52 protein-coding genes, 2 tRNA genes, 1 pseudogene and 1 riboswitch (1 of these 56 running past the window's edge) are annotated in these 57,671 nt (G+C 48.3%); of the genes and pseudogenes, 42 read left to right on the plus strand and 13 right to left on the minus strand.

Annotated features, from left to right (window positions below; translation table 11 throughout):
• Positions 1-140: 140 nt before the first annotated feature.
• Positions 141-1,514, minus strand: coding sequence for a glycosyl hydrolase (locus AC2CG4_RS07745; protein WP_484485712.1), 1,374 nt, complete (start codon positions 1,512-1,514; stop codon positions 141-143).
• Positions 1,515-1,745: 231 nt separating this feature from the next.
• Between AC2CG4_RS07745 and prfB the strand changes: the two genes are divergently transcribed.
• Together prfB and lysS are read left to right on the plus strand one after the other, a co-directional pair.
• Positions 1,746-2,841 (plus strand): peptide chain release factor 2 gene (gene prfB / locus AC2CG4_RS07750; protein WP_484485713.1). Its coding sequence is split into 2 segments (ribosomal slippage): positions 1,746-1,817 and positions 1,819-2,841, totalling 1,095 coding nucleotides; the frame shifts between segments, so codons are not numbered across the junction.
• 48 nt (positions 2,842-2,889) lie between these two features.
• The gene (gene lysS, locus AC2CG4_RS07755; protein WP_484485714.1) at positions 2,890-4,386 is read left to right on the plus strand and encodes a lysine--tRNA ligase; all 1,497 of its coding nucleotides are present in this window, start codon (positions 2,890-2,892) and stop codon (positions 4,384-4,386) included.
• A 144-nt stretch (positions 4,387-4,530) separates the two neighbouring features.
• Here lysS and AC2CG4_RS07760 read toward each other — a convergent pair whose 3' ends face one another.
• Positions 4,531-5,064 carry a DUF2062 domain-containing protein gene (locus AC2CG4_RS07760; RefSeq protein ID WP_484485715.1) on the minus strand — a complete coding sequence of 178 codons (534 nt, stop codon included), beginning with the start codon at positions 5,062-5,064 and terminating at the stop codon, positions 4,531-4,533.
• A 200-nt stretch (positions 5,065-5,264) separates the two neighbouring features.
• Here AC2CG4_RS07760 and AC2CG4_RS07765 point away from each other — a divergent pair, with 200 nt between their 5' ends.
• The 35 genes from AC2CG4_RS07765 (at position 5,265) to AC2CG4_RS07935 (ending at position 40,362) form a co-directional block, all read left to right on the plus strand.
• Complete coding sequence (locus AC2CG4_RS07765; RefSeq protein WP_484485716.1) at positions 5,265-7,658, plus strand: DNA internalization-related competence protein ComEC/Rec2; 2,394 nt, start codon at positions 5,265-5,267, stop codon at positions 7,656-7,658.
• Between the two features lie 146 nt (positions 7,659-7,804).
• Entirely contained in the window at positions 7,805-8,431 is a 627-nt protein-coding gene (locus tag AC2CG4_RS07770) for a MotA/TolQ/ExbB proton channel family protein (protein ID WP_062065599.1), read from the plus strand.
• A 16-nt stretch (positions 8,432-8,447) separates the two neighbouring features.
• Entirely contained in the window at positions 8,448-8,873 is a 426-nt protein-coding gene (locus AC2CG4_RS07775) for an ExbD/TolR family protein (protein WP_484485717.1), read from the plus strand.
• A gap of 148 nt (positions 8,874-9,021) precedes the next feature.
• Positions 9,022-10,095, plus strand: a complete 1,074-nt coding sequence (gene lpxK, locus AC2CG4_RS07780; protein ID WP_484485718.1) for a tetraacyldisaccharide 4'-kinase — start codon at positions 9,022-9,024, stop codon at positions 10,093-10,095.
• A gap of 22 nt (positions 10,096-10,117) precedes the next feature.
• A complete protein-coding gene (kdsB, locus tag AC2CG4_RS07785) occupies positions 10,118-10,885 on the plus strand; it encodes a 3-deoxy-manno-octulosonate cytidylyltransferase (protein ID WP_062065604.1) in 768 nt (255 codons plus the stop codon).
• A gap of 7 nt (positions 10,886-10,892) precedes the next feature.
• A complete protein-coding gene (locus tag AC2CG4_RS07790) occupies positions 10,893-11,369 on the plus strand; it encodes a low molecular weight protein-tyrosine-phosphatase (protein ID WP_484485719.1) in 477 nt (158 codons plus the stop codon).
• Positions 11,370-11,457: 88 nt separating this feature from the next.
• The gene (murB, locus tag AC2CG4_RS07795; protein WP_484485720.1) at positions 11,458-12,480 is read left to right on the plus strand and encodes a UDP-N-acetylmuramate dehydrogenase; all 1,023 of its coding nucleotides are present in this window, start codon (positions 11,458-11,460) and stop codon (positions 12,478-12,480) included.
• Positions 12,481-12,716: 236 nt separating this feature from the next.
• Positions 12,717-13,370 (plus strand): response regulator, encoded by a 654-nt coding sequence (locus tag AC2CG4_RS07800; protein WP_062065613.1) that lies wholly within the window; start codon positions 12,717-12,719, stop codon positions 13,368-13,370.
• 39 nt (positions 13,371-13,409) lie between these two features.
• Complete coding sequence (gene uvrC / locus AC2CG4_RS07805; protein ID WP_484485721.1) at positions 13,410-15,248, plus strand: excinuclease ABC subunit UvrC; 1,839 nt, start codon at positions 13,410-13,412, stop codon at positions 15,246-15,248.
• 112 nt (positions 15,249-15,360) lie between these two features.
• Positions 15,361-15,915: a CDP-diacylglycerol--glycerol-3-phosphate 3-phosphatidyltransferase gene (pgsA, locus tag AC2CG4_RS07810; protein WP_062065619.1), complete on the plus strand. Its 555-nt coding sequence runs from the start codon at positions 15,361-15,363 to the stop codon at positions 15,913-15,915.
• A 116-nt stretch (positions 15,916-16,031) separates the two neighbouring features.
• Positions 16,032-16,105, plus strand: a tRNA-Cys gene (locus AC2CG4_RS07815).
• Between the two features lie 33 nt (positions 16,106-16,138).
• Positions 16,139-16,225, plus strand: a tRNA-Leu gene (locus tag AC2CG4_RS07820).
• Positions 16,226-16,386: 161 nt separating this feature from the next.
• Entirely contained in the window at positions 16,387-17,643 is a 1,257-nt protein-coding gene (locus AC2CG4_RS07825; protein WP_484485722.1) for a tyrosine-type recombinase/integrase, read from the plus strand.
• A 3-nt stretch (positions 17,644-17,646) separates the two neighbouring features.
• On the plus strand, positions 17,647-18,336 hold the full coding sequence (locus AC2CG4_RS07830; protein WP_484485723.1) for a hypothetical protein: 690 nt from the start codon (positions 17,647-17,649) through the stop codon (positions 18,334-18,336).
• Between the two features lie 97 nt (positions 18,337-18,433).
• On the plus strand, positions 18,434-18,652 hold the full coding sequence (locus AC2CG4_RS07835) for a helix-turn-helix transcriptional regulator (RefSeq protein WP_484485724.1): 219 nt from the start codon (positions 18,434-18,436) through the stop codon (positions 18,650-18,652).
• A complete protein-coding gene (locus AC2CG4_RS07840; RefSeq protein WP_484485725.1) occupies positions 18,652-18,993 on the plus strand; it encodes a hypothetical protein in 342 nt (113 codons plus the stop codon). The genes AC2CG4_RS07835 and AC2CG4_RS07840 overlap by 1 nt, the downstream gene beginning before the upstream one ends.
• The gene (locus tag AC2CG4_RS07845; protein WP_484485726.1) at positions 18,990-19,166 is read left to right on the plus strand and encodes a hypothetical protein; all 177 of its coding nucleotides are present in this window, start codon (positions 18,990-18,992) and stop codon (positions 19,164-19,166) included. The genes AC2CG4_RS07840 and AC2CG4_RS07845 overlap by 4 nt, the downstream gene beginning before the upstream one ends.
• Positions 19,159-19,578: a MarR family transcriptional regulator gene (locus AC2CG4_RS07850; protein ID WP_484485727.1), complete on the plus strand. Its 420-nt coding sequence runs from the start codon at positions 19,159-19,161 to the stop codon at positions 19,576-19,578. The genes AC2CG4_RS07845 and AC2CG4_RS07850 overlap by 8 nt, the downstream gene beginning before the upstream one ends.
• 329 nt (positions 19,579-19,907) lie before the next feature.
• Entirely contained in the window at positions 19,908-20,123 is a 216-nt protein-coding gene (locus tag AC2CG4_RS07855) for a recombinase family protein (RefSeq protein ID WP_484485728.1), read from the plus strand.
• Positions 20,124-20,218: 95 nt separating this feature from the next.
• Positions 20,219-20,473: a recombinase family protein gene (locus AC2CG4_RS07860; protein WP_484485729.1), complete on the plus strand. Its 255-nt coding sequence runs from the start codon at positions 20,219-20,221 to the stop codon at positions 20,471-20,473.
• Between the two features lie 855 nt (positions 20,474-21,328).
• Positions 21,329-22,453 carry a response regulator gene (locus AC2CG4_RS07865; RefSeq protein WP_484485730.1) on the plus strand — a complete coding sequence of 375 codons (1,125 nt, stop codon included), beginning with the start codon at positions 21,329-21,331 and terminating at the stop codon, positions 22,451-22,453.
• 20 nt (positions 22,454-22,473) lie between these two features.
• Positions 22,474-23,073 (plus strand): cysteine hydrolase family protein, encoded by a 600-nt coding sequence (locus tag AC2CG4_RS07870; RefSeq protein ID WP_484485731.1) that lies wholly within the window; start codon positions 22,474-22,476, stop codon positions 23,071-23,073.
• Between the two features lie 22 nt (positions 23,074-23,095).
• Positions 23,096-26,020 carry a PAS domain-containing protein gene (locus AC2CG4_RS07875; protein WP_484485732.1) on the plus strand — a complete coding sequence of 975 codons (2,925 nt, stop codon included), beginning with the start codon at positions 23,096-23,098 and terminating at the stop codon, positions 26,018-26,020.
• Positions 26,021-26,360: 340 nt separating this feature from the next.
• The gene (locus tag AC2CG4_RS07880; RefSeq protein WP_484485733.1) at positions 26,361-28,325 is read left to right on the plus strand and encodes a pilus assembly protein N-terminal domain-containing protein; all 1,965 of its coding nucleotides are present in this window, start codon (positions 26,361-26,363) and stop codon (positions 28,323-28,325) included.
• Between the two features lie 30 nt (positions 28,326-28,355).
• Positions 28,356-29,099 carry a tetratricopeptide repeat protein gene (locus AC2CG4_RS07885; RefSeq protein ID WP_484485734.1) on the plus strand — a complete coding sequence of 248 codons (744 nt, stop codon included), beginning with the start codon at positions 28,356-28,358 and terminating at the stop codon, positions 29,097-29,099.
• 470 nt (positions 29,100-29,569) lie between these two features.
• Positions 29,570-29,956, plus strand: a complete 387-nt coding sequence (locus AC2CG4_RS07890; RefSeq protein ID WP_484485735.1) for a hypothetical protein — start codon at positions 29,570-29,572, stop codon at positions 29,954-29,956.
• Between the two features lie 90 nt (positions 29,957-30,046).
• Positions 30,047-30,817 carry a CpaB family protein gene (locus AC2CG4_RS07895; protein ID WP_484485736.1) on the plus strand — a complete coding sequence of 257 codons (771 nt, stop codon included), beginning with the start codon at positions 30,047-30,049 and terminating at the stop codon, positions 30,815-30,817.
• Between the two features lie 51 nt (positions 30,818-30,868).
• On the plus strand, positions 30,869-32,203 hold the full coding sequence (locus AC2CG4_RS07900) for a TadA family conjugal transfer-associated ATPase (RefSeq protein WP_484485737.1): 1,335 nt from the start codon (positions 30,869-30,871) through the stop codon (positions 32,201-32,203).
• Positions 32,203-33,084 (plus strand): type II secretion system F family protein, encoded by an 882-nt coding sequence (locus AC2CG4_RS07905; RefSeq protein ID WP_484485738.1) that lies wholly within the window; start codon positions 32,203-32,205, stop codon positions 33,082-33,084. Before AC2CG4_RS07900 ends, AC2CG4_RS07905 begins: the two co-directional genes overlap by 1 nt.
• Positions 33,081-33,944 (plus strand): type II secretion system F family protein, encoded by an 864-nt coding sequence (locus tag AC2CG4_RS07910; RefSeq protein ID WP_484485739.1) that lies wholly within the window; start codon positions 33,081-33,083, stop codon positions 33,942-33,944. Before AC2CG4_RS07905 ends, AC2CG4_RS07910 begins: the two co-directional genes overlap by 4 nt.
• Before the next feature lie 43 nt (positions 33,945-33,987).
• On the plus strand, positions 33,988-35,193 hold the full coding sequence (locus AC2CG4_RS07915; RefSeq protein WP_484485740.1) for a hypothetical protein: 1,206 nt from the start codon (positions 33,988-33,990) through the stop codon (positions 35,191-35,193).
• 10 nt (positions 35,194-35,203) lie between these two features.
• A complete protein-coding gene (locus AC2CG4_RS07920) occupies positions 35,204-37,483 on the plus strand; it encodes an ATP-binding protein (protein WP_484485741.1) in 2,280 nt (759 codons plus the stop codon).
• Positions 37,484-37,703: 220 nt separating this feature from the next.
• Entirely contained in the window at positions 37,704-38,543 is an 840-nt protein-coding gene (locus AC2CG4_RS07925) for a putative bifunctional diguanylate cyclase/phosphodiesterase (protein WP_484485742.1), read from the plus strand.
• Positions 38,544-38,557: 14 nt separating this feature from the next.
• Complete coding sequence (locus tag AC2CG4_RS07930; RefSeq protein WP_484485743.1) at positions 38,558-38,965, plus strand: Hpt domain-containing protein; 408 nt, start codon at positions 38,558-38,560, stop codon at positions 38,963-38,965.
• On the plus strand, positions 38,965-40,362 hold the full coding sequence (locus AC2CG4_RS07935; protein ID WP_484485744.1) for a sigma-54-dependent transcriptional regulator: 1,398 nt from the start codon (positions 38,965-38,967) through the stop codon (positions 40,360-40,362). The genes AC2CG4_RS07930 and AC2CG4_RS07935 overlap by 1 nt, the downstream gene beginning before the upstream one ends.
• A gap of 89 nt (positions 40,363-40,451) precedes the next feature.
• On the opposite strand, the gene AC2CG4_RS07940 is transcribed toward AC2CG4_RS07935, so the two are convergent.
• From AC2CG4_RS07940 to AC2CG4_RS07955, 4 genes are read right to left on the minus strand one after another with little or no spacing between them, the layout of a single operon-like run.
• Positions 40,452-42,197 carry a sugar phosphorylase gene (locus AC2CG4_RS07940; protein ID WP_484485745.1) on the minus strand — a complete coding sequence of 582 codons (1,746 nt, stop codon included), beginning with the start codon at positions 42,195-42,197 and terminating at the stop codon, positions 40,452-40,454.
• A 47-nt stretch (positions 42,198-42,244) separates the two neighbouring features.
• On the minus strand, positions 42,245-43,468 hold the full coding sequence (locus tag AC2CG4_RS07945; protein ID WP_484485746.1) for a glycosyltransferase family protein: 1,224 nt from the start codon (positions 43,466-43,468) through the stop codon (positions 42,245-42,247).
• Between the two features lie 13 nt (positions 43,469-43,481).
• Positions 43,482-44,297 (minus strand): HAD-IIB family hydrolase, encoded by an 816-nt coding sequence (locus tag AC2CG4_RS07950; protein WP_484485747.1) that lies wholly within the window; start codon positions 44,295-44,297, stop codon positions 43,482-43,484.
• Complete coding sequence (locus AC2CG4_RS07955) at positions 44,294-45,196, minus strand: phosphoribulokinase (RefSeq protein WP_484485748.1); 903 nt, start codon at positions 45,194-45,196, stop codon at positions 44,294-44,296. Before AC2CG4_RS07955 ends, AC2CG4_RS07950 begins: the two co-directional genes overlap by 4 nt.
• 315 nt (positions 45,197-45,511) lie before the next feature.
• Between AC2CG4_RS07955 and AC2CG4_RS07960 the strand changes: the two genes are divergently transcribed.
• The gene (locus tag AC2CG4_RS07960; protein WP_484485749.1) at positions 45,512-46,876 is read left to right on the plus strand and encodes an HD-GYP domain-containing protein; all 1,365 of its coding nucleotides are present in this window, start codon (positions 45,512-45,514) and stop codon (positions 46,874-46,876) included.
• A 17-nt stretch (positions 46,877-46,893) separates the two neighbouring features.
• On the opposite strand, the gene AC2CG4_RS07965 is transcribed toward AC2CG4_RS07960, so the two are convergent.
• The 4 genes from AC2CG4_RS07965 to xseA all read right to left on the minus strand — a co-directional run bounded on the left by AC2CG4_RS07965 (position 46,894) and on the right by xseA (position 50,602).
• Positions 46,894-47,697, minus strand: coding sequence for a thiazole synthase (locus tag AC2CG4_RS07965; RefSeq protein ID WP_484485750.1), 804 nt, complete (start codon positions 47,695-47,697; stop codon positions 46,894-46,896).
• Between the two features lies 1 nt (position 47,698).
• The gene (gene thiS, locus AC2CG4_RS07970; protein WP_484485751.1) at positions 47,699-47,905 is read right to left on the minus strand and encodes a sulfur carrier protein ThiS; all 207 of its coding nucleotides are present in this window, start codon (positions 47,903-47,905) and stop codon (positions 47,699-47,701) included.
• Positions 47,906-47,918: 13 nt separating this feature from the next.
• Positions 47,919-49,019, minus strand: a complete 1,101-nt coding sequence (locus tag AC2CG4_RS07975; RefSeq protein WP_484485752.1) for an FAD-dependent oxidoreductase — start codon at positions 49,017-49,019, stop codon at positions 47,919-47,921.
• 41 nt (positions 49,020-49,060) lie between these two features.
• A riboswitch (TPP riboswitch) is annotated at positions 49,061-49,178 on the minus strand.
• Positions 49,179-49,246: 68 nt separating this feature from the next.
• Entirely contained in the window at positions 49,247-50,602 is a 1,356-nt protein-coding gene (gene xseA, locus AC2CG4_RS07980; protein ID WP_484485753.1) for an exodeoxyribonuclease VII large subunit, read from the minus strand.
• Positions 50,603-50,746: 144 nt separating this feature from the next.
• Between xseA and guaB the strand changes: the two genes are divergently transcribed.
• Together guaB and guaA are read left to right on the plus strand one after the other, a co-directional pair.
• The gene (guaB, locus tag AC2CG4_RS07985; RefSeq protein ID WP_484485754.1) at positions 50,747-52,225 is read left to right on the plus strand and encodes an IMP dehydrogenase; all 1,479 of its coding nucleotides are present in this window, start codon (positions 50,747-50,749) and stop codon (positions 52,223-52,225) included.
• Positions 52,226-52,340: 115 nt separating this feature from the next.
• Entirely contained in the window at positions 52,341-53,918 is a 1,578-nt protein-coding gene (guaA, locus tag AC2CG4_RS07990; RefSeq protein WP_484485755.1) for a glutamine-hydrolyzing GMP synthase, read from the plus strand.
• Between the two features lie 173 nt (positions 53,919-54,091).
• Here guaA and AC2CG4_RS07995 read toward each other — a convergent pair whose 3' ends face one another.
• Positions 54,092-54,532, minus strand: coding sequence for a hypothetical protein (locus AC2CG4_RS07995; RefSeq protein WP_484485756.1), 441 nt, complete (start codon positions 54,530-54,532; stop codon positions 54,092-54,094).
• Positions 54,533-54,569: 37 nt separating this feature from the next.
• Between AC2CG4_RS07995 and AC2CG4_RS08000 the strand changes: the two genes are divergently transcribed.
• A complete protein-coding gene (locus AC2CG4_RS08000) occupies positions 54,570-55,619 on the plus strand; it encodes a succinylglutamate desuccinylase/aspartoacylase family protein (protein ID WP_484485757.1) in 1,050 nt (349 codons plus the stop codon).
• 80 nt (positions 55,620-55,699) lie between these two features.
• Here AC2CG4_RS08000 and AC2CG4_RS08005 read toward each other — a convergent pair whose 3' ends face one another.
• Both AC2CG4_RS08005 and tnpB read right to left on the minus strand, forming a co-directional pair.
• A complete protein-coding gene (locus AC2CG4_RS08005; RefSeq protein WP_484485758.1) occupies positions 55,700-55,903 on the minus strand; it encodes a hypothetical protein in 204 nt (67 codons plus the stop codon).
• Positions 55,904-56,052: 149 nt separating this feature from the next.
• Positions 56,053-56,247: pseudogene (gene tnpB / locus AC2CG4_RS08010) on the minus strand (IS66 family insertion sequence element accessory protein TnpB); the annotation flags it as partial.
• 932 nt (positions 56,248-57,179) lie between these two features.
• On the opposite strand from tnpB, the gene AC2CG4_RS08015 reads away from it, so the two are divergent.
• Positions 57,180-57,671: the 5' portion of an Ig-like domain-containing protein gene (locus AC2CG4_RS08015; protein WP_484485759.1), read on the plus strand. Its footprint extends 1,680 nt past the window's final position; 492 of the gene's 2,172 nt are visible here — the first part of the coding sequence; its start codon is at positions 57,180-57,182; its stop codon lies off the right edge, out of view.

Consider the following 57,671-nt stretch of genomic DNA (forward strand, 5'->3'; position numbering starts at 1 on the left):
CGGGAAAAATGAGCGGATTGGAAATAAATCTCAAGAAATGTGGTTTATGCACAGCGCGGGCTAAAAAAACAAAACCCCACTTTTTAGGGTGGGGTTTGTCAGCGATCTGAGATCACAAGATCTCCTTTTTTATTGGTTGTTTACAGTGCGGGTAACTCATCGAGCGTAATAACGTTCGGGTGGTTGTAAACCTTGGTTTTGTGCGCGTTGGTGTTGTAGTGCTCGCCAGTCCAAAAGTTATCTGCGCTGGTTATTCCTGCTGCAGTGTCGCTGTCATTCCAAGTCATAAACCATAGCCACCACGCGCCATCAGTTGCGATTTTATCCGGGTCGGGGATGTAACTATTTTCGCTTAATGCGACCATCTTGGTTTCAAACGGATATTTGCGCGCTTGTGTATAGGTTGCGATTTGCGATTTATAGGTTTTGTTGTCAGTACTGTCATAAATATCGTGGCTGACAATATCTACGTAGTTGTCGCCGGGATACCAAGCGGCGTTCTGCCCATTCCACACCCATAACAAATTGTGTAGACCGTGGTGATTGGTTAATCGGTCATACATGTGTTGCCAAAGTAAAACCTGAGCGAATGCTTGAGGGACCCCATCGGTACGGCTGCGTCCCCACCAAAACCAACCGTTGCCGTTATTGCCTGAGGCTTCGTGTAGTGGGCGCCACAATATGCTTACATTCGCATCATTGAGTTTCTTTAGCTCACTGGCAATTAAATCGATGCCTGCATTAATTTGGGTATAGGCGGCGCTGCCAGTATCCAGCTCACCATCCTTAATAGGTATCTGAAAGTTGGTGTCCTTGGTGTAAAACTGGGCGTTATTAACATTGGCGGTATTCAGTAACGCGGGGTCTCGCCAGTGCCATGCAAATGTAATGAGTCCACCTTTGTTTGCGTAGTCGATGGCCTCTTGGGTTTGTTGTAAGCCCTCCACCCAGCTTGCGGTCATACCGTAATTCATAAAGTCATAGCCCATGATCGCTGGGTATTTACCGGTATCGGCAAAAACACGTCCAGCCATATCAATAGAATCTTTCCAGGTTAAGTCCTGTTGGCCCGATAGTGTTTTTTGCCCCCAAATACTTCTTAAGTAGGTGAAGGTGGCTTGGGTTTTTGCATTTGCATTAGGGTCAATTGGTGCCAAGCGCAGTGCTCCAACAGGAAGGCTGGTGCGGTTTGCAGGGCAGTATGCTTGAGCTATGCAATAGTGGCCGCCCTCAAAACTCCAATTGTCGCTAGCGCTGGTACAAACATTCCACTGCTTACCGTCAATAGTGCATTTGGCAGTTGACGGTAGGCTCGACGAGGATGTCTGGATAGACGAGCTGCTTGAGCTGGATGGTGCGATTGAGCTAGGTGCGGAGCTAGAAATAGGTGTGCTGGATGCCGCTTTGGAAGTGGCTGGCGAAGATGAACTCCCGCCTCCGCCACCGCAAGCAGCCAATAAAAGGGTAATGCAGAGGTGGGTGATACCTGTGGCCAATTTGATCGAATACTTCATTAGGACTCCGGGAGTTATTATCGTTTTGATTTTGGTGATTAATCTGTGTAACCGGTTACAGGCTGCAGTATACAGATGTGCTACGTATTCAGGTAGTCCAAATAGATCATATTTGTAAGTAAAATAAACGCAATGCCGTGTCATTTGGCCTCATGCGCCATCTCATGTAGAATGCGCGCCTCGCTTTTTCTGCCTGTTGCAGGCCTAAACCGGATCAAATTGCGCATCATCATGGAAATTAATCCTTTATTACTTGCCCTTAAAGACCTCGCCGAGCGCACCAATGTGCTTAGGGGGTATCTTTGACTACGATCTCAAAAAAGAGCGTTTAGCCGAAGTTGAACTGGACCTCGGCGAGCCGAATGTTTGGGATAAACCCGAGCGTGCCCAAGCCTTAGGGCGCGAGCGTGCGGCATTGGAGATGGTGGTTAAAACCATCGATGATCTGGACAACGGCGTGCGCGACTCGCGCGAACTGTTGGATATGGCCGTGGAAGAAAAAGACGAATCCATGGTGGCAGATGTTCAAGCTGAACTTGAGCGTTTGGATAAACAGTTGGGCGAGCTCGAATTCCGCCGGATGTTTTCCGGCGAGACCGACGCCAACAATGCCTACCTCGATATTCAATCCGGTTCCGGTGGTACAGAAGCGCAAGACTGGGCGGAAATTGTATTGCGTATGTATTTGCGCTGGGGTGAGGCCAAAGGTTTTAAGGTCACTCTCGAAGAAGTTTCTGCTGGTGATGTGGCTGGTATTAAAAGTGCCACTATCTACTTTGAAGGTGAGTATGCATTCGGTTGGTTGCGCACTGAAACTGGCGTCCATCGCTTGGTGCGGAAATCGCCTTTTGACTCCGGTAATCGTCGCCATACTTCATTCTGTTCGGTATTTGTCTCGCCTGAAATCGATGACAATATTGAAATTGAAATCAATCCGTCAGATTTGCGGATCGACACTTATCGCGCCAGTGGCGCCGGTGGGCAGCACATTAACAAAACTGACTCGGCCGTTCGTATTACGCATATTCCAACCAATATTGTTGTGCAATGTCAGAACGAGCGCTCGCAGCACGCCAACCGCGACAAGGCTTACAAAATGCTGCGTGCGAAAATGTACGAACAGGAAATGCAAAAGCGCAATGCGGATAAGCAAGCGATGGAAGATAATAAATCCGATATTGGATGGGGCAGCCAAATTCGCTCTTATGTATTGGATGATTCACGCATTAAAGATTTGCGTACCGGTGCGCAGACCTCCAACACTCAGGCAGTGTTAGATGGCGATCTCGACCAATTTATTGTCGAAAGTTTAAAAGCAGGTCTGTAATTTTTTCAGATCTAACCCTACATTTTTAATTCAACTTCAGTGAAGACTATGAGCAACGAAACCCAATTAGCACAAACAGAAGCACAGGATGAAAATAAACTCATTGCCGAGCGTCGCCAGAAATTGGCTGCGATTCGCGAGAAGGGCAATGCCTTCCCCAATGATTTCCGTCGCGCTGATAAAAGTGTTGATTTGCAGGCGCAATTTGGCGAAAAAACCAAAGAAGAATTAGAAGCGCTGAATCAGGTGGTGAGTGTTGCTGGCCGTATTATGGCAAAACGTGGCCCATTTATGGTGCTGCAAGATGGCGATGGTTCAATCCAATTGTATGCCGATAAAGCGGCGCAAGAAGTTATTAAAGATAAGTGGGGTCTGTGGGATATAGGCGATATAGTCGGCGTTAAAGGCGCATTGCACAAATCGGGCAAAGGCGATTTGTATGTGAATTTGGAAGAGTATCAATTGCTGACCAAAGCATTGCGCCCGCTGCCGGATAAATACCACGGCCTGAGCGATCAGGAAATTCGTTATCGCCAACGCTATGTTGATTTAATTGTAAATCCGGAAGTGCGCGACACTTTCCGTTTGCGCTCACAGTGCATCAGTTTTATTCGCAACTACATGAGTGGCTGCGGATTTATGGAAGTAGAAACTCCCATGTTGCATGTAATTCCTGGTGGCGCTTCAGCCAAGCCATTTATCACTCATCACAATGCGCTGGATATGGATATGTTTTTACGTATTGCGCCGGAACTCTACTTGAAGCGTTTGGTGGTTGGCGGTTTTGAACGCGTATTTGAAATCAACCGCAACTTCCGTAACGAGGGTGTATCCACTCGTCACAATCCAGAATTCACTATGATGGAATTCTATCAAGCCTATGCCGATTACAAAGATCTGATGGATTTGACTGAAGATTTGTTGCGTAAGTTGTGCATCGAAGTGACTGGTGGCACTAATTTGAAATACCAAACCAGCGAATACGATTTTGGTAAACCATTTGCTCGTATGTCGGTGTTTGATTCGGTTTTGCACTATAACCCGCAAATTACACGCGAGCAGTTAAGCACCATTGAAGGTGCAACTAAAGCTGCAAAAGATTTGGGTATTCAAATTAAAGATTCCTACGGTCTGGGCAAAATCCATATCGAAATTTTTGAAGAAACGGTTGAGCACAAGTTGGATCAACCAACCTTTATCACCGAATATCCAATTGAAGTGTCACCTTTGGCGCGTCGTAATGATGAAAACCCGGCAGTAACTGACCGATTTGAGTTCTTTATCGGCGGGCGCGAATTGGCGAATGGTTTCTCTGAGTTAAATGATGCAGAAGACCAAGCTGAGCGTTTCATGCAACAAGTGCGTGAAAAAGACGCCGGTGATGATGAAGCCATGCATTACGACGCCGACTTTGTGCGCGCGTTGGAATACGGTTTGCCACCAACGGCAGGTGAAGGGATTGGTATCGACCGCTTGATTATGTTGTTTGCCAATGCACCGTCGATCCGCGATGTATTGTTATTCCCCCATATGCGCCCTGAGTAAGTTAACAGCCTTGAGGATAATATCTTCAGGCCTTAACTGACCCGCCAAAAAAAGCGAGCCTCAATTCAGGCTCGCTTTTTTATTGGTGATGACGTAGAAGGGAATAATTGTAGCAACTATTAATTTACAGATTTTTACCGTGCATCACTTTTTAAATTTTTCGGCGCGTGTTTTTTTGCGTTTATTCCAATTGTGATTCACATGCCAGCGCCAATAAAATTGCATGCCGAAGTAGCCTAAGCCACCCAATACTAATCCCATAATTACCGAACCCATTAAAAATGGAGGAGCCAGTCGCTCTAGCTCATTCATAATCCATGACCAGGACAATTCAAATTTAAACGCTTCTTCAGGTATGCCAAGAATCAGGCATCCAATTTTGTAGGCTATAAAAAAGAAAAATGGAATGGTCAGTGGGTTGGTAATCCACACTAGCGCAACGGTAATCGGCAGGTTGCAGCGAAAATACAAAGCTGCCAAAGCGGCAACGGCCATCTGTCCCGGTAACGGAAACGCAAACGCCAAAAAGGTGCCCCAAAAAAAAGCAACAGAGACGGAGTGGCGGTTTAAGTGAAATAGGTTGGGGTCATGCAGCAAATCCCCCAAAAAGTGCAGGGCGGGATTGCTTTTGATCGCAGCTGGTGAAGGGAAAAATCGTTTGAGTAGATTGCGCGCCATGCTTAAACCAGAGTACTCCAAAAATGAACCGGCATTATGCCTTTAAATTGTCTTGAACACTATGAGATCAGCTATCTTGGTGAACAAGTTCGAGCCTTGTTTACCGTCGCAGGATGCCATAAGCTGCCGGACAGCCGGATGATAGGGAGGTGTACTTCGAAGTCATTTCGGAATAACAGTTGGCAAAAAGGAATATCGCCATGCCTTTCGCATTATTGTTGTTTTCTCTCGGTGTGATTGCCGTCAGCTTTTTTCCTCGGTTACCTCCCTTGTGGAGCCTGTATTTTGTATTTCCTCTGTTAATTTTATCTTGGCGATGGCGCTGTATCCGCTATTGGCTTGCCCTGTCTTGCGGTCTGGCTTGGGGGGTCTATGCCGGGCAAAGTTTGCTCGCCATGCAGTTGGATGACCGCTTGGCTGGTAAAGACCTGATTGTTACAGGCCAGATTCAGGGGTTACCGAAACAAAATAATCGCCTTTTGCGTTTTAATCTTCGCGTTACCTCGGTGACTACCGCTACAGGGCAAGAAATCCTGCCGGAAAAATTCCCCTCCAAATTGCAATTGAGTTGGTATCAGTACCAGCGCAACGGGGCGATGCTCGAGCTTCCGCAGTTGGTAATTGGCGATCAATGGCAATTGCGGGTGCGGCTCAAACGGCCGCGCGGTTTTGTCAATCCGGCGGGGTTTGATTATCAAGCGTGGCTGTTGCGCCAAGGTGTAGGGGCGACTGGTTATGTCGTTGAAGGGCGTGATAATCAACTGCTCAAGTCAGCGATAAAATCATTTTGGTTTGATGATTGGATCAACTTGCAGCGCCATAAGTTGCAGCAGTGGGTGGTGGCGCACAGTGAAAGTAGCGAGCGCGGCATTTTAATTGCTCTGTTGATTGGCGATTCTGCGTTGGTAGATAAAAACCAATGGCTACGCATGCAGCAAACAGGTACCAGTCATCTCATTGCTATCTCGGGTTTGCATGTTGGTTTTCTAGCAATGTTTGGATTCTATCTTGGTCTCTTGCTAGGCAAAGGTGTACAGCTTATTTGGCATCGCTGCCCCGCATTAATGATCGCCTGGTGTTTTGCGATTGTCAGTGCAAGCTATTATGCGGCGCTCGCCGGTTTTAATATCCCCACGGTCCGCACGCTGATTATGTTAGTCGTGTTTTATTTGGCGTGTTTATGGCGGCGCAGTATTCATGTTATCGATATTTTTTGTATTGCCCTTGCGCTGATTGTTGTGCTTGATCCGCTTGCTGCGTTGGATATGGGCTTTTGGTTATCCTTTGGTGCGGTTGCGCTCTTGTTGATCGGCTTCTCCGGGCGCTTCGTGGCTAAAAAGACCGTCGAACCTTGGTCGGGCTTTAGTGCACTTAACTTGTTGACCGGATTTGTTCGCTCACAATGGGTCATGTTTGTTGGTTTGTTGCTGCCCTTGAGTTTATTGGTGAGTACCGTTTCTTTGGTCGCCCCGATTGCCAATGGCATCGCGATTCCGTTGATCACCTTCTTAGTCGTGCCGTTGTTATTGATTAGCGCTGCTGTTCGCGATTTATTAGGTGGCACTAGCGATTTTTTATTGCAGGGCGCAGGCTGGTTGATGGAGTTGTTAAAAGTATTTTTAGACGGACTGCTCGCATTGGGTGGTTATTGGTCAAGCCCGGTTGTGGCATTTAATCCAGCTTTTGCCCTATTGATCGCAATGAGTTGCTGCGTGTTGTTGTTGCCCAAAGGTTTATTTCCCCATGCGTTGGGGTGGGGTGGGTTACTGTTAGGGGCAGGGTTAAATTTTTTTATCGCTCCGCCCAATCAGCCCGATCTAACATTGACCGTATTGGATGTGGGGCAGGGTACTGCGGTGGTTGTGCGAGTAGCGGAGCAAACTCTGGTGTACGATACCGGCCCCAAGTTCACCGATAATTTTGACGCGGGCAGCGGCATAGTAGCGCCTTATTTATACGCGCAGGGAATTCACCATGTCGAGCAATTGGTAGTTAGCCATGGCGATATGGATCACGCAGGTGGTTTGATCGGTTTGTTGGAAAAAGTTTCCGTCGATCAGCTATTAGCCGGTGAGCCAACGAAAATTCCGCAAGCCGCAAAGAATATCGCCGAGCCACAAAATTGCCATCAGACTCCTGCATGGTATTGGCAGTCAGTGCGTTTTGAGTTTTTATCATTTGTGCAGCTTGCGCGCGCCAGTGCGAATAATCGCTCCTGTGTATTGCTGATTAGTTATGGTGAGCAGCATATTTTATTGCCCGGTGATATTGAAACCTCGGTAGAAAATCAATTGCTCTATACACAACAATTGCCACAAAAACTGCAGTTGTTATTGGCGGCGCATCATGGGAGCCGTACATCCTCTGGTGTCGGTTTTGTGAATAAAATGCAGCCGGAAATAGTCGTTTATTCCGCCGGCTATCGCAGCCAGCATGGTCATCCTCATCCGCAAGTTCGCCAGCGTTACCAGTCTGTCGGCAGTCGTGAAATGAATACGGCAGAATCAGGAGCGTTAGTATTTGAGTGGGATCAACATCAATTGCAGCAAGTGTACGAGTATCGCCAAGCGCGGCGACGCTATTGGTTTGATTGAGTATTAATCTGCCCGCACATGCAACTTCTTCACACATTTGCAGACAAAGCAAACTGCCCCATGGCAATCCCGGGCTCTTGTGGTAAGGTACGCCACAAAATAAAGCCGTAAGCTCAACTGATGTGCACAATAAGAGGAAGCTATCTGTGTTCGAGATTTTTTTAGCTGGTGGTATTTTGATGTGGCCGATTCTGGCCTGTTCATTGTTAGTAATTGCGATCAGTGTTGAACGTTATTGGACGCTAAATCCAGCCAAAATAGCCCCTAAAACGTTGCTGGCCCAAGTGTGGAGCTGGATTAAAAATAATCAGCTTGATGCGACCAAACTGCGTGAATTAAAACAATCTTCTTCACTGGGGCAAATTCTTGCGGCGGGTTTGAGCAACTCTAAACATGGTCGCGAAGTCATGAAAGATTCGGTGCAAGAGGCAGCGAGTCAGGTGATTCATGAGCTTGAGCGTTATGTAAACATTTTAGGTACCATCGCAAATATAGCGCCGCTGCTCGGCTTGTTGGGCACAGTCTTTGGGATGATTCAGGTATTTAATTCGATTATGGTTCAAGGCACTGGCAATACCGGTGTGTTGGCGGGCGGTATTTCAGTTGCGTTGTACACCACCGCAGCGGGTTTGATTGTGGCAATTCCCGCGATGATCGCCCATCGGTTTTTCCAGCGCCGTATTGATTCGATTGTGGTCACCATGGAAGAAGAGGCGATCAAGTTGGTAGATGCTTTACACAGCGACCGTCGTGTCGATGTAAAACTGGTTTAAGGCGCGGGGTCGCAACGTGAAATTTCGCCGCCAAAGAACGGAAGATGAAGGGGTCAACCTTACGCCACTGATTGATGTGGTGTTTCTGTTGCTGATCTTTTTTATGGTGTCTACTACTTTCACCAAAGAGACCCATTTAAGTGTGGACTTGCCCGAAGCGGTGGGTGAGCAGAGTAGCGACTTGCCGGATCAAATTGAAATTTTAATCAGTACCGATGGCAGTTATGCGGTGAACGGTCAGGCACTGGTTAATAGCAAAATCGAAACCTTGAAGTCAGCTTTGAACAAAATGGCTGAGGGGAATAATAAGGTGCCTCTCGTTATTACGGCCGATGCCAAAACACCCCATCAGTCAGTGGTGCAGGCAATGGATGCGGCGGGGCAATTAGGTTTTGCTCATTTGAGCATTACCACCCGTCAACCTGAGCCTGAAAAAGACTAGCGAGTCGGTTACAATCTCCCAGCTTCGCGACCTGAAGGACTTTTGTATCCTGGATGCAAAAGTCCTTTTTGTTTTTCAGGGTCACTATTTGGGTAGATCATTACTGTTCTATTTTGGATAGGCCGCTATTGCAACATGGTATCTGCTATTGAGCTCTCCCGATAAACAAGCGCCTGTTACTTCGGTATCGGCACACTCACAAAGCCCTTGGTTGGCAGCATGGTACGGTAAACGTCGCTGGACTTTGCTGCTAATGCCACTGCTAGTTATTTTCGTTTTGCTGGCAAATTTGCGTCGCTGCTGGTTTGAACGTTACACACAAAAACGTTTGGTTACTCCCGTTATTGTGGTCGGTAATGTTTCGGTGGGTGGTACCGGTAAAACCCCTTTACTGATTGCGTTGGTGAAATGGTTGCAGCAGCAGGGTTTTAATCCCGGTGTTATCAGCCGCGGTTATGGCGGCAAGGCCAGTCATTACCCCTATCTGTTGAATGCACAAAGCACTGCCGCCGAAGCCGGCGATGAGCCAGTTACCATCTACCAACAAACCAGCTGTGCCGTTTGTGTAGGGCCGGATCGTGTTGCGGCGGCCAGACGATTGGAAGACGAAAACTGCGATATCTTATTAAGTGATGATGGTCTACAGCATTATCGCTTAGGGCGAGATATTGAAATCGCCGTGGTCGATGGCCAGCGTGGTTTGGGCAATGGTTGGCGTTTACCGGTTGGCCCTTTGCGCGAACCTAAGTCACGTCTTAAAACGGTTGATTGGGTTGTGGTCAACTCACCAACCGATGATTTTGTATTGCCGGGCTTGGTGGATCTATTTTATGTGCCTATGCGGATTTGCGTGCAGGACTTCATAAATCTCAAGTCCGGTGAAAAAGTAACTCTTAACGAATTGAGTTCGGTGCAGGTTAATGCAGTCGCCGGTATCGGTAATCCGCAGCGCTTCCACAACACCCTAACGGAGTTAGGTTTAACGGCAGAGCTGCATAGCTTTCCCGATCATCATATTTATAGTGAACAGGATTTTCAGTTCGCCAATCATTTGCCACTAGTGATGACGGAAAAAGACGCCGTAAAATGCCGCGATTTTGCCCAGCCTAATTGGTTTTATCTGCCGATTACCGCCAGTCTGCCGGATAGTTTCTGGCAGGCGCTGCAGCAAAAGCTCGAGCGAATCTATATGCAGAAAAAATCCATTTTTAAATCAAAATAGAATTTATTGACGGAATACCATCATGAGTTTTTATGTCGTTATCCCTGCGCGTTATGCCTCTACCCGGTTGCCAGCAAAACCATTAAAAGAGATTGCAGGCAAACCAATGATTCAGCACGTTTATGAGCGCGCTTGTGAAAGTGATGCGGCACAGGTCATTATCGCCACTGACGATACACGTATCGAAGCGGCGGCGTTGGCATTTGGTGCGCGAGTGTGTATGACCTCGGCGGCGCATAATTCAGGTACCGATCGTTTGCAAGAAGTGGTTGCGCAGTTAGGTTTGAGTGCAAGCGATATTGTGGTCAATGTACAGGGTGATGAGCCTTTAATTCCGCCCGCCGTGATTAATCAAGTGGCTGCCAATCTCGCTGCAAATGATTACGCGAGTGTTGCAACATTAAGCGAGCCTATTCACAGTTTTGAAGATTTCCGCAACCCGAATATCGTTAAAGTAGTTGCCGACCAGCAGGGCAAAGCGCTGTATTTTAGCCGTGCGCCTATCCCCTGGCCGCGCGATCATTTTGCAAAAGAGAATGCCAATAATTTGCCGGAAAATTTTCCGGCGCAGCGCCACATTGGTATTTATGCCTACCGTGTGGCATTGCTGGACCGTTTTATTACCTGGCCGCAAGCGCAACTTGAGCAAATCGAATCCCTTGAGCAATTGCGGGTGTTGGCCAATGGCGAGGCAATTCATATCGCGGAAGCCTGCGCTGCGGTGCCCGGTGGTGTCGATACCGAAGCAGATTTATTGCGCGTGAAAGCGATTTTGGAAACGCAAGGTTAAAATCCTTATGACTAAAGTACTGTTTGTTTGTCTGGGCAATATTTGCCGCTCACCAACCGCCGACGGCATTTTTCGTGAATTGCTTGCGCGCGAAAAGTTGGAACATAAAATTCAGGTGGATTCAGCGGGCACCGGCGACTGGCATATTGGCAAAGCGCCAGATGCCCGCACAGTGGCCGCAGCACGTCAGCGCGGTTATGACTTGTCGGTGCTGCGCGCGCGTCAAGTCAGTGCTAATGATTTTGCTGAGTTTGATTATATCCTTGCGATGGATAAATCCAATTTAATGGATTTGCAGCGCATGAAACCATCGACCTACACCGGCCATTTGGGTTTGTTTTTGGGGTTTGGTGAACGCGCTGATTATCGTGAAGTGCCGGATCCTTATTATGGTGGCAATGATGGTTTTGAGTTGGTGCTGGATTTGGTCGAAGGCGCCGCACTGGGCCTGCTTAACCATATTCGCAGCAACTCATTTCGTTAATGATCACACACTACAAAACGCCAATTAATTAAGCGATTCTTTACCAAGTAATTCTTTATCAAGTAATTCTTTAATTAGGTAACTGGCTGTGCCACTTTTTTTACCACATTTTAATTTACAGAAATTCAACACGCTCGCTGTACCTGCGCTGGCGCAGTTTTTTGTTAGTGTGAAAAACGATGATGAATTGTGCGAAGCGCTCGCGTTTGCGCGTACTGAAAATTTACCCTTACTGCTACTAGGTGGCGGCAGCAATATTGTTCTGCGCGATGACTTTCCTGGTCTGGTAGTGCATATAAAATCCCAGGGTAGGGCGGTGGTTGCTGAAAATGATGAGTATGTTTGGTTGAAGGTGGCGGCCGGTGAAAACTGGCATCAATTGGTGGAGTATTCACTCGATAATGCGCTCTATGGATTGGAAAACTTATCGTTGATTCCCGGTAGTGTCGGCGCCGCACCCATCCAAAATATTGGTGCTTATGGGGTTGAAGTTAAAGAATTAGTCGCTGAACTATCTGCTTTAAATATTCGCTCGGGCTTATCGGTAACCTTCACCAATGAAAGCTGCCACTTCGCCTATCGCGATAGTATCTTTAAACAGGCCTTGAAAGATCAGTATGTCATCACCTCGGTAACGTTTCGGCTGTATAAGAAGCCACGCCTGAATCTGACTTATCCTGCTTTGCGAGCTGTATTTAATGATATGGTTGAGGCCGATATTAGCCCGCAACAAGTCAGTGCTGCAGTTATAGAGATTCGTCAATCCAAACTACCTGACCCAGCGACAATTCCAAATGTAGGTAGCTTTTTTAAGAACCCAGTCGTTACACACACACAGTTTAATAATTTGAAAGCGCGCCACCCTGATATTGTTGCCTATCCAGTTTCGGAAAGTCAGATAAAACTGGCGGCAGGTTGGCTGATTGATAAGGCGGGTTGGCGGGGCAAAGAAGTCGGCGGCGCAGTCGTTCATCAACAGCAAGCGCTTGTGCTCACAAATCCCCTTAAGGCGTCAGGTATGGCGGTGCTGGAATTGGCTGAGTTGATTAAACAATCGGTGTTTGAGCAATTTGGCGTGATGCTGGAAATGGAGCCTCGCACCTATCCATAGATGCCTTTAGTTCATAACTCCGCTCAAAAAGTAGGCTGGTGGTAATGGGTGTTAATTCTAAAAAGGTAATAAAAACAGACTGATAATCGATTATTGGCATTTAAGGGTGTCTAAACGGCGCATTAAATAGTGGTAGTTTGCTTGCAGTCTCACTACAATCATTAAAAATGTGCCAGAGATTTTTATGGCAGTTATAACAACAATGTTTTGTATCCGGTTTCGGATTGGGGGCTAGTTTGACAAAGATTCTCGTAGTCGATGATCACGATCTAGTTCGCATGGGAATAGTGCGTATGCTAGCCGACATAGACGGCTATCAGGTGGTTGGGGACGCCAAGAGTGGCGAAGAGGCAGTAACAAAGGCGCGTATTTTAAAGCCCGATGTTGTGCTGATGGACGTAAAAATGCCCGGTATGGGCGGCCTTGAAGCGACGAAGAAATTGCTGACGGTAAACCCGGTGCTCAAAATTATTGCAGTTACTGCGTGCGATGATGATCTGTACCCAACACGGCTGATGCAAGCTGGAGCAGTAGGTTACGTTACTAAAGGTGCCGAATTCACCGAGATTACCGATGCGATCGATAAAGTGATTCGTGGTGATTTGTACATGAGTAACAGTATTGCCCAGCAGCTTGCACTCAGAACCTTTTCAGGTGGTAATAATCAGGAATCACCGTTTGAGAAGTTATCCCAGCGAGAGTTACAGACAGCCATGCTGATTGCCAATGGCCAAAAAGTAAACGATATAGCCAATACGTTTTGTGTAAGCCCCAAGACGGTGAACTCCTATCGTTATCGCATTTTTGAAAAATTGGATATAAACAGCGATGTTGAATTAACCCTGCTAGCGGTAAAGCATAATCTTCTTGATCCGGAAGCCGTTGTATAGACAACGGCTTTTGTCTTATCTACACAGACTTGTTTTCTGATGACGCACAACAGCGCTGATCTGTTTGATCATTCCCGTTTTCTCTCCAATACCACCCAGCAGCCGGGCATCTATCAAATGTTTGGTGCTGACGGTGCGATTTTGTATGTCGGCAAAGCCAAAAATTTAAAGGCGCGGTTGTCGAGTTATTTTCGCAAAACTGGTTTAACGCCAAAGACACAAGCGTTGGTGAGCCGAATTGCGCGAGTCGAAGTCACGGTTACCGCCAGTGAAACGGAAGCACTGATTCTTGAGCAGAACCTGATTAAATCTAATCGTCCACCCTACAATATTTTGCTGCGTGACGATAAATCCTACCCCTACATTTTTATTTCCAGCGGCGAAGATTACCCGCGTATTTCATTTCATCGCGGCGCCAAGAAAAAGCGCGGTGATTATTTTGGCCCATTTCCCAATGTGGGTGCAGTAAAAGAAAGCCTGCATTTTTTGCAAAAAACCTTCCGTGTGCGCCAGTGTGAAGACAGTGTATTTAAAAACCGCACTCGTCCCTGCCTGCAATACCAAATCAAACGCTGCACGGCGCCCTGTGTAGAATTTATTTCCCCTGCTGATTACAAAACTGATGTGTATCACACCAGTCTCTTTCTCACGGGCAATGCTGATAAGTTATTAGGTGAACTGGCAGATAAGATGGATGTTGCTGCGCAGGAGTTAGCCTTTGAAAAAGCAGCGGCCTATCGCGATCAGATTACCGCGCTGCGCACTGTACAAACCCAGCAGGTCATTGAAGAAGGTAATGGCGATATCGATGTGATCGCCGCCGAGATGCGCGCATCTGTAACTTGCGTGCATGTGTTATTTATTCGCCAGGGGCGAATTTTAGGTAGCCGTAGTTTTTATCCATCGGCAACCCTGGCGGAAACACCGGCAGAAATTCTCGCCGAATTTATTCCGCAATTTTATCTCGCCAATACTGGCCGTGAAATTCCGCGTGAACTTATTGTCGGCAGCCAGCTTGAAGAGGTTGAGCTGCTCAGTGCTGCGTTGCAGCAAGCCGTAGGGCGGCAAGTGCTAATTAATCATCAGGTGCGAAGCCATCGTGCCCAATGGTTACAAATGGCAGCAACGGCCGCCCAGCAAAACTTAATTGCCCATATCAATAACAAAAAGAATTCGCTTGATCGTTTTGTCGCATTACAAGACGCGCTTAATTTAGATGAAACACCCCAACGGATGGAATGTTTTGATATCAGCCACAGCAGCGGTGAATTGACGGTCGCCAGTTGTGTGGTATTTGATACTAATGGTCCGCTGAAGTCCGATTATCGCCGCTTCAATATTGACGGCATTACACCCGGCGACGATTACGCCGCAATGGAGCAAGCGCTTACGCGGCGCTATACACGCTTGCAAAATGGCGAAGGTAAATTGCCAGACATTCTACTGATCGATGGTGGCAAGGGACAGCTGGGGAAGGCCAAAGAAGTGCTTGCAGAATTGGGTGTGCAAAACGTCCTATTGATCGGTGTGGCTAAAGGCTCAACCCGGAAGGCAGGTTTTGAAACCCTGTTTGATGGCGAGACAGGGGCAGAAATTGTCTTGCCCGGCGATTCACCTGCATTGCATCTGATACAGCACATTCGCGATGAATCACATCGCTTTGCTATCACCGGCCACAAGCAGCGGCGCGATAAAAAACGCAAAACTTCAACTCTGGAGGATGTTCCCGGTATTGGTGCTAATCGCCGCCGCGAGTTGCTGCGGCATTTTGGTGGATTGCAGGAAGTGCAAAATGCCAGCATCAATGATTTGGCCCGCGTAAATGGTATTAGTCAGCGGCTCGCAGAAGAGATCTACGCCTTTTTCCACAATGATTAAGAGCCGCTCACCTATACTTCAAATGTTTCAGTAATATAACCAAAAGGTGTTAATGACCTCCTGCTGGTGTATTATCGCGGCCGAATGTAGAACGCTTTTCTGGAATCACTTTATGAACCTTGCCAACCAACTGACCTTGATGCGGATCTTTTTGATCCCGCTCTTCGTGGTGGTCTTTTACTTACCCTTTGGCTGGGCTTATATAGTCTCTTCATTAATTTTCAGTGTTGCTGCCATTACCGATTGGGCTGATGGCTATGTCGCGCGTAAATATAATCAGAGCACGCCGTTTGGCGCTTTTCTTGATCCGGTTGCTGACAAATTAATGGTGGCGATTGCATTATTGCTGCTAGTCACTCTGCATCATGATTCAGCTTGGTTTGTTGTCGCTGCTGCAGTGATCGTGGGGCGTGAAATTGTTATCTCTGCACTGCGTGAATGGATGGCCGAAGTGGGGCAGCGCGCAAGTGTTGCTGTTTCCAGTATTGGCAAGATTAAAACCACACTGCAAATGACCGCCATTATTGTGCTGCTGGCTAATATCCCAGTACTGCTGCCGATAGGTTTTATCGCTTTGGCCGGTGCTGCAGCATTAACACTTTGGTCGATGGTGCTCTATTTACGCGCTGCCTGGCCTTATTTGTTGCCCGCATCGCCAGATAAATAACGACTTTTTGATCGACCTGCGCAGCATTTAAACAACTGTCAAAAAACCTTTTGACTTCATCGATAAAAGACTAGGATTTTCAAAATGAGTCCGCTAGAATTGCGGCCTCTCGAAATGGCGCGATAGCAAAGCGGTTATGCGTCGGATTGCAAATCCGTTGAGCCCGGTTCGACTCCGGGTCGCGCCTCCATTTTTCTTTTACTTACCGAAGTAAAAGCACTCTGCCCGAGTGGTGAAATCGGTAGACACAACAGATTTAAAATCTGTCGATCTTTTGGTCGTGCCGGTTCAAGTCCGGCCTCGGGCACCATATCCAAGTTTAATGAAATCCAAGAACGTTCAAAAACCCGCAGAAATGCGGGTTTTTTTATGGTTTTCACTCCAGCACAGTCCAGCCAGAACCATTGCTAGCCAACAGATTTGTTGGTACTTTCGTTGGTATCGTCAATTCAATTTAGGTTGATACCAACAATGGCCAGCCAAAAGCTAACCGATGCAACAGCCAAGCAAGCCTCAGCTAAAGACAAGGACTACAAGCTCAGTGATGGGGGAGGGCTCTATTTGTTGGTTAAAACCAATGGCTCAAAGTGTTGGCGTTATGCGTACCGTTTTGATGGAAAGCAAAAGACTTTGGCCCTGGGAATTTATCCGGCCGTAACACTCAAAAACGCGCGAGATGCCATGGCAAAGGCGAAGGAAATATTGAGCACAGGTACAGACCCGGGAAGGGCGAAACAAGAACAAAAACGTAAGTCGATTCTAATTAATGCAAATCAATTTTCGGTGCTCGCGGTGGAGTGGTGGGAGCATCAAAAAGGAACTTGGACAGAAGGGCACGCTAGTCGGATTTTAGGGCGACTTGAGATGGATGTTTTCCCTTATCTTGGAAATAGGGCGATCACCGATATTTCCCCGCAAGATGTAATTGCTGTTGTGCGCCGCATTGAGTCTCGCGATGCACTCGATGTTGCTTCCCGCGTATTACAAGACATTCGTCGAGTATGCCGTTACGCGGTCCAAACGGGTCGCCTAACGCATAACCCCGCGATTGAGCTTGCAGACATTCTTAAAGGCCGCAAAGAAGAGCACCGGCCGTCATTGCCGCGCGAAGAGCTGCCCGCGTTTTTGCGCGATCTGGAAACCTACGACATGCGCGGCCGCTTGATAACAAAGCTAGCTATTAAATTGCTTTTGCTCACGTTTGTTCGTTCGGGCGAATTGCGCGGCGCCCGGTGGGAAGAATTTAACCTCGAAGAAAAACTATGGCGCATACCGGCGCACAGAATGAAGATGAAAACGGAACACTTGGTGCCCCTGTCTAAGCAGGCCATCCATGTGCTTGAACAGATTCGCCCCATTAGTGGCCAATATGATTTGGTGTTTCCATCCGAGCGCGAGCGCACTGACTGCATGAGCGATGCAACTTTGCTGCGCGCAATTTACCGCCTTGGTTATGACGGTAAAACAGCAGGCAAAACCCACTGTGTACCGCATGGGTTTCGCGCGACCGCCAGTTCAATTTTAAATGAGCAAGGCTTCAACCCCGATGCCATAGAGCGCCAACTCGCTCACCTAGAACGCAACAGCGTGCGCGCCGCTTACACACACCACGCGCGCTATTTGGATGACAGAGCCAAGATGATGCAATGGTGGGCTGATTACATAGACGCACAGCGCGCACAGGGCATTAATGGCAATGTGATTGCACTGAAAATTAGGGGACAATAAAAAATGCCAAGAAAAAAAATAACAATAGGTCATTCGTCAAAAAATGGTCAAAAGGCAGTTTTTGATAGGCTTTTTTATGGAGAAATCACTAGGGAAGATCAAGCCAAAATTCTTTCCGTTAAACAAGAAACGGATATTGAGTTTCACCCGCCGCGAGACAGGGACTTCGAAAAAACAGCCTACACCGTAGCGGCAATACTTAGCGGTGATTCAAGTGAGCTTGACTTGATCCACCGGCAGGAGAGGAAGGAATTTGCAGCAAATTTAGAAAAACTTTACCTGCTTATGGATCATTATGGAATAGGCCGCGCTGATCCGGTTAATTTCGCCCTATTGTCTATCGAGCTTGCTAGAGAATCATTCCCTCCAATCAAATCAAAAGGAAGAAAGCAAAAGTGGAGTAAGCAAATCGAAGCCACTTTAGTAGTTGATATGGAAAATATTATTGCTAAAAAAAAGTCAATTTCTAATGCAGCCAATATCCTCGCAAAGAATTCTATCTGGTCATATTTCATTGAATCGAAGTCGGACAACATAGATTCAGAATCCTTGGCAAAAACCATAAGAACAGAATATTCAAAAATTAGAAAGAAACCCCACATTAAAGAATCACGCAAGCCGCTGGATCAAATGACCCAATCAGAATTTGAGGCGCACAGAAAAAAGGTTGTGAGAAAACCCCCGACCTTTTAATTCACAACTATTTACGCCATTGTAAATGTGAATTAAATAACAGCGATTTTTTCACAATTAGCATGAGAGCTCCCAACAAGATCAAAGGAGTTTCACCATGCACAACAACGCTTTAAACAACCTTTCCCAGTCTGCATACATTCGGCTTCCCGAAATTCTCAACCTATTACCAATCGGCCGCTCAACTTGGTGGCAATGGGTAGCCACAGGCAAAGCACCAAAAGGAATCAAGTTGGGCGCAAAAACAACAGCATGGAAGCTATCAGACATTCAAAAACTATTGGATGACCTGAGCAAAGACGGGAGCCAACAATAATGAAAAAAAATGGCACCCCGAAAGGCACCACTCAAAAAGACAAAGACATACTACAAGAATTAATCAACGCGAGCCAAGGCACCAACTATTCAAAATGGCTGCGCGTGGTTTGGTGCAACCAAGGAATTTTAACCAATCAGCTTTCAGAGCATGGACTGCAATCAAACAACCATCACAACGCCGATCAAAAACTTAACCCGTGTATTGAACCGTTAGGCTGGCAAATTGTGAAGCGGGTAAAAACCAAACCCAATGAATCATGGGCATGGTTTATTCAACCAATTGATAACAAACCCGCCGCGCAACTCGCCTTTAATTTAAGTGATGAGGTGGCGCAATGAATCACTACTTGATTGAAGTAATCGTAACAACGCGGCACTGCATTACCGTTACCGCCGATGATGAACACGAAGCACAGAAACTGGCTGAATTGCAAAAAGGCGAGCATGGGCAACAGAGCGTCCCTGAATTCACCTACAAGCGCCCCAAGTTGTTAGGGAGCATGGATGGCTAGAAGCTACAGCAAAGCGAAGGGGCGTAGCTCTACGCCCCGCTACGCCTCCATTCCTCACCGTGTACTGGATTGCACTGACTACCTGTCGTTGTCGCCGGTAGATAAAACAGTGTTGATGGCGCTTTGTAGACAGTTCAATGGGCACAACAACGGCGACCTTTCTTTGACTCACGAAAGGGCGAAAGTGTGGGGCATAGGCAGTAAATCTACTTTGGCAAAAGCGCTTAGAGTCTTGATAGAAAAAAATTTAATTACTAGAACACGCGACCCTTTACGCGATAGAGAAAACCCTCGCGGACAATGCAGCCTTTACGCGCTTACATGGATGCCAATTGATGAGTGCAAGGGCAAGCTGGATGTGTCACCGACTACTACACCAGTGAGAAATTTTGCGTTATTAACTGTTAGTTAGTTCGATTTTTTCAGTGTAAAAATATGTACCGATTCAGTACAGCTTTTGTTCCGAGTCGGTACGGGTGATGTACCGTTGGTCATTTTATCGGTACAGCAAATGTACCTGTATCAAGATATTCGGTGTTCTATCGGTACACCGGCTGTACACCTTAATAATTACCATAGGTAAGGAATAAGATATTCACGTTTGCTTATTGCATGCAGGGGGGGAAGGCATCACAAGCTAATAATTTAAATACAAAATTTACCTATGACACTGAGGCAAATAAGGGGGGTGGCAGCTTGAAAAGATTGGGGCAGAAATGCGTAAACCAAAGAACCATTGAAATGCTGAAAAAATTAATCTTGATGAATAGCCCGCGCACGCCTAGCTATGAACAAATCGCTATGCAATTAAATATTCTTGGTTACAGTACAAGTCGCGGAAACCCTTGGACACCCAAGCGGCTATTCAGAATGTTACAACGCAACGATGTAAGAGGGATTCATGGGCTATGCGCCTCCATGAAAGCCCAAGGCTCTACCCTTATTACCCGTGATTAACGGGAAAAATACGGGCAATAAGGGTATTTGGGGGAATATTGCACCCCCCCCTAAAACCTTACAAAACCTAACATCCAATCGAGGTGCAAATTGCTATGACCCGCACAGAGCAGCGCAAAAATAATCGCGCCGTGATCAAACGTGTGAACCTGATTCAAGGTAGACGCCGCTGGCGCACACCCAGTTACAAATTGATAGTGTCTGTACTCAATGCCGAAGGCTACACCACCACACGCGGCAATCCGTGGACACCGCGCCGGCTATTTCGCATGCTTCAACGCAAACGTATTCGCGGGCTGTGGGGGTTACACCAAAAGCAAACAGCACTAGCGGCAAAAAAAGCCAATTAAAAAGGGTATTACTGCACCCCCTAAAAAAGGGCGTTATCGGACATATTTTAAAAGGGTATTTTCCGACATCTACGCGCGAGCAAAAAAGGGGTATCCAGTTTTGGAACGACCCCCACTAGGGCAATCAAAATCCATCACCATTGGCGGGCAGGGGTAAGTCAATCGCGGGGATTTTTCGTTTCAAGTACCGGCGGGGTAGCTCTAATTTAATGCTAATTAACTTCAACTGAAAAAAGCCAAACTATTTTCGATACCAACAAATGTGCGGTTATCGTTGAGTTGTTCAGGGGGTAGCGTTGGAAAAAGTTGGTATCGACGTTGGTATCACCTTTTTAATTAATGGTTTTAAGCTAATAGTATCAGTGTCTTACGTTAACTTTACTTGTCCGGCCTCGGCACCATATCAAAGTTCTGAAAAACTTCAGGACAATTAAAACCTGCTCTGCAATGAAAGTAGAGCGGGTTTTTTTATGTTTTTTTATTGGTTCTCCATAAAAATGCCATTGCGCACTATCGATAAATGCAGTGAATAGTTTGTCGCTGTTGTTTTCGTCTCCCCCTTAAAAATACTTTCCCCCCCTCGCTATTACGCTAATCCGTTTGACCCAAAATTCTAAACCGATATTCAGATGTGCTCGGTCTACATCAGTGGTTGAATGTATTTTGGTTTTTCCTCGTTTCGCAATTTGCAACGCAAAATGCGTGGCACTTTGTGATTTTCTTGTTTTTGGCTTAGTTAGTTATTTGGCTAAGTTACTAAAATTCATACAAAAAATCTTAGTGATGACTGATGGCGCATAATTTGCCTTTACTTAAGTATGCAGTAAATCAGTTAGCGGTAGGCGGATCAGGATCATGAGTGCGCAAGTGGATCTTTTGGAGCAAGTCGATGTTTTAGCGACGGTGCAGTGCGTGGTTGCACATTTTGCAACGCGTGCTCCTGCTCATGTTGAGTGGCTGTTACATAATCATACCGGACACGCCAACATTACTTATGAAGGCGCTGCAGCTGATTTAGTTGAGCCGTTATTGGCTCAATTACTTACTTTATTGCCGCAAGTTGTTGGGCAAATTATGTTGAATATTCGGATGAAGGCTGGCGTATTAGTGCTGGTGTTGTCTTGTGATGAGCAGGCAGGGCTTGAAATCCTATTGCCGGACACTTGTGTTTTGGATCGGCCGCTGGTGGAGGAAACAGAAGCGGTAGATGTTCGCTCCAAGGCGGTAACATTGGTGGTTTGCTCGGACGATATTTATTTACAGCGTCAAGTGTGTGCATTGGAGTCACGATTCAATATGCGTTGTGTTGTTGAATACGATTGTAATGTGCCTGCTACACTCAAACCTGATCAGTTGCGTTTAGTGGATCAGCGCGAACGAAATAACTTATCACCTGGTGGCGATAATTCTGAAATTGTTGTTTATCTCTTAACTGCATTATTAGAGTCTGAGTCAGTAGCTGAGACTACCCAGTCGCCAAGTGAAAATAGTTTATTTTGGCCCTTTTTTGACACGGACTTACAGCTTCTGTTGATGCATATGAGGGCACCGATGATCACTCAGGAAAATCCCCAATCACCTGCTTCTACTGAAATTGAGCCTTTCGATCTATCGATTTTGGTTGCCGATGATAGCCTGCCTAGTCAAATTGCCACACGGGTTATGTTGGAGCAGCTCGGTTGCGAAGTAACCTGCGCGAATGATGGTGAGCGCGCTCTGCAGCTGGCGCAAGAAGCTGCGTTTGATGTCTTGCTACTTGATGAACGTATGCCCGGTTTATTGGGCAGCGAGGTTGCCAGCATCTTGCATTCCGGTGACTCACCTAACAGAAACACTCCCAAAATTTCGCTTACCGGACTGACCGAGCCTGATGCCATTAGAGCATTGTTTGCGGCGGGTATTACCCATTATTTGGAGAAGCCGGTGAGCAAAGCCGCCCTGAAAAGTGTGTTAACTCAATTGCGCTCAATAACTGAGTGATATCTACTTTGGAGAAACCTATGCAGCCGTTAGCAGATAAAGCATTAATTCTTATTGGTTTTCAAAATGATTATTTCTCGCCCGATGGCATTCTCCACAAGGTGATAGAAGAGTCATCGCGGGTAACCGGCGTGGTGGAGAATACCGTGAATTTGTTGCGTAAAGCCGGGTCGGAATTTGGTTTGGTAGTGAATACACCCATTCACTTTACCGAGGATTACTCTGAGTTAAAAAAACCCATAGGCATACTCAAGGTTATTGCCGATGTGGGGGCTTTTAAAGAGGGCTCCTATGGTGCGGAAATTATCAATGAACTGACTGAGTTCGATGATTTTGTAAAAGTGATTCCCGGTAAGCGGGGCCTTAATGCATTCACCAACACCCAGTTGGCTCACAGTCTGCGTGAGGCTGGTATTAAAGAGTTGGTGATTGCCGGTACCGTGACCTCGATTTGCATTGACTCTACCGCACGCTCGGCGATTGATATGGGGTTTCAAGTCAGTGTTCTATCCGATTGCACTTCCAGTCGCACTACCTTTGAGCAGGATTTTTATTGTCAGGAAGTGTTTCCTCTCTACGCTCAAGTGATTCGCTCCCAGGAACTTATAGCGCCGCAGTAAGCTGCAGGCAAAAGGTGACTCTGTGTCAGATGATAGCCATAGCTCCACTAATCCCAGTGACGATTCCAGCGATGAATTGCAGGTGCAAATTCAGTACGCGCTGGTCGAGCGCTTAACCAGTAGTCAGCGTCGTCAGGCAAAATTACTGGAGCTATTGGATGAGTGTATTTTTGAGTGCGACGAACAGTTTAATTTGAGTTACGTCAATCTCGCTTGGGAGCGCCAGCTGGGTTATGCCCCCGAGGCACTCTTGGGCGTTTCACTCTGTGATTTTCTCGCCGAGGCTAAAAGCTCCGCCGAATTTGAAGAGTGTCTTGCCGAATTACAGGCCGGGCGCTCGGTAGAGTTGGAGTTGTTGGATTCTCAACAGCGACGCCATTGGTTTGAACTGCGCTTAACTGCCAATGATCAGGACGGCTATATCGGCTCCTTGTTTAATATTCAGCAACATAAGGACATGGAGGTACAGCTTAAAGAGCAGCAAGAATATGCCCACAGGCTGGCGTTGGTTGCCAGTCATACCAATAACATGGTGGTGATTACCGACCGCAAGGGCAGGATTGAATGGGTCAACCAAAGTTTTGAAACCCGCACCGGTTACTCCACTGCTGAGGTCATCGGGCGTCAGCCAGGTGCTTTTTTGCAGGGGCCGGATACCGATCAGGACACGGTTGAAAAAATGTCGGTGGCGATTCGCCAAGGTCGGGCATTTCAAGTAGAGATACTTAACTACGATCGATCCGGCAAGCCTTATTGGGTGGCAATAGATGTTTCACCTGTACTGGACGAAACCGGTAATGCGATACGTTTTATCGCGATTGAAACCGATATTACCCAGCGAGTTTTGGCCGAGCAAGCCGTTGCAGAAAGCGAATACAACTATCGCTCAGTAGTTGATCACATCCCCGATGTAGTGCTGCGCATGCTGCCCCATGGCGAACTGGTGTTTATTAATCAAGCCTGGCGACGTATGGTCGGCGCGGATGAAGATAGCTGTATGGGGGCTTGCATTACCGACTTTATGGATGCTGCTGATAGCGCCGAAGTGGAGCGGGCACTGGCCGAGTATCGCGGTGGCCGCCGCTCCAGCATGCGTTTGGACCTGCGCATGGCACACAGGGCTGGCAACCACACCTGGGTAGAAATGACCATGACGCCTGTTCTTGGCGGTGCGCGTGGAGCACTTACCGCCATAGCTGCCACCCTGGTGGATGTAGACGAGCGGGTGTCTACCGCCATCGCCTTGAAACAAGCCAAGTTACACGCTGAATCCCTCGCGTTGGCCAAAAGTCGCTTTATGGCCAATATCAGCCATGAAATACGCACGCCTTTAAATGCAGTCCTGGGTGCCGCCGATATATTGCGCGATACCGGCCTCAATCGCGAGCAGCTGCGTTTTACCGACATGATCAAAACCAGTGGCGACGCGCTGCTGAGTATCCTCGACGATGTGTTGACCTATTCCCGCTTTGAGGCGGGCGGTATAACCATTGAACAAAATCATTTTCATCTGGATGCCTGTCTGGAGGAGGCGATTGATATAGTCTCTGATGATGCCGTGCACAAAGGGCTGGCTTTGATTTTGGACATAGCACCCGATGTTCCGCTGGAGGTGATTGGCGATAAGGTGCGCCTGCGGCAGGTGATGATCAATTTGCTCACCAACGCGATTAAGTTTACCCCCCAAGGACAAATACTGGCGCGCGCGCGCACTTTGGTGCGGGCACCTAGCGTCGCTGCGCATTCTGCAGATTATTATGTGGAAATAAATGTGGAGGATACCGGCATAGGCATAGCCGCCGATAAATGCGAGCAGATGTTTCAGCCCTTTATCCAATCTGATACTTCAACCACGCGCGAGTTTGGCGGCAGCGGTTTAGGCTTGGCAATTTGTCGGCAGATTTGTGATGCGGCGGGGGGTAGTATTCAGGTGGAGTCAGAACCAGGTGTAGGCACGCGTTTCACCGTAGTTTTACCCTTGTCATTACCGCCTCAGCAGAATATTTCTGCACTGCCGCTATTGGCGCCAGAGCTGCAACCGGTGATCTGGGTATTGGGCGCGCGTAGCGCGTTGAATGAAGCCCTGGTGCATATGCTGGCGCGCTACAACTTGAGCTGTAAGGTATTTACCCGGGTTGATCAATTACCAGAGGTCAGTGCCAAACCCTTTGATGTATTAATTGCTACTGACCCGGCCGACGTCGCCCTGTGCCGCGCCTATATCAAACCTTTTACAGTGCCAGACAAAACCCCCTGTATCCTTACCCTCGACTTATGTGGACGCGGTCGCTTACAGCAAACCGGGCAGGAGTCGGAGCTGTTGTTGAATGGCCCCTTTAAACTGTCGCATTTTTTACGCGGCTTGGAAGCGATGGAGGATCTGCTTGTCGATGTTCAGCTGTATCACCCTCTGGTGCTAGATGCGCGCAATAAAGCCGTCACCCCTCACTCTGGTTACTTGGGTAATTGCGTGCTGGTGGTGGAAGACAACAAGCACAATCAGGTGATAGCGACCCAGTTTTTACAGCAGCGCGGCTGCCGGGTGGTAGTGGCAGAAGATGGGGCCATGGCGCTTAAGGTACTGCGCAATCAAAAAGTCGATTTGATATTGATGGATATTCAAATGCCGGTGATGGATGGCCTCACCGCGACCCAGCATATTCGCGCCAGCGTCGATGATTTCGCGCAGATACCGATTATCGCCGCAACCGCCAATGCAATTCACGGTGATCGCGAACGTTTTTTAGCGGCGGGCATGAACGACTACCTCACTAAGCCTATTGCGCGCAGTGAACTTAATCGCCTGCTGGATTTATATTTGCAACCTGAGCTGCCCAAGCTTGACGGTGAGACTTTGCTTGTGGAGGAACTGCCTGATACCGGGCCCAGTAAGTATGAGCGGCTGCGCTTGGCTCACACTCAGCTTCAGGCGTTTATTAAAAATTGATTTGTTTAGTAGTGTCGTTTGTAAAACCCCGCACAATAACTGGTTGTTATCGGTCAGTGGAGTCCGTTGCGGACTCACACTGAATGACTTTGCGTAGCGAGCGCCGACAGTCCCAGTTTTCGCATTCTTTTCAGTCTTTTCATTTCGCTTTGCAAATTGCAAATCCTTTTGCCAAAACTCTTCCCCTATACCATTAAAGGCTGCCGATAGCGCCTTAAAATAATTTATAAGTTATTGATTTATATAAATATAAATGTGTGCTTCGCATTCTGGCCGGAAAGCTGCAACAGTTCAGTGACTACTATTGAATGTCTCTCGAAAACGAGGATAGGAGCACAAGATGAAAGTAATACTGGGTTTACTGTTGCTAATGAGCTGGAGCTTAAGCCCAACTCTGGGTGCAGCTCAAAACACCATTAAAGGGTTGAAGTTTATTGAAACAGCGGATGGACACCAATCGAAAAGTACCCGTGAAGTGGTGCAGTGGACTCACTCGCGCATGGTGTTTAACAAGCCGTTAGAGCGAGTCGCAGTCGGTCAGGATGCCATACTTCAAGTAGAAGTATTGAACGGCAATGAAGTGTTGGCGCTGGCTAAAAAAGTCGGGCGCACCAGCATTATGGTCTGGTACAGCGATAAAACCTCAGAGACTTTTTTGTTTAGTGTGGTGGAAGATTTAAGTGTGTTGCGCCGCGCCTTGGTCGACATTCACCCTGCGGTGCGTTTGACCTTAGCGCCGGACCGGGAAGCATTAATTCTGCGCGGTCGAGTGCCGACCATAAAATATCGCCTCGCGGCAGAGGCCGCGGCGCGTCACTATTTAGACGCTGGCCAAGGTTCGCTTAATGCAGGTGTCATGCTGCAAACCCAAGCTGATATACCCACTAATCTGAGTAGCGCCTTGGCTGCGCTTAATGCGAACCCGCTGTTGCGGTTGAAGCAAGATAAGCGCGCAGGATCGGCTAAACGCGGGTCAAGCGCAGCCATTATCAATTTGATTCAAGTTGAGCAGTTGCCCTTGGATCTCACTGAAAAGGTGCGTAAAGCCATTAAAAATCTGGGTGGCCAATCGGTCACGGTGAGCCGTATTCAGCTGGGCGATATGCCTAGCGATGAAGTAGATACCTTGCTCTTGGGCGGGCAGGTAGAAACTCAGGTGGATTTGGTGCGGGTGTTGAATTTGGCCGCGCGTTTGTTTACCGGCGACTATGTGGATGCGAGCAAAAACACCGGTATGAACATTCTCGCTAATGAATCCGGTGGCTTGCTCGCCGGCGCTCAAAAGACGCGCGCGGCGAATCAAGCTGGTTTTGGGCAGCAAACGCAGAGCGGCGGTTTAAGCGGTAATAATCTGCGCAGTAATATCGGCCGCGCCAAGCTCCTGTCACTGGCCGGTGGCAGGCTCCTATCTACGATTGAAGTGCGCGATTTGCCCCAGGTGCGCGTTGCAGTGCAGATGTATGAGGTTAATCGTCGCAGCTTAAAACAGTGGCGCCCTGACTTTTCAGTAGTCACCAAGGGCTATGACAAAAGCGGCGGTATTTTTGGATTGGAGGGCGCCAATTCTCGCGCTGTGGGTGCCAGCCAGGTTGAAAATGCCATGCAAGTGCTGGGCGGTGCACTGGTCAATAATTTTCAGGTAGGTACAAGTGAGGTCGCCTTTGACTTGCTCTTTTCAATGCTAGAGCAGGCAGGTATTTCGCGCACCTTGTCGCGTCCGAATCTTACGGTGTTAGCCGGTGAGTCGGCAGTGTTTCGCGCCGGGGGCGAAGTACCAATTCCCACCGCCTATGCCGCCAGCGGTGTGACCAGTGATGCGGGCGGTGCTGCAGGGGTATTTAGTGGCACCCAGTTTAAATCCTTTGGGGTGCAGCTTGAGGTGCGTGCGATGGTGGATGAAAACGACCGTATCACCCTCGACCTGAGCCCTACGATCTCTATGCCGGACACATTGCTAACCCAACAGATTGCGGGCAGCACCGGGGCGGCGCTGAATTCGGCGGCGTTTAATGTGCGCAGCCTGAATACCTCTACCCGTTTGCGCGATGGTCAGCCGCTCATTATTGGTGGTTTAGTGAGCCGCGATACCAGTGACAACCGCGACTTTGTACCGGGCGCCAATCGCGTCCCACTCTTAGGCAAGCTAGCCGAGTCCAGCAGTGATTCCGACAATGAACGCGAGCTGATCATCATAGTGACACCCACTCTGGTACGTGAAGCTCGCCACGAGTTGGCCCTTTGGCAATTTCCATCGACCAGTCAGCTAATGCACTCCCAGCGCACCCGGACGCAACTAGCACGCTAATTCTTATTCAACTTATCGAGGTATATCGCCATGAACTTTCCGGTTGTTAGATATAGTCAAACTCTGCTGTCTTTTTGCATCTTATCCAGCGTTTTATTGATCACTGGCTGTGCCAATCAAGGGGCAAAAGACAGCTATGACCCCATGGGCAAACTGACCCAAACCCTAGCTGAGTATCAGGTGACAGAGGGCGAATTGAATTGTCATACGGCTCAGCAAGCCAGAGTAGATTGCGAGGGTTTGGCCAGTGCTTTGGCTGCCTTGAATTTGCAGTATCCCAACAATCAACGCATCGCCTTGAACGGCGCTATGGTGTACTTCGAACTGGGGCGTTATAACGATAGCCAGCTGCTTCTGGATCAATTGCTGGCGCAGCCTTACGCAAATGCAGAGGCTGCGGTATTGCGCAGTCAATTGGCGCTGATGGAGGGAAACTTTACCCTGGCCCGCAGTGTTATCCAGCGGCAGCTAGAGTGGGTGCCCGATCACCCTGAACTCTACGCCGCTCAAGCCGCTAGCTATTATCTGGAAGGGCGCTATGAGAAAGCGCGCGGTGCGCTGCGCGCTGCAGATCGTTTAGGCTTGGCCAGTTGGCGCACGAGTTATCACTTAGGTTTACTTTATGAGGCGCAGCAACAATGGCCCATGGCCTGCAGCCATTACACCAAGGTGCTGCAGCAGCAGCCCAATCACCGCGCGGCGGTGGGGCGCCTGTTGTTTTTAAGTGAACACAGCGAGTGTCGGGTACCACCTGCTGCGCGGCGCTTTGGTTAACCCTGCGGCCAGTGCTGCAAGCTAGTTAAAGCCTCCCTCTGCGGAGGCTTTTTTTATGGGCGAAGGGTATTTGGCTGCGCTGGTGGTGCGCACTCGCTGAGTCATTACCCAATGTTTGGATGCCAAGTTAACTACTTGGCTTGAACCCGCAACGGTTGTTAATGCTCGCGAGATTCAAATGGATTTTGCGCTTCGGAATTGCGTTGCAATTTGCAATTCATTCTGCTTTTGACGCCAATTCACAAGAGAGTATTAGCTCAGTACCAATCAATAAATGGTTTTTAGGTTAATCATAAGCTATTGATTATTAAAGAAAATAATAATTCATGTGAACTGCATCAAGTTTTTGGCACAGGCTTCGCAATAACTAACTCAGAGAGCGCAAACAGCAGACTTGCCAAGCGAATCTCTCTGTTAAGCCAAGTGTTAAATCCTAATGAACTATCCAATTAATTGATGAGGTAACAACTATGAAAACTTTCCCAAAAGCACAGCAAGCCAATCGTAAACAAGGCGGTTTCGTGATGACCTCTGAGTTGATCCTGCTCTCTACCACTCTGGTTGTGGGTTTGGTGATTGGCCTTACTACCATGCGCGATGCAGTGACATCGGAAATGGAAGATGTGGCTGAGGCAATTGGTTCACTCGATCAAAGCTACGCCTTTGACGGCATGATCAACGCCGAAGGCACTGCCGAGATCAGCGGTTCAGGCTTTATCGATGCGATTGATGTCAACAGCGGCGATGGCAAAACCTATGAATTTGTCGCTACCGACTTTCTTGAATCAGCTGCTGCGATTGGTACTGCTAGCACTGCAGGCGCATCGCCAAGTGGTAGTGATGGTAGTTTGAATTAGTGAGTTGGCACTAGCTGGTCGCGCGGCACAGGGTGCGCGGCCAGGGCGTGCGCTTACAGCAAGTCTTGTTTTAACTCAGTGGGGTGAACTATGAAACGTAAACTTAAAGGTGGAGCCACAGCAGCCATTGTGTTGTTTGTAACCTCGGGGATGCTGGCATCCCTATTGGGTCTGCGCCAATTTGATCGTTTGAACAGTGCGCCTACCTGGGTTGTTAATGCCGATATCACCTCGGGCGAGGTTATCCGTCCCGCGCATTTGAGCCAGCAACCACGGGATAAAGACTTTAGCTCAGGGAGTTTGCAAAACCCACGCGAGTTGATTGGTAAGCAGCTCGTCGTCAACAAAAAATCGGGCGATACGCTTAAGTCACATGAGTTAACAACACCTGTAAGAAAGACCCTGTCTCAGAGCGTTCCTGAGGGACGAGTGTTATTTACCCTGCGCCAACCCCAGGGTGGAATTCCTTATTCGCAACTGCATCGCGGTGATCGATTAGATGTAGTGGTACGTGGTCGCAGCGGTGTACGCACTGTCGCACGCGACATTCAGTTGATGGGCGTACTGCGTTCAGCGAGTGCCGCCCAACCCACAAAAGGAAAGGGTGTGATGAATTTATTAAAGCCTGGCAGCACTGCGAGTGGAGCGGGTTCAGGCAAGGTTTCTCTGGTCATGGCCGTACGCCCTGGCGATGTCTATCCGCTCGTCAGTATTGGTGAGCGGGAGTCAGTTGCGCTGGTCTTACACAGTGCCCATGACGTTGCCAAAGGTCTGACCCAAATAGTCGGCCCAATTAAAACCCATCGCGTAGTCGAAGTAGTCTCCGGGTTACAGCGTCACTCCATCAGCATTAAGCGTTAGCGACAGGTTATTGCGGCCTGTACATCACAATCTCCTATAGAGGTGCAGATTATGTTCGCCATTGACAGTTACTCCCCAATAAAACCCAGTCTGAGCGAGGTATCAAACTATACCTTTGAGCAACTACGGCAGCTGCGCCAGACCTTGCATAATCGTTTAATCGATAATTTAGAAGATGACAGCGTGCAGTCGCTTGGCAACGACATTGAGCTCACGGCTCGCCTTGAAGGCTTGATGGATGAATTGGTGTTATCAGAGCGCACCAAGTTAACCGCGGCAGAGCGCAAACGTCTGGCGCGCGAGGTGATAGAAGAGCTTAAAGGTATGGGGCCTATAGCCGAGTTGATGCTAGACGCTAGCATCACCGATATTTTGATTAATGGCCCCAGCGAAATATGGATCGACAAGCAGGGCGCTTTAACCAAAACCCCCCTGTCGTTTGATGACGATGCGCATTTGCGTCGTTTTTTAGAGCGTATTGTGGGGGCGCAAGGGCGGCAGTTGGATGCACGTCAGCCGATGGTGGATGCGCGCCTTCCTGATGGTAGCCGGCTGCATGCGGTGATTCCCCCATTGTGTGCGCTGGGGCCTGTGGTTTCTATTCGTCGCTTCCACAATGAGCGAGTGGATTCATCCATGCTGACTCAATCAGGTTTTATCAGCGTTGAGATGCTGCGCTTTTTAGAAATTGCGGTTACGGCCGGTATCAATATTGTTATTGCCGGCAGTGCCGGCTCGGGCAAAACCAGTTTACTCAATGTGATCTCTGGTTTTATTCCCGCCACTGAGCGAGTGGTTACCGTAGAAGAAACCGCCGAGCTACGTCTAAAGCATCCCCATGTGATTCCGCTGGAGGCACGCAACGTCAATAGTGAAGGTGCCGGTGCTGTATCCCTGCGCGATTTGGTGCGCACAGCACTGCGGATGCGCGCCGATCGCATTATTGTCGGCGAGGTGCGCGGGGAGGAGGTCTTGGACATGCTGCAGGCCATGAATGTGGGTCATGATGGCAGCCTGACTACCTTGCATGCTAACAGCCCACACGATGTTATCAGCCGCTTGGAGACCTTGGCGCAAATGGGCGAAAGCGCGATCTGCCGTGAAAGTATTGAGCAAATGATTACCTCCTCAGTTCAGTTAATTGTGCAGGTCATGCGCTTTCGCGACGGCAGTCGCCGTGTGGTGAGCATTAGCGAATTGGCCACCACCCAAGCGCGTTACGAAGTGCGTGAACTATTTCACTTTAAATCTGCAGGTGTAGATGCAGAACAGCGTATTCAGGGCTCTCATGCGGCTAATGGCAATGCCAGCTTTCTCACCGAACAAGTCGAGGCGAAAGGCTTCGATGCGCAAACCTTTGCGCGTTTGGCTCATGGTGAAAGCTAATGAAATGGTTAGAGTTGGGAGTCTTGGGTATTTGCTGCCTGTGCATGCTCTATGTTGTCTGGCATTGGTTAATTGCCCCATGGCTGAGTGATCAAGAAGAGCAGCACACCGACGCCCGCCTATTTGAATCACCCAAAACCTCAACCCTGGAGCGCTGGCTCCAGACCTTGGGGATTAGTCTGGCACCCTGGATGTTTGTCGTGGGTGTGCTGATGATCGCGGCCTTGGCATTCAGCCTTATGTTGACAGCCTTTCCTCGTCATCTTCCTGTCGCTTTTATTGCGTCACTGGGCGTAATACTCCTGTGTTTTTATGGTCTCGCTGATTTGGCGGCTTGGCGCTTGCGTCGCGTGGAAGTCGCCTTGGTCGATGCATTAGATACCATGCGTGCCAGTTTGCATGCCGGTTTGCCCGCGCGTCAGGCATTACAAACCGCTGCCCAGTCGGTACAGCAACCGCTGAAAGATGAGCTTAATGAGGTGCTGGCGCGTTTGGATCTAGGCTATAGCGCGGAGCGTGCGCTAGCGCGTTTGGCCAGCCGTTACAACACCGAAGGAACGCGTCTATTTGCGCAGGTGTTGATTGCGCGCCACCAAACCGGTAGCGATTTAGCCGCTATGCTTACCTCAGTGGCGCAGCTTATGCAGGAGCGCATTCGTCAGCGCATGACCATTGTCGGGCAGTTGTCGGGTACGCGCTACGCGGCCATTTTTTCAGGTTTGCTTCCCTATGCGGTGGTTCCGCTATTTTTATGGCAGGAGCCAGACTGGTTTCATGCGCTACTCAATCACCCCATGGGTGCCAGCTATCTTGCCGGCGCGCTCTTAATGCAAATACTGGGATTTTTGTGGTTGCGCAAAATTCTGAGGGTTAATGCATGAACAGTCCCATCTGGTTTGACCTGTTGCTGTTGCTGCTATTTGTCATCTCGGTAGCCATTTTTTTTCTACTGCAAACCGGGCGCTTGGATAGCACTGAGCAAGACGCAGATAGCCTGGCGCAAAATGCAACTAGTCCAATAATAAAACCTACCGGCTTGGCAAATTGGTCGCTTTATCCACGGCAGTTGGTGCGTCAATCGGGCTTACCTATTTTAAAAAGCCGAGTGCTCTATTGGGCCTTAAAATTTACCAGCGCTGTCTTGGCTGTGCTCTTAATGCTTGAACTACCAGAGCAATCATTACCTCCCGCACTCATCCTTGGGGCAATCGCTTTAGCTTTTTTTGGCACGGATTTCTGGTTGCTTTTACGTCGGCAGAACCGTCGCGCAAAAATTGAAAACTCGCTCGAATTTTTTGTCAGTTTGATTATTGTCTACCTTAATTCGGGCTTTAACTTAACCGGCGCTTTTCGCCACGCGGCGCAATATGGCTTGCAGCCAGATAACCCACTGGGAATGGAAGTGATGTTGATGGCGCGCGAATTGGAATCCGGGCGTGAACGCCAAACCGCGTTTGCTGACTTGGCAGCACGTACTGGCGTTAAGGGCTTGGCGCGTTTGGCCAGCATCATTCAAGTGGGGGTAGGTATAGGCGCGCCAGTCTCCGATGGTTTGCGCTCTCATTTGGAAGTACTGCAGTTGCAGCGCCGTCAGCAAGACACGGCGCGAGTTAATCGCAAGTCGCTGGAGACCATGGTGCCCATGTTGTTGGTGTGTTTTCCCATGTTTTTAGTCTTGGTGTTTTTCCCCGCCGCAATCCAAATTTTAGAGGTGCTCCAGCTGCTGGGCGAAAGTCTGTAAGCGGTTATGGCATTTTAAAATTCACCCATCAGGAGCCTTAGCTATGAAGGCAGTCACCCGGTCGGACTTGAGCCGTTGTTACCCTCAGCACCAGCAGGGTTTTGTGCTCACCTTGGAGTTGATTTTAATTACCACCATCTTACTGTTGGGGTCTATTGTCGGCATTGTGGCTATTCGCGATGCCTTGATTAAACATAAATTTAATCAAGGTACGAGTGAAATGTTGGTGAGTGATGGCAATAATCGGGTGCTGGGCAAAGTACTGGGTTTTGATGAGCACGAGGCGCCGCTAATTCCCTATGTGGATCGCAGTTTGCCGCCGTTGGCGCCCGATCCTGCCCATCGCAATTATCGCGCGCTGATTGGTATTCGCGATGACCGCTTTACCAGCCGCGAACCGCTTTATTACGAGGGCCCCAATTGTGCGGGCGACCCCTGTATTAAAGTGGCCAGCGATGAAGTAAGCGATAGCCGCGGTACCGATGGTATTCGTGCTACCGGCGCGGTGAGTTATATCTATGCCTTACAGGGCGGGCCAACCTATGGCATAGGTCGCTCTGCCGACGGTATACGCGGTGATTTGTTTCGCTCGACCCCCGCAGCTTGCCCCATAGCTCCAGCCTCAATTCAATCTCGTTATCTATCCCAAAAAGTTGTCAACGGCAGCCCTTGCGAAGCGTTCTCTCTCAGTGCGGAAGACGCTGATACCAGTTGTTTGGTCAGTGTTAACCCGGGTTCTATTCCTGCACCGCTACAGCCAGAGGAAACAGCCGTAAGCTGTGCGAGCTGCCCCAGCGGTTTTGAGTCCCAGGGCGACGTGCTCGATCGCTATCAAAAAGATGTTAAAAAGTCTGCCAAGGATGCGTTAAGTATCCTCGGGCTCAATAAAGTCAATATCACCCTGGGCGATATATGCTGCCCGGAGGGAAGCCAATTGAGCGAAGAGAGCGATTTGGCCAGTGCGCTGACCTATGCCGCTATCGACGAGGCTTTGACACAAGTCGGCGTTGATCTCTCGTCCAATTCGGCGGCGATAGAAACCTTGGCTGTGATTGGCATAACGCCGGGCCCTATTCAGTGTTCTGCTAGTATTAGTCTACGTGCGGCTGAGCCGGTTCTGGATCCCAATGATCCGGCCCGAAATACGCTGGATCAATTCGTCGCACCCTTCAAACTCAATTTACCGCCTACGCAATCTAATGCGGATGATCAATGGGTTTATATTCCGCCCGATGGTGAAGGCAATTAGGGATAGAACTATGAAAGTAGCCCAGCCCACAGCTAATGAAACGCAACGTTTAGCCGCATTGCTGGCCTTGGAGTTGTTGGATACACCCGCAGAGGAGCGCTTTGATCATATTACCCGCTTTGTACAGGCTTACTTTTCCGTTCCCATAGCGCTCATCAGTTTGGTGGATAAAAATCGGCAATGGTTTAAATCCAAGCAGGGTTTAGATGTTTGTGAAACCGATCGCGCCAGTTCTTTTTGTGGTCATGCAATTCAAAATGACGAAGTCTTTGTGGTAGAAAACGCCTTGTTGGATGAGCGTTTTGCCGATAATCCATTAGTGGTAGACGGTCCGCGCATTCGTTTTTATGCCGGTTACCCGCTCACCACTGGCGATGGCTTACACATTGGCACTCTGTGCATCATCGATACCGAGCCGCGTGCGTTTGATCAGCAGGCCAGAAATCATTTGCGCGATTTTGGTTTTATGGTTGAAGCCCAAATTCGGCAGCGCAGCGATGAGCTGGCTTTGAATAAAACATCTCCCATGGGCGGCATCATAAGCCGCTGGGCCAATGGATATGGTGTTAAAGACCGGCGCCTTGTTGCCCTAGGCCTGGTCGTAACTACTCTGGCATTGATGTTGGGCTTGGCATGGTTATTTGAGCATCCAACCGAGACAGGGTTGTTTGGGGGCGCGCACTATGGTCTTTTTGCTCTAGTAGGCTTGCTGCTCTCGGGAATCATTTATTTTTTATTGTGCCTGCCCGAGCACTTGCGCCGCCATCTGCAGGCTTCACACACAGCACAAATACGCAGCGAGATGCGCTTTCACGATGCGATAGAAGCGCTCACCGATGGCTTTGTAATTTTCGATGCCCAGCGGCGCCTGGTGTTATACAACGACAACTTTCTTAAACTCTATAAGCCGCTAACCCCAGCCATGAAGCTGGGTGTCACTTATGAAGCCTTGCGCGAATATGCGCGTGCAACTGGCTTTATCCAAACCCCTGCTCCCGGGGAGCTTGATACCCCACCTCCACGTGTAGGCACCCGCGATGTGCAGTTGGCCGATGGCCGCTGGCACCGTATTGTCGAGCGCCCCATGCACGACGGCGGCACTGTGGGGTTTCACAGTGACATTACCGATTTAAAAAACAGAGAACAGGAACTGCGCGCGGCCACGCAGCTGGCAGAAACAGCGAATCGCGCTAAAACCCAATTTTTAGCCAATGTAAGCCATGAGGTGCGCACACCTCTGAATGCTATTCTCGGTTTGATGGAAGTCATTTTGGAGGATCAGACGCTACAATCACAGCAGCGCTTTTATATGAGTACTGTGCAAGAGTCAGCGGATTGTTTGCTGAAAATTTTGAACGACATTCTCGATGCCAGCAAAATGGAAGCGGGAATGCTCAACCTCAAGTTGGCCCCGTTTGATCTACAGGCAACCTTGTTGGCCGTTGCCCAGCTAATGGCCAAAAGCGCGGAGTGCAAAGGCCTGACGCTAGTTACCGAATTCTCACCCGCTACTCAGACTTGGTTGGTGGGTGACGCTGGCCGAATTCGCCAGGTGTTAGTCAATTTGATATCTAATGCCGTTAAGTTTACCGAGGCGGGCAGTGTTACTCTGCGTGCCAGTTGCCGCCCACAAACGGCACAGCAAGTGGTCCTGTGTGTCGAGGTAATAGATACGGGTATAGGGATTAAACCTGAGGCGATTGCCGATTTATTTAAGCCTTTTACCCAGATTGAATCTAATTGCCAAAAGAGTCATGACGGTACCGGCTTGGGCTTGTCGATTTGTGCGCATTTGGTGGAATTAATGGATGGCGAAATCGAGCTAGAGAGCGAGCAGGGAAAAGGCAGCCACGTACGTTTACTGCTACCACTAAGGGTCCAAGCCCCTGAGACCGAACCACAGCCATTAGTGAGCCAAGAGCAAAACAACCAGCGCCCTTTACGTATTTTGCTGGCAGATGATGGCGAGGCCAATCAGGTGGTGATTCGCGCTATGTTGAGTGATACCCCCCATCAATTGGATACCGCTAACGATGGCAGTGAAGCGTTAGACGCCATGGGTAAGGCTGACTATGATCTCATTTTAATGGACATCTATATGCCCACAATGGATGGTGTTACGGCAGCTCAACGGATTCGTGAAACTCACAGCACCCCTATAGTTGCTATCACGGCGAATGCCATGGAGGGAGATCGCGATCGCTTTATTGCCGCCGGTATGAATGCATATCTTGCCAAGCCCCTCGACAAACAGCAGCTGCTCACCACTATTGCACGGCTTACCGCCTAGCATTCTCGTTTTAAACGGCATTTTGAATGTCTGTTAACTTGCATTGCAAATTGCATTGCAAATTGCGAATCGTTCTGCGGGGTTTAGGTGCCACCCAATCGTTCCATAAAAAATCTATTAATAACAGAGAGTTAGCGAGAGTTTTTTGGGGTTGTGTGATTGGCGTACAACTTGCGTTAACAGAGTTGTCGCTTTCACATTACGCACTATGGAGCAACCCATGAACAGTTTTCAGCAGCAGGTAGTGGTAGAAGATATAGATGAATCCCATTGGAAGGGATTGAGTGAGATTATCGATCAGGCCTTAAAACATCAGCATTTCAGCATGGTCTATCAGCCGTTGTTATCGCTGGAAACCAGTAAGGTTGTAGGCTTTGAGGCGCTTACCCGCTGCCAGTCCCCCGAGTTTGGTTTTATCTCTCCTGAGCATTTCATTCCCCATGCCGAGCAGTCTGGTCGCATTATTGAACTGGGCGACTGGATATTTCAGCAAACCCTGCTGGACTTAAAACGGATGCAGCAAAACGGCCTTGAAGGCATTTGTATGTCGATTAATGTATCGCCCGTACAAATTGCGTCGAGCGATGTGTTTGAGCGCTTAATGTCGCTTATCGACCAGCTGGAGATCGATCCATCTTGTGTCAAAGTCGAATTAACCGAAACGGCGCTTATTCACAATCCGCAAGCCATAGCCCGCGTATTTGATGCCTTTAAACAAGAGGGTGTGCAGGTTTGGGTCGATGATTTTGGTACTGGTTTCGCTTCATTGAGCTTACTGCGCAAATTCAGTATTGATGGGTTAAAAATCGATAAAAGTTTTGTCGATGGCATAGCGACTAACAATGATGACTTCACTCTTTGCAGCGCCATTATTGCAATGGCCCAGCGCTTGGGGTTGCACATAGTGGCGGAGGGAGTAGAAGACGAGACTCAACTGCAAATCCTCAATCAGCTAGGCTGTAATCTGGTGCAGGGATATTTACTGGGTCGTCCTGCTACTTTAGAGAAAAACCTGCAGCTCTGGGCGATGAACGCATTACGTCGCAGAGTCAATTCTTAAAGGGAGCCTAACAAATGCTTTTGGCATCACTTCAATCCTTACCACAAGCTGATATGAAATATGTGGACTCTGCTGTTTTAACATCGATGAGTGAGGAATTAGGTGCGGATGTGTGCCAGCAGCTATTAAGTTTATTTGTCACTGAATTAAGTGATCTCTCTGCTCAACTGGCTTTAGCACTAGCAGAAAAAAACCTTACAGCTATAGGTGATATCACCCACATATTAAAAAATTCAGCTGCACTCTATGGTGCTAACGCGTTGGCCGTCAGTGCGCGCGAATTGAATGATGACTTGCAGCAAGCACCGGCCCAAATTATCCAAGCGGCAAACCTAGTGCAAGGTCTTGTGGGTGCTTCCTTGACGGCTTATCAGCGGCTTATCGACTCAGCTGCAGCAACAGAATCAGGAGTATTGAAATAATGGAAACCAAAGAGCAGGCGTTAATTTATGTGGTGGAGGATAGTCTTTCCAGCGGTGCTCTCTACGTGAGTCATCTCACTCGCGCGGGCTATCAAGCCCATCACTTTATCGATGGGCATTCGGCGCTAGTAGCCATCAAAGAACAAATGCCGGATGTGATATTGCAAGACGTTTGCCTGCCGGATATCAGCGGTCTAGACGTCTTGGAATTTGTGAATCGTCAAACCACACCTGCGCAAGTCATTATGATTACCTCCAATAGTTCGATTGATGTCGCTGTTGACGCAATGCGTTTGGGTGGATTTGATTTTATCGAAAAGCCTTTTTCCGCTGAGCGGATGCTCACCTCGGTCAGCAGCGCGCTCAAACAAAAAACACTCGATAGTAAAACTCCCAATGATGCAATTACGTCTGAAGGCGAATTACAGCGGGTGAATTTTTTGGGCGAATCCCTTGCCATGCAGACAGTGTTTAGATTATTAACTAGCGCTGCGCGCAGTAAAGCCAGTGTTTTTGTTACCGGTGAAAGTGGTACGGGTAAAGAAGTCTGTGCACTAACCCTGCACCAAAGTGGTGGGCGCAGCAATGGCCCTTTTATGGCGATTAACTGTGCCGCTATTCCCCCGGATTTATTTGAGTCAGAATTTTTTGGCCATGTAAAAGGTGCTTTTAGCGGGGCTTTTGCTGACCGCAAAGGCGCTGTTGAAGTTGCTCATGGCGGCACTTTATTCTTAGATGAAATTTGCGAAATGGAGTTGAACCTGCAGGCAAAGTTATTGCGTTTTTTACAGACAGGTACATTTTCGCGCGTCGGTAGTAGTGAAGTGCAACTCAGCGATGTGCGCATTGTGTGCGCCACAAATCGCAATCCTGCTGCAGAAGTGGGAGAAGGGCGTTTTCGTGAAGACCTTTTTTATCGGCTAAATGTTATTCCCGTACAACTTCCACCATTGCGCGAACGTGGTAGCGATGTGCTCTTATTGGCGCGCGCCATTCTTCAAGAAAAATCCCTCGCAAATAACAAAAATTTCAAGGGGTTTTCACCCGAAGTGGAAACCTTATTCCAGCAATACGATTGGCCGGGTAATATCCGCGAGTTACAAAATGTAATTGAGAATATGGTGGTGATTAATGAGGGGGAATTTATGACCCTCAATATGTTGCCAGAGAGTTTTAATTCACATCAAAAACAGCTACCCATACCCAAGTCGCTAAATGCAAATGTTCCCATAGTGGAAACGAAAAATCTTCGCCCGGAAGACATTCAACCGCTATCCGTTGTTGAGCGTCGAACTATTGAGGCAGCTATTGATTCTTGCGAGGGTAACATACCGCTGGCTGCAGCTTATTTGGGGATCAGCGCCTCTACAATTTATCGAAAAATGAAATCTTGGTGATGTCTCGGAAATTTGACTTTGGTTATGTAGTGAAAGGGTTAGCTCTTTAGCTCTTCGATAGCGCTCGCACCCAATGATTAATGTAGGAACTACCGCACTGGCTTATTCGTCAACCAAACAAAATCATAGGGTTGCAATACCAAATCCTTATGTTGATCTATGTATTGAATGCCGCTGTTTAGATCAGTCCAGGTTTCCATGCTGATGAGATTGATGCTGCTGAGCGGTATGGTGACTGTTTCGTTAGTGACGTTGTGAATGCAAAAAACACTCTGGGTGCGTTTAGGGTTTTGCCGCCAAAAACCAAATACTTGATCACCAAGGTGCAGGGTGAATTGTGTGGCATTCGGATGAAATGCGCTTTGTTTACACCTTATCCCCAGCAGGCGCCGCTGTTCGGCAAAAACTTTGTGGTGATGGCTGGCTTCGTCATCTAATTTATTGCGCAGCTCATCGAGCTCCCATTTAAAACGATTGATGGTGCGATTTTGACCCGAGTGCTCTATGCCTTCGTAGTAATTATTAGTTGCCAGCAAGCTGTGAATGTAAAACGCAGGAATTCCTTCAATCGACATCATAATCGCGTGGGCGCAGATAAAACGTTTGAATTGCCATTGATCCGGGCCGAATTGCGTGCCTTGCATTGCATCAAAATAAGTGATGTTAATTTCGTAGGGTTTTACTTGACCAAGGGCAGTGGAGCGCCAGGAAACTCGCCCGCCAAAATTCTGCATGCTGTTAACCAGCGTTCCTATCTCTTCATCGCTTAATTGTCCTTCCACTGGGCGCAGACCTATGCCGTCGTGTGAGGCGAGAAAATTAAAATAAAAAGTGCCGTCCTGTGCGGGCGGCATACTCATTTGCCAGCGTTTTAAATACTGGCTATTGCCGGTGACCATGGCGTGCAACACGAGAGGCGGCAAGGAAAAGTTATAAACCGCGTGAGCTTCGTTAGCGTTGCCTAAGTAACTCAGGTTTTCGTGATTGGGAATGTTCGTTTCGGTGATGATAATGGCGTTGGGATTCTGGTGTTCAATCAGGCTGCGCAGCAAGCGCACTATCTCATGGGTTTTGGGGTGATTGATGCTGCTATTGCCAACTTCTTTCCACACAAACGCCACCGCGTCTAAACGAAAAGTGCGCACGCCTTTGTCCAAATAAAATTTAATGGTGCGTACAATTTCAATTAGTACTTTAGGGTTGGCGAAATTTAAATCCACCTGATCGTGGCTGAAGGTGCACCATACATGTTTAGTGCCTTCAAGGGTTTCCACTTCGCGCAGCAAGGGCGAGGTGCGCGGGCGCACTACCATGCTTAAATCGTCGTTCGGGGAGGCTTCAAAAAAATAATCCTTCCCCGGGTATTTGCAGTTTTTAAAATTATCGAACCAAAGGCTGCGACTTGAGCAGTGGTTGACCACTAGGTCACTCATAAGATTACACTGCGCTGCTAGGGCTTCTATATCCTCCCAATCGCCCAAGCTTTGGTTGACCTGTAAATAATCGATAACGGAGAAACCATCATCGGAACTGTAAGGAAAAAAAGGCAGTATATGCACACCATTAATGACGCTTTTTAGTTCCTGCTCATAAAAGGTTTTCAGTGTTTCAAGTGGCGGTTCGCCTTCGCGTTTAATTGAATCGCCGTAGGTGATGACAAAGGCATCGCGCTGATCCCATGCGCTTTCGTGATTTAAGGGTTTAAGGCAGTGCGCATCCAATCCCATTACATCGATTAGTTCGGCGGCAATGGCTGCATGATCGAGTTCCGGGTAAATAAATTGCAAGTGTGTTTCGATAATAAACTTTAATTCATTTTGTATCCGCGTCGACATAATTAAGTGTCCTGTTGGTCAGTACTCTATTGGTCAGTGCCTATGAGTTAGCGTCCAAATTCTTTCATGTCGTCGTCAACTGCCTGATGTATGGACGATAAAACATCGGGAAAGGCGCTTCTCACTCGGCTCCAGCTGGGCACAAAGGGTTTTTCCATTGGGTTTTCTAAAAAGCTTTTTCCTGCATGCAAAATATTACGTGCGAAGAGCTCGACGGCTTTTTCTTCGCTGTGAATATCGAATTGCAAACCATTCATGCGGGCATCGTTATGATAGGTTTCCACAAAATCGAGTGCGATTCTGAAATAGGTCGCTTTAATTGAGCGAAATGTCTCCGTTGAAAAAATAACGCCGTTGGTGGCCAATTTTCGAAACAGGGCTTTGCTTATGTCGATCGACATTTTGGAGAGACCTTTTTCGGCATCCTCCGGGCTTAATTCTTGATGCTTGTGATCGTAGGTGTCGGCGATGTCGGCTTGGCACAAGCGATTGTTGGCGTAGTTGCGGTTCATCTCCGAGAGCACACCAATTTCCAAGCCCCAATCGCTGGGGATGCGGATATCGGTCATTACATCGGCGCGAAAGGAAAATTCTCCGGCTAAGGGGTAGCGAAAACTATCGATAAAATCGAGGTAAGGGGAGTGGCCAATGGTGCGCATGAGTGCGCGAATTAATGGCGTGACTAATAAACGGCTTACGCGGCCATGAATTTTGGAGTTGGCGACGCGCGAGTAATAGCCTTTGCAAAATTCATAATTGAAATTGGGGTTGGCGACCGGATAGAGCAAACGCGCCAATAGGGATTTGTTGTAAGTCAGAATATCGCAATCGTGCAGTGCAATGGATTCCGCCTTGCCGGATGCAAGGGTGTAGCCCATGCAGTACCACACATTACGCCCTTTACCTGCCTCCATCGGCGCAAGGCCTTCGCTTTTTAGTTGCGCATCAATTTTTCTTAAACGTGGCCCATCATTCCATAGCACTTTAAAGTTTTGGTTTAAGGGTTTAAAAAATTCCAATGCATGTTTGTATTCTGCTTCACTGGCGCGATCCAGACCAATCACTATTTCATCCAAGTAATCAACTGTGGATAATTCTTTGACTATGTTGACTAATGCATCGCCTTCCAGCTCGGAAAAAAGCGATGGTAAAATCAGCCCCATAGGGCGGGTTTTGGCAAAAGTTTTTAGTTCTTTCTCCATGTCAGAAAGTGGACGCTGCGATAAATTGTGCAGCGTAGTGATAATCCCGTTTTGATAAAAATCGCCCATAATAAACTCCTGATTATTGTAAGATTTTTTGAATCGCTTCATGCCAACCGGCTGGGCCGTAGGCGGCGGTATAAATTGGCGGCACGGCGCATTGGTGAGCTGGAAATTCGTGCGCGGGGGAGCGTACAAAAACGGGATGATCCGCAATTTGCAGCATATCCAAGTCGTTGTAGCTGTCGCCCAAGCAAATCAATTGTGCGTTAGAAAAATTCGGCAGTTGTTGGCGTAAGGCGAGTAGTGCAGTGCCTTTATCGCTCTTGCCTAAAACATGAATAAAGCGGCCTCCGCGTAGGGTTTTTAATTGGTGTTTACTTAGTTCGTTTGAAAAGGCAGAAAAGTTTTCCTCGCTGTCTTGCCACAGAATGGGTTCGGAGAATTGGCGCTCTTTTGCTAGCGCCGCTTTATCTTGCGCAAGGCCAGTGTGTTGCATTACCTCTGTCACCGACCAATCTCTAAAACCTTCAAACTGCCAGTTATGTTGTGTGCGTAATTGGTGTAGCAAATGAGTAATTGCCGTTACTTCTGCACCGAGTACTAATCGCGAAAACTCACCATTGTAAGGTTTTAAAAAACGGGCAGCAGGTGAGGCGACAGGTGCGTAAATGGCCGAGCCATTTTCAACAATAAACGGTGCATCTAGGTTTAATTCTTGTTGCAGTGCATGAACCTCAGCGAGTGTTTTGCTGGTATTGATCACAATCATGCTGCCGCTAGCGTGAAGCATGTCAATGCTAGTTTTTGCGGCTGCCCAAGAGTAGTTGTCGTGATCGAGCAATGTGCCATCCAGATCAGTGGCAACTAAAAATTTTTTATGGTGCGGATTAGTCATAATCTTGCCTTGGTGATGAAGCGAGTAATCTCGTGTTCTGCATTTAGTGTTAACACCCAATTTGCCTGTGCTGGCAAGGTGTTTAAGCAGTGACGAGTGAGCCGCTCAAAGTGTGACACAAAGCGACGCACGCTGGTTTCATCTAATAATCTTGCTGCTTGCTCCGGATTTTTTGCTTGCCAGTTGGCAATCAGTTTTTGTTCTTGCAGCCAGCGCCAGGCGTAAACACAATCAAATGATGGTGCTTGCAACACCACCAAACGCTGTATTTTTTTAAACAATGCGGGGTAGCTAGAGGCGAGCGCATGGTTAACGTAGCGGCGCCATACGCATTCTGGATCTTCATCTTGTTCGAGGCGGTTGATGGGCGGGTTAAGTGCGCTTTCATCTTGCGCCGCGCAACCAACACACCATCCTTCAAATAAAATCACATCGACCTTACCGGTGACTTTATCCCATTGTTCTGGAGGAAAACGGTCGTCGATGGCTTTATTAAAGCGTGGCACCAACATGCTTTCATTTGCGCCGAGTTTGCACAGTGCATCAATCGTATTGATGGCGAGTTCTACATCGTGGGTGCCGGGAACGCCGCGCGTTTGCAGCAGAGGATGAATGGTCTCAGCAAGCATTTGTCGCTCGCTGTGGCGCAGATAAAAGTCATCCAGTGACAGTTCAATGCAGCGCAATACAAAATTTTCCTCCAGTAGGATTTTAATAAATTGTGCTAGCGTGCTTTTGCCGCTGCCTTGTGAGCCTTGTATGCCTAAAATCAAGGGTTGCTCGCTGCACTCTGCTGCGATGGCATGGGTAAGCGGTAGATACCACTCGCTCACACTGCTTCTAAACTCTGGGGGTAATCCGTTTGCGGCAATCAGTTTGTCTAGCTTGGCAAGGTTCATAATGGCTCCATTCTGCGCAATTAAGCTGATCTGGAGTGTTTTTCGCACCAAACCAGTGCGACTTTCTGGTCTGAGATAGTGAAAAACCTATAATCGTCAAGAAACTTTGGACACTAAATATAAAATTGCAATTATTGAACCAAAATGGGGCTAACTTGTAATTAATTGTAGCGCATTGGATTGTGAGGCGGCGCTCAGTCAAATTTCTTCTACACTGTACCAGTAGCCATGGGCGCTGTTAATTGCACCAACGCTTTATCCAATAATCTATAAAATTTATTCAGTTCAACATCAATTGCATGGATGGTTTTATGTATGTCGCGTGATCAGCAGCAGTTATTCGTAGCGGATGATGAATCATCCGTATGGAATCCATTACAAGTGGATGCCTATGCGGATTATCTCGCGAAGTTGTCAATTACCAATCCGGTTGTAGCTGTGGAAAATATCCTGACCTTGGATGGTGAGTTGCTGCTGGCTCGGTCTGAGTTGCTCAATCAGCAAAGCATCGCGAAGCTAAAAAATAAAATACTTGCCCGCCCACTGGCCAATTCAATTCAAATTACTACTTTGATTTCCGCTGAAGATTTACTTCAGCATCTACTCGGCATTATTCGGTCTACGGAATACTTCCAATCATTGGCCGAGCGCAAACATCCGCTCAGTTCACTTGAGCCAGTGTGTGCGATGCTGTCGCGTTTGCCATTGGTGCAACAATTTTTGACCGTGATGGCTGCACAAATGCCGGATTTATATCAGCGCACTTTGTGTGTGAGTTTGTGGTCGCTGTATATCGCGCAAGAAATGCGCTTACCGGTACAGGATGCGAGTGATGTGTTTTGGGCGGCACTGGTTCACGATGTGGGTATGTTGCATATTGATCCACACATTCTTAACAAAACCGATGAGCTGAGTGCAGATGAATGGGCTCATGTGCAAAGCCATGTGGATATTTCTAACAAAATATTAATGATGGTTCCTGAGTTGTCACCCGCAACTATTACCGCTGTAGCGGAGCATCATGAGCGCTGTGACGGCACTGGCTATCCTTTTGCAAAAGTTGAAAGTGAACTTTCTCTATTGGGGCAGGTGCTCGCCGTTGCCGATGCGATGGTGGGTATTTATTTCAATCGCTTTAAAGCGCAGGGGCGCCGCTGGCGCGAGGTGATTCCGGTGTTGGAAATGAACCGCGCCGCATATTTGTATCGCAGTTGTGAAATTGTTGCGGCGATGATTTTGCGCAGCGAGTTGCCCCTGCCAAATGTGGTAAGTGGCAGTGGTGTGCCCGAATTTGCCGAGCGAATGCTGCAACAAAATCTGCATTTGCAAAATTGGTTTATGCACTTGCGCGATTGTTTAACTTCAGTGGGTTACACCCATGGCGATAGAAAATTGCACGCGTTGCAAAACGTTGTGCTGCATATCGCCACCACTTTTAAAGGCAGTTTGTTATTTAAAGAAGATTTGCGTGAGTCGCTTGAATCTATGGCGAGCGAAGAGGCGCACAGCATTAGCCAAGTAGTGGCTGATGCATCGCTAATGCAACAGGAGATGGCGTTTCATTTACAGCGCCTGAGCCGAATGATGCAAATGTATGTGATGTCCGGTGAAAGTAAAGACCCCAAAATTGCCCGCCGTTTAAAAGACGGGCTTGGGGAAATTAGCGGCTTTATTCGGTAAATCCGCGCATCTATTTTTTATTGTTGATGCCAAAACGGCTGGCCGATAGTGGGTGTGCTCGGGCTGGCGGTTTGGCGTTTTTGCATTAATCCTGCTTTATAGGCTTTTCTTCCTGCATCAATTGCATCGCCAAAGGCTTCCGCCATCATCGGTGGGTTGTGCGCTTTGGCCACGGCGGTGTTTAATAAAATCCCATCGAACCCCATTTCCATCGCCTCGGTTGCTTGTGATGGTGCGCCCAAGCCTGCATCGATAATCATGGGTACATCTTTAATGCGTTCGCGCAGGGTGCGTAAGCTGTAGCGATTTAATAAGCCCTGGCCGGTACCGATGGGGGCGCCCCAAGGCATTAATACTTCACAGCCGACATCGAGCAAACGCTTGCACAGGATTAAATCATCGGTGCAGTAAGGTAATACCTTAAAACCTTTTTTGATCAAGATTTCGGATGCTTCTACTAAACCAAACGGATCGGGTTGCAGGTTGTAATCGTCACCGACAACTTCCAGCTTTATCCAATCAGTGTTGAAAATTTCGCGCGACATTTCCGCGAGTGTCACCGCTTCTTTTACTGATTTACAACCGGCGGTATTGGGTAGCAAACGGCAACCGCTCTCTTGAATGTATTGCCAAATGGCATCGCCATCGCGATTGGCCGGGTTCTGGCGGCGCAGGCCGAGGGTGACGATTTCGCAGCGCGATTGAATGATGGAGTCGCGCATTAATTGTGGCGATGCGTAGAGTGCGGTGCCCAATAAAAAACGGCTGGAAAATGTTTCGCCGTAGAGTGTGAAATCTTTTTCTGGTTTGTGATAACTCATATCAACCTCCACCCACCGGTTTGACTATATCGATTTGATCGCCGTTGCATAATGCGCGCTCGGTATAGGTTGAGCGGGGTACAAATTCGCCGTTGATCGCCACAGCGATTTTACTGTCGCCATAGTCCCATTGTTGTAATGCATCGCTGAGCAGCGTATTGGCAGCCAGTGTTTTTTTTTCGTTGTTTACACTCAGTTCAATTGTCATAGTTTGGTATTTTCTAGTGCGAGTTTAACTGGGCAGAAAAAATCGGTTCCGGTTTGTTGAGAATATGTGCCAACACATTTTCAACTACAGCGGGTGCGAGTAAATAGCCGTGGCGGAATAATCCGTTGGCGGTGATCAAGCCATCTTGCACCGCCACTTTGGGTAAGTTATCCATAAACGCGGGGCGCAAGTTGGTATCCATTTCAATAATGCGCGCTTCCGCGAATGCGGGCGATAGTGTGTAGAGCGCACTGCTTAATTCCAAACTGGATTGAATCGTCACCGGCGAGCGATCTTCACTTTCAATTTGCGTTGCGCCGATAATAAAACGGTGATTGGGTTTAGGTACCACATACAACTGGTAGCGCGGGTGCATCAAACGCACCGGGCGTTGCAATTGAATTTCTTTGGTTTCTACATGCAGGGTTTCACCGCGCACACCGCGCAAATTGCGTAGCTGTTTCTTTGCGCCCAAGCCGCGACAATCAATTACCAAATCAAAATGTTCTGCGCCGCTGTCGGTTAGGATTTTTCCGGGAAACACATCAGCCGGTGTGTGGGCGCGGACATTAATCCCTACGGCGATAATTTCATCGCCCAGCAAGCGTAAAAATTCGCGGTTGTTAACATGGCCTTCGTCGGCCAGAAAAAGTCCGCGGTGGAAATGGCTGTGCAAATCGGGTTCGAGTTGGTGAATTTCCTGCTGATTCAGCTGTTGGTAGCCAGTACAACCAGGCAACACAAAACCTAATTCCCGCGCAAATTGATCCAGCTCGCTAGTGTCCTGCTGGTGTGCAACAACAAGGCTGCCGTTATTAAAAAACAGCGGTGTGTCGGTTGCCGGTAATTGTACCAACCATGCGGGCCATTGCTGCAGAGCGTAAATGCCCATGCGGTAAACATCCGCATCTGACACTACTGCTTCGCTCAGGGGGGCAACCATTCCCGCTGCAGTGAACGCGGCGGCGCGGTTACTTTGCGGTGTATCGGGTGTAAAACTGCCCGCGTCAAATAGCGTGACTTGAATGCCAGCTTTTTGCAGTTGCCAGGCGAGCAAACGCCCGAGCAAACCGGCACCGGCGATAGCAACTGTTTGGGGATGTTGGTTAGTCACATTGCCTCGGAATTTTGAGGCGGAGGGCAGGGAATAGCCGCAGCTATAAGTACCTTGTTCCCTCCGCAGGTATTAGCCTGTTCAGGTTCTACGGATTGGGCCGAACCCATCTCAGCCTTCGTGTAGACAATGTCTACCAAGGCGCTCCGACAAGAAAGTGGCCAATATACTGGCCATGAATTTACTTCGCAATCTATCTCAGATTTTTAAATGAGTAGATACGCTGTTTATTTGCTAATGGACTCTACCCGACACACAAATTCCCCCTGCGCGACACGGGCATTGACAGTGGTCCCCGGCATTACCTGATTGCTGTTGGTGATGACTTTGTGGGTTTGCGCATCGGTAATCAAGCCATAACCGCGCTCAAGTGTACTGAGTGGGTTGAGTGTATTTAACATGCGCACCGCCTCGCCCACGCTTTTTTGCTTGCGCTCAAGCAAACGATATTGCGCGGTTTGCAAGCGTTGATGTTGCGCTGCAATGCGCTCTTGCAGTTGGTGCAAGCGCACTTGTGGATGGTGCGCCTGCTGGCGAATCTCTAGTTGCCGAATGCGATTTTTATAATCACTCAGCAGCTGTTTGATGTGATTTTTCAAGCGCAGCTCAAGATTATCCAACCGCTGCGACTGCTGTTCCAATCGCTCACGGGGGTGCCGCAAGCGCTGACGCAAATTGTGTAAGTGCCGCTGCCATTGCTGCAGCCGGCGCAACATGGCCTCTTCAAGCAATACTTCAAAACCGATAAATTTATCCAGCCAGTCATCGCCATCGGGTACTAGCAGCTCAGCGGCGGCTGAAGGTGTTGGTGCACGCAGATCGGCGACAAAATCGGCGATGGTGAAATCTACTTCATGGCCAACGGCGCTAACAATCGGCAGCTCGCTGTTAAAAATCGCACGGGCGACTATTTCTTCGTTGAATGACCAAAGGTCTTCCATCGAGCCACCACCACGGGTGAGCAGTAGTACATCAAACAAACCGGCGCGATTGGCGAGCTCAATTGCCTTCACAATTTGTGGGGCAGATTCTTTACCTTGTACCGCAACGGGGATGACCGTGACGGGAATTCCAGGGAAGCGGCGCTCCAGTACGCTCAATACATCGTGAATTGCGGCACCGGTTGGCGAGGTGATAACACCTATATGTTTGGGTAAATTGGGCAGGGCTTTTTTGTGCGCTTCGTTAAATAATCCCTCTTGCGATAGCTTATGTTTGAGTTCATCAAACGCGCGCTGCAGGGCGCCGCTACCGGCTTCCTCCATGTGTTCGGCGATAATTTGGTAGTCGCCACGTCCCTCATACAGGCTGACGCGCGCGCGCAAGAGCACATGTTGCCCCTGCTGGGGTTTGAAACGCACCAGCATATTGCGGTTGCGGAACATGCAGCAGCGCACTTGGGCCTGGTCATCTTTAAGGGTGAAGTACCAGTGGCCGGAGGAGGGAATGGAGACGTTGGAAAGCTCGCCCTCTACCCACAATAGGGGCAAATGGGTTTCCAATAGCTGTCGCGCCGAGCGGTTAAGCTGGCTGACACTGAATATCTCGCGCTCGGGGGTTTTGCTAAACAGATCGGTAGTCATGGCCGCATTCTAGGGGATGATGGCGCGAGGGGCTAGCCTCAGCTTTGCCCTTAAACACTAGATGTTGTGGTTTTTGGTTTACCAGAGGCCTCCAAGTCGCTATAATTTCGCGTTTATTTTTCCCCTGCTTTGAGGTTGGTTGGTATGTTGCGGATTGCTGAAGAAGCCCTCACGTTTGACGATGTTTTGCTGGTGCCCGGTTATTCCGATGTGACCCCCAAAGACGTGTCTCTGAAAACCCAGTTGACGCGCAAAATTCAATTGAATATTCCACTTATCTCAGCGGCGATGGATACAGTGACCGAATCGCGCCTTGCGATTGCAATCGCACAGGAAGGCGGTATAGGCATCATCCACAAAAGCATGACCATTGAGCAGCAAGCGGCTGAAGTGCGCGCGGTTAAGAAGTTCGAAGCCGGTGTAGTAAAAGACCCAATCACTATCGATGCCAGCGCGACTATTCGCGACCTGATCGCGTTGACCCGCAAAAACAATATCTCTGGTGTGCCAGTGCTGAGCAAAGGCGATTTGGTTGGTATTGTGACAGGCCGCGATGTGCGTTTTGAAACCAATCTTGATGCCAGCGTTTCCAGCATCATGACGCCAAAAGAGCAATTGGTTACCGTTAAAGAAGGTGTGTCTGCCGAAGAAGTACGCAACCTGCTGCATAAGCACCGTATCGAAAAAGTGTTGGTAGTTAACGATGCATTTGAATTGCGCGGGTTGATTACCGTAAAGGACATCAATAAAGCTGAAAAATACCCCAGCGCGTCCAAAGACCCTGAAGGTCGTTTGCGTGTAGGTGCGAGTGTTGGCACCAGCCGTGATACCGATGCTCGTGTAGATGCCTTGGTTGAAGCTGGCGTAGATGTACTGGTGGTGGATACTGCCCACGGCCACTCCAAAAATGTATTGGATCGTGTCCGTGCGATCAAAACCAAATACCCTGATGTGCAAGTGATTGGCGGCAATATCGCGACCGGTGCCGCAGCGCTCGCACTGGTGGAAGCCGGTGCAGATGCGGTAAAAGTGGGGATCGGCCCAGGTTCAATCTGTACTACTCGTATCGTCAGCGGTGTTGGTGTTCCGCAAATTTCTGCCATCGCCAACGTGGTTGCAGCATTAAAAGGTACTGGTGTACCCGCAATTGCCGACGGAGGTATTCGCTACTCTGGTGACATCGCCAAAGCAATCGTTGCCGGTGCACACGCGGTGATGATGGGGTCCATGTTTGCTGGTACTGAAGAAGCGCCGGGCGAAGTAGAGTTGTATCAAGGCCGTACTTATAAAGCCTATCGCGGCATGGGTTCGCTGGGAGCCATGGCGCAAACTTCAGGTTCTAGCGACCGCTACTTCCAGGATGCAAGCCAAGGCGCAGAAAAATTGGTACCGGAAGGTATTGAAGGCCGCGTACCTTACAAAGGTTCATTAACCGCCATAGTTCACCAAATGATGGGCGGTGTGCGTTCAGCCATGGGCTACACCGGCTGCTCAGATTTGGAAGCCATGCGCACCAAGCCTGAATTTGTACGCGTAACGTCCGCCGGTATGGGGGAAAGTCATGTGCACGATGTGCAGATTACTAAAGAAGCTCCTAATTACCCTGTCGGTGGCGGCCGTTAATTTTTGTGCTTGGGCGCGTTAAAAAAACTCGGGTAATACCCGAGTTTTTCATTTAAGCAGAATTCATTTTTCGTTTTTATTTATCACTCTATTTTTTATTTGAGCAGGAACCAGCATGTCTCACGATATTCACGCACAGCGAATCCTTATTCTCGATTTTGGTTCACAGTACACCCAATTGATTGCGCGCCGCGTGCGTGAGATTGGTGTTTTTTCTGAAATTCGTGCTTGGGATATGGGCGAGGAGGAAATTCGCGCATACAATCCAAAGGGCATTATTCTCGCCGGCGGCCCTGAGTCTGTGCATGAACTGAACTCTCCGCGCGCACCAGAAGTTGTGTTTACTTTGGGTGTTCCGGTGTTTGGCATTTGCTACGGCATGCAAACCATGGCCGAGCAAATGGGCGGCGCAGTTGAAGGCTCTAATGTGCGTGAATTTGGTTACGCACAAGTGAAGGTTCTGGGTGACAGTGCGATCTTTAAAGATATTAAAGATCATGTGGATCATGATGGTAATGCATTGCTGGATGTGTGGATGAGTCACGGCGACAAAGTGACTAAAATGCCCGCCGGTTTTGAAGTGCTTGCATCGACACCATCCTGCCCGATTGCCGGTATGTACAACGAAGCGAAAAAATTCTACGGCGTACAGTTCCACCCTGAAGTGACTCACACCTTACAAGGTCAACGCATTTTTGAACATTTTGTTTTGCAATTGTGTGCCTGTGAGCCACTGTGGACTCCGGCGAATATTGTTGAAGATGCAATTAACAAAGTGCGCGAACAAGTTGGTGGCGACAAAGTATTGCTCGGTCTTTCTGGTGGCGTGGATTCATCAGTCGTTGCCGCGTTGCTGCACAAAGCCATCGGTTCACAGCTCACCTGTGTATTTGTAGACAATGGTTTGCTGCGCAAAAATGAAGGCGACCAAGTGATGGATATGTTCGCCAAAAACATGGGTGTAACGGTTATCCGCGCCGATGCGCAAGATCAATTTTTAAATAAATTGAAAGGCGAAAACGATCCAGAGAAAAAACGCAAAATTATCGGCGGCACCTTTATCGATGTGTTTGATGCAGAAGCCACCAAACTAAAAGATGTGAAATGGCTGGCACAAGGTACGATTTACCCTGATGTTATCGAATCTGCCGCCGCTAAAACCGGTAAGGCACACGTAATTAAATCGCACCACAATGTGGGCGGTTTGCCCGAGGATATGGCCTTCAAACTGGTTGAGCCACTGCGCGAATTATTTAAAGACGAAGTGCGCAAAATCGGGTTGGAATTAGGCCTGCCTTATGACATGGTCTATCGCCATCCGTTCCCCGGCCCAGGCTTGGGTGTACGCATTCTCGGTGAAGTGAAAAAAGAATACGCTGATATCCTGCGCGAAGCTGATGCAATCTTTCTAGAAGAATTACATGCAGCAGGTTGGTATCACAAAACATCACAAGCATTTGCTGTATTCCTGCCAGTGAAATCCGTTGGTGTAGTGGGTGATGGCCGCCGTTACGAGTGGGTAATCTCCCTGCGCGCAGTAGAAACCGTCGACTTTATGACCGCCCGCTGGGCGCACTTGCCATACGATTTATTGGAGAAAGTCTCTGGTCGTATCATTAATGAAATTTCTGGTGTGTCACGCGTTTGTTACGATGTATCTAGCAAGCCGCCAGCGACGATTGAATGGGAATAACCTAGTGCAAGTTTTAACGGCGGTTCATAACCCAGCGTAACTGCTGGGTTTTTCATAGCAAAGCGATGAGATAGCGATATGCCTGATGTGTTGAAGTTCAAGTCCCGACTGTACGGTGGTTTTTTTCTGACAATCGCGCTATCGCTTAGCTGCCTTGCTCCAGTGAGTTTTGCTCAATCGCAGCAGAGTGAAACCAGTGTGCACAGCCAGGCTACAGCGTCTTTTTCATCAGGGGCTAATTCATCAGTCGCTTTTAGTTCTTCTGGCGCAGCCAGTTCAACAGCTGCATCGATTTCAGTTTTATCGGAAGTGGTTGATGCGAGCATCAATACTGCTTCTGCTAGTACATCTTCAAGTGTCTCTGTAAGCGTTAGTCGTAGCGCCATTAGTGAATTAGCAGCAGCTGAATCGTCGGATGCGGTTAAATCCAAGACAGGGCAGTTATCTTCAGAGTTATCAAGTTCTGTATCAATTAGGTCGGCAGCATCGAGTGAGGCGAGCAGCTCCAGCATAAATTCTGCGCAAGATTTAACTACGTCAACTGCGTTCAATATCGACGCAGTATCAAACGAAACCAGCGATAGTTCGCCAGTCGAGCCCCTGTCCTTTTCCAAGTTTCTGTTAGGGCGTGAAGTAAAGCCCAATAGCTCGGTGCGTTTAACCTGGAATTCAGAAACCGCAGTAGGTGGTTTTAGTGAAAAGACGCCCGTGCTGGTTGTTAATGGCGCAACACCGGGAAAAACCTTGTGTATGACGGCGGCTATTCATGGCGATGAATTAAATGGCATTGAAATGATTCGCCGGGTAATTTTTAATATTGATCCAGCCAAATTGACCGGCACTATTATTGGTGTGCCCGTCGCTAATATTATGGGTTTCCGCCGCAACTCCCGTTATCTGCCCGACCGCCGCGATTGGAATCGTTATTTTCCCGGTAATACTCACGGCAGTTCTGCATCGCGTTTGGCGCACTCCTTTTTTAGTCAAATTATTCTGCAGTGCGATGCATTAATCGATTTACATACTGGCTCTTTTCATCGCACCAATTTGCCGCAATTGCGCGCCGATTTATCAGATGAAAGTGTTGCGCGACTCGCGCAAAATTTTGGTGTCATTGCAGTCTTAAACGGCCGCGGCAACCCTAACTCATTGCGCGCAGCAGCGGTGCGTGCAGGCATTCCTGCAATAACACTTGAAGCAGGTGAGCCTATGGCCATGCAGAGTGATGTGGTTGAGGAGGGTGTAAATGCCATTAATACCTTGCTTGCGAAAACAGGTATGTACGGCAAAAAACCGCGCTGGACTCGTATCGCCCCAGTCTATTATCGCTCAGCCTGGGTTCGCGCGAATCAAAGCGGGATTTTGTTTAGCAAAGCAGCGTTGGGTCAACGCGTAAAAGAAGAAGAAATTCTCGGCACCGTTACCGATCCCATCACCAATGCCCGCACCACAATCCGATCGCCTTACAACGGCAGAATTATCGGCATGGCTTTGGATCAAGTTGTGCTGCCTGGTTTTGCCGCTTATCACATAGGAATACAAACACCAGAAGCAATTCTTATTGAAGAAAGCCAGCTTAACAGCGAAACATCCGAAATAGATGAAGAGGATGGCGATGATTCAGGCGTGGACTCAACCGATGAAATGGGTGAGCCAGAAACTGGGGTGAGTAAGGCTCAAGATCGAATGGCGGATGAGTGATATAATACCATTCCTATTTATTTTTTAGGTTCCAAGTAATTTTTTCAGTTTCGATAATGTCATAATTGTTTGCACTTTCACTAAATTAATTCTGGCGGGATTATGCGAATAAGTTCAAGCGGTACCTCATCGCTAAAACGCAAGTTCGCATAGGTAGCGCAATCGTCAGGATGAACCTTTTTGATTGTGTCACGTTCGCAGCTGACAGTGATTTTTACTTCAGGTTCCGCTGGTGCTGTGATGGATTGTGCAAGAATATTGCCCTGATGCGGATTTTCAATCACACGCTTTTCAAGCTTTCGCTCAAGCTATTTTTTCAAATCGATCAACACGATTTTTGAGTTGATAAGCTTCATCTCGTAATAAAACATTTTCCATTGCCACAAAATAGTAGCCTGATGCATGAAGAGTGTTGTCTGCTTGATCGCTCTTGTTAATGCGCGGATGAAATCAAAGTTGTTAAAAAAATCAGCGGGCGAAAATCGTTTATAGCGTTTCTTTTTTTGATTTCAATACCATCGAGCCACAAGCGCAAAGCAATCCAATCTAATTCTATTTTTACAGTATCAGTGGCGGTGCGACTAAATTGGCCTTGCTCCAACCGCTTGCACCAAATGCAGTAGCCAAACCCATCAAAATAGTTTGTTTTTCATTGGTGTCGTTATTCTAGAAATGCAGATCTCATGGTTTCATAGGGCGAGATTTGAGATTGCTTATAAATTTTCGCAGTCACTTTTTAAGCTAAAAAGGTTTGCCTATTTTGCAGTCAGGCTGTATCTTTGGCGCCGTTTTTGCACTAGGGCGAGTTGCCTATTTGATTTCGACGTCCATTTGCTGTTGATCGCAGTTTTATGTTTTCCAAAGTAGTGATGCCCCCCTAATTTTTCAGATTGACCCCTAGGGCTGTCGAGCCCATGCATGTTCAGGAGCTAGCCGTTAATGATTAACTTTCTTATAAAAACACGCGAAAACAAAGCAACAGTCATTCGCTTACTAATTATATTGTGTCTTTTGTTAGGAATGAGGTCATTCGCCCAGACTGCGCCGTCTACTCCAGGTATTTGGAGCTCCCAAACCAATGGTGTAGTAACTATTCATTGGAGTACTCCGTCTGGAACTGTCACAAGATATACATTATCTGAAGACGCTGGAAGCAGGGAGTATGAGTTTGGTGTAGGTACAAATAGTTTCAAGCCCAGCATTACCGGTAATGGAATATGGTATTCAATTAGAGCTTGTAGTGGAGCGAGTTCTAGTAGCTGTAGTCCATATTCGTCGTATCTTCCCGTTAACATTCCACCCGCATCCTCAAGCGCCCCTCCATCACCGAGTAGCTCACCAAAATCCAGTTCCCCTAGTAGTGTTCCACCTGTTAGCTCGTCGAGTATTGCGACACAACCTGCTCCCTCCCCGCTCGCATCAGCCGCATTGGAGACAGATAGCATCAATAACCGGTTTACAATTAGTTGGTCGAATGTTTCTGCGTATAAGTTTGAGCTGCAATACAGTGGTGCTGCGGAGACTCATCAGGTAGGTGCAACTTGGTATGTTGGACCTACCTTGTCGTCGGGTACATCAACGACAGTCGCAAAATCAAGTGTCACCGATTTTGTTTATTATCAGTGGCGTGTAAGAGCGTGCAACAGCAGTAATGTTTGTTCCGCTTGGACTACCACGCGCAAGAAAGCATTTCCTGCGATCTCTGTTGCTTCGGCCACGAGCTTGTTATCGCCAGTAATGGGTGCCACCGAGCCGCTCTTACCTTGTTTTAGTTGGAAACTGGATCCTAATGCGCTGGATGCAACAATCACTGTCAGTACAACGACAGATTTTCCTGAAAAGCGTTGGCAATTAAGTGTGGGTAAAGATGCAGAGGCAGCCTGCTTTAATTCAAATTGGCTAACCAAAGGTGCATACCCAGAAGAAATTGGTAATCCGATTCTGGTAAATGGTGCGACTTACTATTGGCGCGTAGTGACCACTATGGCTAGTGGCCTTGCGTTTACTGAAACGCGCAGCTTCAAAGCCAGTTCTGCAGCACAGGCTGCACCC

The organism is Cellvibrio sp. ATLC23, from assembly GCF_057196725.1.

What these genes read in the sequence shown, in the direction of transcription:
- AC2CG4_RS07745 (WP_484485712.1), bottom strand. Translation starts at nt 1,514, where the DNA reads ATGAAGTATTCGATCAAATTGGCCACAGGTATCACCCACCTCTGCATT.
- lysS (WP_484485714.1), top strand. Translation starts at nt 2,890, where the DNA reads ATGAGCAACGAAACCCAATTAGCACAAACAGAAGCACAGGATGAAAAT.
- AC2CG4_RS07760 (WP_484485715.1), bottom strand. Translation starts at nt 5,064, where the DNA reads ATGGCGCGCAATCTACTCAAACGATTTTTCCCTTCACCAGCTGCGATC.
- AC2CG4_RS07765 (WP_484485716.1), top strand. Translation starts at nt 5,265, where the DNA reads ATGCCTTTCGCATTATTGTTGTTTTCTCTCGGTGTGATTGCCGTCAGC.
- kdsB (WP_062065604.1), top strand. Translation starts at nt 10,118, where the DNA reads ATGAGTTTTTATGTCGTTATCCCTGCGCGTTATGCCTCTACCCGGTTG.
- AC2CG4_RS07790 (WP_484485719.1), top strand. Translation starts at nt 10,893, where the DNA reads ATGACTAAAGTACTGTTTGTTTGTCTGGGCAATATTTGCCGCTCACCA.
- uvrC (WP_484485721.1), top strand. Translation starts at nt 13,410, where the DNA reads ATGACGCACAACAGCGCTGATCTGTTTGATCATTCCCGTTTTCTCTCC.
- pgsA (WP_062065619.1), top strand. Translation starts at nt 15,361, where the DNA reads ATGAACCTTGCCAACCAACTGACCTTGATGCGGATCTTTTTGATCCCG.
- AC2CG4_RS07825 (WP_484485722.1), top strand. Translation starts at nt 16,387, where the DNA reads ATGGCCAGCCAAAAGCTAACCGATGCAACAGCCAAGCAAGCCTCAGCT.
- AC2CG4_RS07830 (WP_484485723.1), top strand. Translation starts at nt 17,647, where the DNA reads ATGCCAAGAAAAAAAATAACAATAGGTCATTCGTCAAAAAATGGTCAA.
- AC2CG4_RS07835 (WP_484485724.1), top strand. Translation starts at nt 18,434, where the DNA reads ATGCACAACAACGCTTTAAACAACCTTTCCCAGTCTGCATACATTCGG.
- AC2CG4_RS07840 (WP_484485725.1), top strand. Translation starts at nt 18,652, where the DNA reads ATGAAAAAAAATGGCACCCCGAAAGGCACCACTCAAAAAGACAAAGAC.
- AC2CG4_RS07845 (WP_484485726.1), top strand. Translation starts at nt 18,990, where the DNA reads ATGAATCACTACTTGATTGAAGTAATCGTAACAACGCGGCACTGCATT.
- AC2CG4_RS07850 (WP_484485727.1), top strand. Translation starts at nt 19,159, where the DNA reads ATGGCTAGAAGCTACAGCAAAGCGAAGGGGCGTAGCTCTACGCCCCGC.
- AC2CG4_RS07855 (WP_484485728.1), top strand. Translation starts at nt 19,908, where the DNA reads ATGCTGAAAAAATTAATCTTGATGAATAGCCCGCGCACGCCTAGCTAT.
- AC2CG4_RS07860 (WP_484485729.1), top strand. Translation starts at nt 20,219, where the DNA reads ATGACCCGCACAGAGCAGCGCAAAAATAATCGCGCCGTGATCAAACGT.
- AC2CG4_RS07865 (WP_484485730.1), top strand. Translation starts at nt 21,329, where the DNA reads ATGAGTGCGCAAGTGGATCTTTTGGAGCAAGTCGATGTTTTAGCGACG.
- AC2CG4_RS07870 (WP_484485731.1), top strand. Translation starts at nt 22,474, where the DNA reads ATGCAGCCGTTAGCAGATAAAGCATTAATTCTTATTGGTTTTCAAAAT.
- AC2CG4_RS07880 (WP_484485733.1), top strand. Translation starts at nt 26,361, where the DNA reads ATGAAAGTAATACTGGGTTTACTGTTGCTAATGAGCTGGAGCTTAAGC.
- AC2CG4_RS07885 (WP_484485734.1), top strand. Translation starts at nt 28,356, where the DNA reads ATGAACTTTCCGGTTGTTAGATATAGTCAAACTCTGCTGTCTTTTTGC.
- AC2CG4_RS07890 (WP_484485735.1), top strand. Translation starts at nt 29,570, where the DNA reads ATGAAAACTTTCCCAAAAGCACAGCAAGCCAATCGTAAACAAGGCGGT.
- AC2CG4_RS07895 (WP_484485736.1), top strand. Translation starts at nt 30,047, where the DNA reads ATGAAACGTAAACTTAAAGGTGGAGCCACAGCAGCCATTGTGTTGTTT.
- AC2CG4_RS07900 (WP_484485737.1), top strand. Translation starts at nt 30,869, where the DNA reads ATGTTCGCCATTGACAGTTACTCCCCAATAAAACCCAGTCTGAGCGAG.
- AC2CG4_RS07905 (WP_484485738.1), top strand. Translation starts at nt 32,203, where the DNA reads ATGAAATGGTTAGAGTTGGGAGTCTTGGGTATTTGCTGCCTGTGCATG.
- AC2CG4_RS07910 (WP_484485739.1), top strand. Translation starts at nt 33,081, where the DNA reads ATGAACAGTCCCATCTGGTTTGACCTGTTGCTGTTGCTGCTATTTGTC.
- AC2CG4_RS07915 (WP_484485740.1), top strand. Translation starts at nt 33,988, where the DNA reads ATGAAGGCAGTCACCCGGTCGGACTTGAGCCGTTGTTACCCTCAGCAC.
- AC2CG4_RS07920 (WP_484485741.1), top strand. Translation starts at nt 35,204, where the DNA reads ATGAAAGTAGCCCAGCCCACAGCTAATGAAACGCAACGTTTAGCCGCA.
- AC2CG4_RS07925 (WP_484485742.1), top strand. Translation starts at nt 37,704, where the DNA reads ATGAACAGTTTTCAGCAGCAGGTAGTGGTAGAAGATATAGATGAATCC.
- AC2CG4_RS07930 (WP_484485743.1), top strand. Translation starts at nt 38,558, where the DNA reads ATGCTTTTGGCATCACTTCAATCCTTACCACAAGCTGATATGAAATAT.
- AC2CG4_RS07935 (WP_484485744.1), top strand. Translation starts at nt 38,965, where the DNA reads ATGGAAACCAAAGAGCAGGCGTTAATTTATGTGGTGGAGGATAGTCTT.
- AC2CG4_RS07940 (WP_484485745.1), bottom strand. Translation starts at nt 42,197, where the DNA reads ATGTCGACGCGGATACAAAATGAATTAAAGTTTATTATCGAAACACAC.
- AC2CG4_RS07945 (WP_484485746.1), bottom strand. Translation starts at nt 43,468, where the DNA reads ATGGGCGATTTTTATCAAAACGGGATTATCACTACGCTGCACAATTTA.
- AC2CG4_RS07950 (WP_484485747.1), bottom strand. Translation starts at nt 44,297, where the DNA reads ATGACTAATCCGCACCATAAAAAATTTTTAGTTGCCACTGATCTGGAT.
- AC2CG4_RS07955 (WP_484485748.1), bottom strand. Translation starts at nt 45,196, where the DNA reads ATGAACCTTGCCAAGCTAGACAAACTGATTGCCGCAAACGGATTACCC.
- AC2CG4_RS07960 (WP_484485749.1), top strand. Translation starts at nt 45,512, where the DNA reads ATGTCGCGTGATCAGCAGCAGTTATTCGTAGCGGATGATGAATCATCC.
- AC2CG4_RS07965 (WP_484485750.1), bottom strand. Translation starts at nt 47,697, where the DNA reads ATGAGTTATCACAAACCAGAAAAAGATTTCACACTCTACGGCGAAACA.
- thiS (WP_484485751.1), bottom strand. Translation starts at nt 47,905, where the DNA reads ATGACAATTGAACTGAGTGTAAACAACGAAAAAAAAACACTGGCTGCC.
- xseA (WP_484485753.1), bottom strand. Translation starts at nt 50,602, where the DNA reads ATGACTACCGATCTGTTTAGCAAAACCCCCGAGCGCGAGATATTCAGT.
- guaB (WP_484485754.1), top strand. Translation starts at nt 50,747, where the DNA reads ATGTTGCGGATTGCTGAAGAAGCCCTCACGTTTGACGATGTTTTGCTG.
- guaA (WP_484485755.1), top strand. Translation starts at nt 52,341, where the DNA reads ATGTCTCACGATATTCACGCACAGCGAATCCTTATTCTCGATTTTGGT.